Below are 57,166 nucleotides of genomic sequence, written 5' to 3'. Positions count from 1 at the left end.
CACGTCGACGGTCCAGCCGTAGCGCGCGCCGATCAGCTTGAGCAGGTCGACGCTGGCCCCGACCACATGGCCGCCGCGCTGGCCGTTGATGCGCTCGGCGAACACGAACGGCGGCATTTCCGCCTGGTCGGCGCAGACTTGCACCGTACCGGCCCAGGCAGAGCCTGTAGCAAGGCACAGCAGTAGCAAGCATGCGTATAAACGATTCATAACATAGGGGCCGACCGCAACAATCCGAGACCCATTCTAGCAAATGCCGTCTGGACCGCCGCAATAAGTGTTGCGCCGATGAAAACTTTTTTTACGCCCGGCGAAGGTGGCGACGGCTGGCGGAAATCTGCGCGCTAGCCGGCCGTCTCGTCCCATACCGCGGCCGCCGCGCGCTCGATCACCGGACGCCAGTCCGGCGCCACCGGCAGCAGGAACACTTCGGCCAGCGCCTGCTCGATCTGGTCGGCGTTCAGGAAACGGCGCTCGCCGCCGCCATCCGCGCGGCGTATCGTCAGCCGGTTGCGCAGCAACGCATGGCGCGCCTCGGGCGTGCTGCGCGCCACGATCAGGTCGTGGCGGAAATGCGATTGCGGATAGGTCGACGAATAATAGTTCGCCATCACATAGTCGCCGTCGCGGCACGGCGCCGGCGAGACCAGGTAGACCGGCATCCAGTCGTCGCCCAACAGCGCTTCCAGCAGATGCTCGTTGCCCTGCGGCGTGATGCGGAAACGCTCGTGCGGTGTGGACTGCGGCGTCGCCAGGTCGAAGCGGATCGGCGCCGTCAGCACGCAGCTGCCGAAGCCGACGTCGCACAGCCAGGGCTGGCCGTCCACCGTCACCCGCAACACCATGTGGGTGCGCGGCCGCTGCCGCGCCTCGGGGCCGGCCATCCATTGCACCTGGGCGATCAACGGCTCGACCTGGAAGCCCAGCGCGCACAACACGCGCTGGAACAGGCTGTTCTGCTCGAAGCAGTAGCCGCCGCGCCCGGCCTGCAGCAGCTTGGCGTCCACCGCCTCCGGCGCCAGCAGCACCGGCCGGTCCAGCAGCACGTCGATGGCCTCGAAAGGAATGACGGCCGGGTGCAGCTGCTGCAGGGCGCGCAGCGTGTCCAGCGTGGGGGCGCGCGGCCCGGTGTAGCCGATGCGCGCGCAATATGCGTCCAGTAATTCCATGGTCCCGCCTGTTTGAAATGTTAGCGAAAGAACCACCATCATAGCAGTCCTGTTGCGTTTCACAATTTCCACAGATCCGCATGGGTCTATATCAAATGCAAGTCGAACCGGAGTAGTATCGACACGACAGTACACACTCGACCAGGAGGCGTAAATGTTTTCCAATTTGAAGGTTGGCACGCGTTTGGGATTGGCATTTTTTCTGCTTACTTTGCTGTCGGTGGCGCTGGGCTGGATCGCCATCCATGAAACCTCCGCCATGAACGAGCAGTGGAAGACCATCAAGGAGGATGCGCTGGCCAAGCGCAGCGCGATCAACCGCGGCTCCAACGCCCTGGGCGCCGGCATCCATCATTTCAAGAACTACATCCTGCGCGGCGGCGACTACGACAAGAAGTTCGAAGCCGACATGGTCGATGTCGACCACACCATGGACGACTACAAGGCCACCGGTTTCGTGACGCCCGACGAAGACAAGCTGCTGAGCCAATTGCGCGACGGCGCCACCGCCTACCGCAAGGACATGGCGGTGCTGGTCTCCATGCGCGCCAAGACCGACAATCCGAACGAGCTCGACAAGGCAGTGGCCGGCGCCGACAAGCCGATCAGCGCCGCCCTCGCCAGCCTGCGCGAGAAGACCGAGGCCACCCTCAAGCACTCCGACCAGGTCATGAGCGAGGTCAGCGCCGCCGCCCAGACCAAGGTGATCCAGACGCTGGCGCTGATCGTGGTGCTGACGATCGCCGCCGGGATCTACATCACGCTCAGCATCACCCGCCCGATCAGCCAGGCGGTGACGGCCGCCGAGACGCTGGCGCGCGGCGACCTGAACCTGGACATCCAGGTCAAGTCGAACGACGAGACCGGCCAGCTGCTGGCGGCGATGAAGCACATGATCGTCAAGTTGCGCGAGATGATAGAAAGCCAGCGCGGCATGGTGGAGGCGGCCAATCGCGGCAATTTCTCCATGCGCATCGGCGCCACGGATCTGCAGGGCTTCCAGAAGGACATGGCCGACGGCCTGAACGCGCTGATGCAAACCACCGGCGCCAGCATCGACGACGTGGTGCGGGTGATGGGCGCGCTGTCGGCCGGCGACCTGTCGAAGAGCATCGAGAAACCGTATGAGGGCGCGTTCGGCGAGCTGAAGGATTACGCCAACCAGATGATCGCCAAGCTCAAGCAGGTGATCGAAGGCCAGCGCCGCGTGGTCGAGGCGGCCAACCACGGCAATTTCAACGACCGCATCGACCTGGGCGGATTGCAAGGCTTCCAGAAAGAGATGGGCGAAGGCTTGAACAACCTGGTCATCACCACCGGCGCCAGCATCGACGACGTGGTGCGGGTGATGGGCGCCATGTCCGAGGGCGACCTCAGCGTCCACATCGACAAGCATTACGAAGGTTCCTTCGGCCAGCTCAAGGAATTCTGCAACAACACCGTCTACAAACTAGGCCAGGTGGTCACCGAGGTCAACGGCAGCGCCGAGGCCCTGGCCAGCGCCTCCGAGCAAATCAGCGCGACCGCGCAGACGCTGTCGCAGGCGGCCAGCGAGCAAGCCGCCGGCGCCGAGGAAACCAGCGCCTCGATCGAGGAGATGACGGCGTCGATCTCGGCCAACACCGAGAACGCCCGCATCACCGACGGCATGGCCAGCCAGGCCGCCAAGGAAGCGGTCGAAGGCGGCGACGCGGTGCGCTCGACCGTGGCGGCGATGCAGCAGATCGCCAAGAAGATCCAGATCATCGACGACATCGCCTACCAGACCAATCTGCTGGCGCTGAACGCGGCCATCGAGGCGGCGCGCGCCGGCGACCACGGCAAGGGTTTCGCGGTGGTCGCCGCCGAGGTGCGCAAGCTGGCCGAACGCAGCCAGCTGGCCGCGCAGGAGATCGAACAGGTCGCCACCAGCAGCGTCGACCTGGCCGAGAAGGCCGGCCGCCTGCTCGACCAGATGGTGCCGAACATCCGCAAGACGTCGGACCTGGTGCAGGAAATCACCGCCGCGTCGGAGGAGCAATCGGCCGGCGTGGGCCAGATCAACAGCGCGGTGGGCCAGCTGAGCCAGACCACACAGCAGAACGCCTCGAGCTCGGAACAACTGGCGGCCACGGCCGAGGAAATGAGCGGCCAGGCCGAGCAGCTGCAAACGTCGATGTCCTTCTTCAGGCTCGAAGGCGGCGGCCGCGCCAGCGCGCCCGCCAAGGGCCGCCGGCCGCCGGCGCCGGTGCGCGGCGGCCAACGGCAGGGTCCGACGCAGAACCTGCACGCCATGTCCAGCAGCGTCCAGGACGTCGACGAGAGCAAGTTCGCCAAGTTCTAGATTCCTACCGCCTATCGATTGAATCGCCCGGGATTTTGGCATACCATTTGGCTCTCTTAGCCCAACCAAATGGATGACACTATGACGGCTACAGACGACCTGAATATGTCAAGCCAGAGAAAGGGCGCATCCCCAACCAAGAAGCACGCACTTTGGAATACGATAGCCAGCCCTGGCAAAACCTCGCTTGGCCAGCTGAGAGCACTCGTTACGCGGGTCCGCGACGCCTCGGAAATCCAGCTATTCGACGCCGTGGAAGCCGGTGTTCCAACCGAGGTCGTAAAACTGATTGCCAAGGCAACCGGTGAACCTGCCTCGGTCATTATGGAGCTCGCTGGCGTATCCCAAACAACGTTTGTGCGCAATGAGGCCGCCAACAAGCCGCTGCCGGACGTGGCCGGCCATCGCATCATGGCCTACCTGCGCCTGCTCGCCACCTTGCGCAAAATGCTGGACGAGAGCGGCGACCCCGAACAAGTGAAAAACTTCAACCTCGAAGCCTGGTTTGCGCATTGGGTACATCAGAAACTTCCTGAGCTGAAAGGCAATACGCCAGCCGACATGCTGCGCAATCCTGAAGGCCAACGCGCAGTAGAACAGGTGCTCGAACGTATGCGGGGGGGGGGGACTGGCCGCATGACGGTCAGTTTATGGCGCATCGCCTCAGACACCACCTCTTGGGCAGCACTGCTGGTCGTGCCATCGGTGATCATTAACGAAGAGGACAACGTCCTGATCAATCCAGCGCATCCGGATGCGGCGCGAATAACAGTCCAGCGGATTCGGCAATTTGTCTACGATCCCCGCGTTTAGCGTCCGCTACACGCCAACCAGGTTCGCCAGCAGCCACCCCGGCAAGCCCAGATACAGCGCCGCGCGGCCGGCCCGCTCCAGCCAGCGGCGGACTTCGACCGCCCGCCCCGGATGCAGCAAGGCCGCCAGCAGCGTGCCGGCTTCGATCGCCGCGCGCAGCAAAGCCGCGCTCAGCACCACGCCGATGGACCAGGCCGCCCACCACAGGGCAAACGCCAGCAGGTAAGCCTTCAGGCCGAACGTGTAGTACTCGCCGAAGGCGCTGCCGTAGGCGATGTGCTGGTGCAGGTGGAAGGCCGGGATGGCCAGCGCCAGCGGCAGCAAACCGAACTTGGCCAATGGACGGTCGAGCTTGCGGTGGCGCAGCGCCAGGCGGGCGCGCGCATACACGCCCATCGTCGCGCCCGGCTGCTCGAAGCCCTGGGGGCCGCCGGCGCCGGCCAGCGCGGCGGCAAAGGCCAGCGGGTTGGCCAGCGCCAGCCCGTAGCGCCAATGCTGGCCCGACGCCAGGCGCAGCGCCAGGCCGGCGGCCGGCACCGGCAAGCGCCACAAGCGGACCGCGGCAATCTCGCCGAGCGCCAGTTCGATGCGCTGGGCGCCGCGCGTCAACACCAGCACGCCGTCGCCGATCGACGCCTGCGCGGCAAACGCCAGCAGCACGCACCACGAGGCGGCTTCCGGGGCAAGGAACAGTCCGGTGAACAGGCGGATTTGCGCCAGCGTGTTGGTCCTCAATGCTTCGTTGAGCAGCAAGGCCACGCAGATGCCGAGCAGGCCGGCGCGCGCCATGATGCGCAACAGCGCCGCGGCAAGGCGGGCCGCCGGCGGCAACACCGCCACCCGCACCGGAAACGTCAGCTGCGCCGGCGCTACGCCGTCCGCCGCCGGCGCGCGCCAGGAAGGGATGGCCGCCCTGGCCGCCAACAACAGCAGCAAGGCGCAGGCGGCGCGCCCCACCCAGTCGCCCCAGCGGACCATCAAGGTAGGCGCCGGCTTGCGCACCACCAGGTCCGCGACCACCAGCGCCGGCTCGCCCATGCGCGTGCCCGCCAGCAGCGCGCCGCTGGTGTCGAACGCCGCGCTGTAGCCGTTGGTGGTGACGCGGAATTGCGGCAGCCGCGTTTCGATGCTGCGGAACGCGGCCACGGTCTGGTGCAGGCGCGCGCCTTCGGGAGCGTCGCTGAACCAGGAATCGTTGGACATGGTCAGGATGGCCTGCGCGCCCAGCCTGGCGCCGGCGATCGCCAGCCCGGCGTCGACATCGTCGAGGCAGATCAGCGGCAGCACCGGGATCTCGCGGCCGTCGGCCAGGCGCAGCGGGAACACCCGCGCGCCATTGCCCGCCTTCCAGTTGCCGGTCCACGGCAGCAGGCTGCGCAGGCGCGGCCCGTCCAGCCAGGCCGGCACGTATTCGGTGAACGGGAACAGATGCGTCTTGCGATAGAACCCCGTCAGTCCGCCTGGCTGCACGAAGGCGGCCGCGTTGTATTCGCCGTCGCCGTCGCTGTCGTAGGTGCCGAACACGAAGGGTACGCCGGCGGCATGGACGGTGGCGAGTATCTCGCGGTCGAAGCCGGCGCCGGCTGCGCTCTTGGGATGGCCGAAGGTGGTGGGATAGGCGGTCTCCGACCACAGCACCGCGTCCGCATGGCGCCGCACCACGGCGTCATAGCTCATGGCGAAGTGGGCATCGAGCACGTCGCGCACCACCGCGCCCGCGCCCTTTTGCCGGCGCAGGCCTTCGTAGTCGACGATGTTCGATTGGACCAGGCCCATGCGCAATGGCTTGCCGGCGGCGCTGCTGTTGTCCGGCAGCGCCGCCAGTCCGTAGCCCGCCAGCAGCAGCGGTCCCAGCGCGGCCAGCGCCAGCGGCTGCAGGCAGGCGCGCCAGCCACCACGAGCGGTTGAGCGATCGCGCGCCAGCGCCGCCGCCACGCCCTCGTTGGCCAGCAACAGCAGCACGGTCAGGCCGGCGGCGCCGCCCACGGCGGCGCCCTGGCGCATCAGCGCCGACGGATACAGGCCGTGGCCGAGCGTGTCGCCGAGCAGCTTGGGCAGCAGCCATTCGGCCGCCACCCAGGCGGCGGCCGCAGCCAGCGCGCGCAGCAGCGGACCATGGCCGCGTCCGCTCACGTGGCGCACCAGCGCGAACACCAGAAACTGCGGCTGGAACAAGGGCGCGGCCAGCAACAACACGGCCAGGCCGGTGCCGGCGCCGACGTGCGTGTAGCGTCCGAGCGCGATGCCGAACCAGGGGAAGACGGCCGCCGTGAAAGCCAGCGACATCAGGTAGGCCGAGCCCAGCGTCGCGGCCAGCGAGCGGCTGGCGTTGAGCGTGGCCAGCCACGGGACCAGCATCACGAAGCCCAGCAACCAGCCGAGCCCGCCGCGCGCATACAGGGCCGACAGGACGGCGCTCGCCAAAATGCCGGCCGCCACGCGCGCCGGGTAAGAGTTCAGGAATTGTCGCATGCGGATCAGCGGCCGGGAGCGGCCGGTTCAATGGGAGGTGGAATGACGATGCGCCGGATCGGCAGTCCGGGCGGCGCCAGCTCCGGCGGCACGATCCGGTTCTTGGGCATGGGGATCGGATTGCGGGCGGCGTCGTACAGCTGGAAATCCGGCGCGAACATCAGGATCGCTTCGATGCGCTGGCCGTCGTCGGTTGCCTGGTGGTGGCGGACGTAGCCTTCCGGCAGCACGAAGTCCTCGGGCACCGCCAGGCCGACCATGGGCGGCCGGGTGCCCGGCGGCGAAAACGCGCCGAGGCCGGAGTAGATGCCGCGCTCATGCAGGCGTTCGATCACTTCGGGCATGGTCGGCTTCTCGCCGCGCGACACATAGCTTTTGAGGTCGCGCGTCGAGTCGGCGTCGCCCTCCGGCGCGCGCCGCTGTTCCGGCGCCGCAGGCTGCGGCGCGACAGGCGACGATGCCGGCGGCGGCCCGGAGGCCGCCGCCGCGCTGGCCGCAGGCGGCTGCGCCGGCGCCCCGGCGGCGACGCCGGGGTCAGGCGTCGTCACCAGGTAAATCAACACGCCGAAGCCGATCACGGCCAGCACCAGCGCGACCGCCAGCAAGCCGGTGCGCGGACGCCAGGCGCCGTGCATCAGGGCGTGGCGACGTTGTAGGTCGACACCGCCCAGCCCATCCGCTCGTGGCCGTACTGATTCCAGATCGGGTTTTTGCCGCCGGCGATGGAACTGTAGCGCGGTGCGCCCGAACCACTGCTGCCGCCAAACAGGCCGGCCGTGACGGTGCTGCCGTTGTAGGTCGGGTGGGTGTCGTCCGACTGGATGTAGTCGTAGCTGCTGCTGGCCGATGTGAAGTGCGTGTTGGCGTCGCGCAGTGTCGAGCGCAAGGTGGTGGTGATCCGGGTCAGATAGCTGGCCTGGCTCTCGCCGGCGACGTAGCGCAGCGCGTCGGCGTCGATCTGACCGTCGCCGTTGCTGTCATAGTCGGCGCCCATGTACTGAGCGAAGTTGTCGGCGCAGGCGAAGCCCTTCTGGCGCGCCAGGTCGCACATCGCGAAGTTGATGCGCACCAGCGAAGGCAGGAACTTGTCCTGCATGTTGACGGTCTTGCCGGTCGATGCGTCCTTGCAGGAGCTCTGGACGTTGTCGGCGGCGTAGCCCGGGTAATGCAGGTTGGACACCAGCTTGAGCTTGACGCCGGAATAGGCGTTGGCGTTGATGTAGTCCATCGCCGCGCCGACATACTGCTTGCAGCTGCTTTCCGCCGCGGTCAGCACGCTGTCGTCGCAGGTGCCGGTCTGGCTCTTGAAGGCGGTGCGGGCTTGCAGGCCGTCGTTGCCGCACATCTCGAAGGCCACCACGCGGGTGTTACTGGCTTGCATATACGAACGCTCGGCCACGATCTTGTTGTTGTACACGTCCGAGGCCACCGCGCCGGACTTGGTGCGGCGCACGCTCTCGATGTCGGCGTTCCACTGCGCGGACAGGTATTCCGCGTCCACCGTCGGCGCCGAGTACTTGGCGGCGCTGGTGACGGAACCGTTGTAGCCGGCAAAGATCGAATCGCCGTAGGCCACCACGCGGTAGACGGTGGAGGTGCCGGGACGGTCGATGGTCCAGGATACGTTTTGGTTCAGGGTGCTGGCCGCCGCGTGGTGTCCAACGGCGAGCAAGACAAGTGAGGACAACAGCGTAGGCAACGACTTCTTGTGAAAGCGGGTGTACGACATGGGGTGTCTCCGATCAGAGGCTCTGCAAGATGGCTCATTGTGTGATGGTTCTCGCACTACGACGTACAGCAGCCTCGGCTCGCGCGAGCCATCATATCGCGGCGGTCAGGCTGCCATCGTTCAGATCAACTACGTATTAGCAAACAGTTCATGTTACCTCGACGGCAGCGGCGCGGTTCCACTCCCCGGCCGCTGTCTCGAAGGAACACGAAAATGTCTCGACAGGACCGGTTGCCTGTCGCGCGGAGATCACATGCACGCAAACCAAGCCACAAGCACGCGACGACAGGATGTGTGCATGCAATAATTATACTTTTGCATAATTACCAATTCGTGACAATGCGGATAAATATGCGCAATAAATTGCGCGGTCCTAGCGGCGCAGCTTGAATACGCTGACGGCGCCGGCCAGCTCGGCGGCCTGCTGCTGCATCGATTGCGCCGCCGCCGTGGCCTGCTCGACCAGCGCCGCATTCTGCTGCGTCACCTGGTCCATCTGGACGATGGCGTTGTTGACATGCTCGATGCCGGAGGTTTGCTCTTCGCTGGCGTCGGCGATCTCGCCCATGATGGCGCTGACGCGATTGACGCTGGCCACGATCTCGTCCATCGTCGTGCCGGCCTGCTCGACCAGCCGCGCCCCCTGTTCCACGCTTTGCACGGAGACGCCGATCAGTTCCTTGATTTCCTTGGCGGCGGAGGCCGAACGCTGGGCCAGGTTGCGCACTTCGGACGCCACCACGGCGAAGCCGCGTCCCTGCTCGCCGGCCCGCGCCGCTTCGACCGCCGCGTTCAGCGCCAGGATATTGGTCTGGAAAGCGATGCCGTCGATGACGCCGATGATGTCGACAATGCGGCGCGACGACTGGTTGATCTCGCCCATGGTCGTCACCACCTCGGCCACCACCGTGCCGCCCTTGACCGCGACGGCGGCGGTCGCCGCCACCAGGCCGCTGGCCTGGCGCGCGCTGCCGGCGTTCTGCTTGACCGTGCCGGTCAGCTGGTCCATGGCGCTTGCGGTCTGGCCCAGCGAAGTGGCTTGCTGTTCGGTGCGGTTGGACAGGTCGAGGTTGCCGTCGGCGATTTCGCTCGACGCGGTCGAAATGGTCTCGGCGCCGCTGCGGATCTGCGCCACGATGCCGGCCAGGCTTTGCTGCATCGACTTCATGGCCGACAGCAGGCTGTCGCGATCGCCGCCGCTCGTTTGTATCTCTTCGGTGAAATCGCCGGCTGCGATGCGGCGCGCGATGTCGGCCGCATAATCCGGTTCGCCGCCCAGCTGGCGCATCACATTGGCCGACAGCAGGTAGGTAACCACGCCGGCCGCCACCAGGGTGGCCAGCGCCAGGCCCAGGCTGACCCACATGGTGCGCTGGGTGGAGGCGATCACGCTCGCTTCGGCCAGCTTGACGTCGTCCTTCTTGGCCTTGAGGAAGTCCAGCAGATGGCCGCGCATGACGCGCCAGACCGGCGTTTCGTCCTTGTTCAGCACCACGATCGCGGCGGGCTGATCGTCCTTGGCCAGCGCCATGATCTTCGTTTGCAGCCCGGCCTGTTTTTCGCGCAATTGCGCCATCTCCGCGAACATCTTGCCGGCCTCGCTTTGCGGGGGGACCAGGCCTTGCGCCACCTGCAGGTATTCAGCGAAGGACTTGCTGGCATCGTCGATATTCTTGTGCCCGGCCTTGTTGCTGGGATCGAGCACCACGTTGCGCAGCGCTTGTCCCATTTGCAGGCCTTGCGCGTACAGGTTGGTGGTGGTCTGCAACAAGGCTTGGTCCACTTCCAGGAATTGCTGGAACTGGTTACGGGCGCTTTGCATGCCCATCAGCGCCACCCCCAGCGCGACAAGGAAAGCACAACATACTACAGCCATGCACAGCACCATCTTGTCGCGTAACTTCATCGGTGTTCTCCCCTGGTTGAATGTTTTAAATCTATGCAACTGTATGGAACTGGAAATGTCTTGCGTAGAGGAACTTGGACAGGCTAAGCTTATCCCCACAAAAACACAAGGAGACCGGCCGTGACGGATGTGCTACGCACTATCGGCAGGCTGTTGCAAGCCCCCGAGCATCATCTCGGTGAGGCCCAGCATGCACAGGCGCGTACCGCGCGCCGCAGCTTCATGGGCAAGGCCCTGGCCATGGGCGCCGGCGTCGCTGCGGGCGGCGTTGCCGCCGCACAGAGCGCGGCCGGCGACGACGCCATCCTGACCTTGCCGGCGCACAGCAAGACGCTGGGCCAGCCGGTCGCCGCCCTGCCCTATGGCCAGCCGTCCAAGTGGGAAGGCAATGTGCTGCGCCGCGAAAGCCCGGGCCTGACCCGCGTGCGCCAGGCGTCCGTCAGCTTCACGCCGCTGCAAGGACTGTTCGGCATCATCACGCCCAGCGGCTTGCACTTTGAACGTCACCACCAGGGCTGGCACGACGTCGACCCCGGCCAGCACCGTTTGATGATCAACGGCCTGGTGCGCGAGCCGCGCGTGTTCACCATGGACGACCTGATGCGCCTGCCGTCCGTGTCGCGCATCCACTTCATCGAATGCGGCGCCAATACCGGCGCCGAGTGGGGCAACGTCGCGCTGCCGACGGTGCAATATACGCACGGCATGCTGGCCTGCTCGGAGTACACGGGGGTGTTGCTGTCGACCCTGCTCGACCTGTGCGGCATCGACCGCAAGCGCGCCCGCTTTGTGCTGGCCGAAGGCGCCGACGGTTCCAGCATGACGCGCACCATCGCCATCGAACGGGCGCTGGACGATGTCATCGTGGCCTGGGGCCAGAACGGCGAAATGCTGCGGCCGGAGAACGGCTACCCGCTGCGCCTGGTGGTGCCGGGCGTGCAGGGCGTCAGCTGGGTCAAGTATCTGCGCCGCATCGAAGTGGGCGACCAGCCGTGGGACACCAAGGACGAAACCATCCACTACGTCGACCTGATGCCGGAGGGGCAGCATCGCCAGTACACCTCGATCCAGGAATGCAAGAGCGTGATCACCACGCCGTCCGGCGGCCAGACCTTGCTCGATCGCGGCTACTACAACATCAGCGGCCTGGCCTGGTCGGGGCGCGGGCGCATCAAGCGCGTCGATGTCAGCACGGACGGCGGCCGCAACTGGCGCACCGCCCGCATCGAAGGACCGGTGCAGAACAAGGCGCTGACGCGCTTTAATATCGACTGGGTGTGGGATGGCGGCAACGCCGTGCTGCAAAGTCGCGCCATCGACGACAGCGGTTATGTGCAGCCCAAGATCAACCAGCTGCGCGCCGTGCGCGGCACGCGCTCCATTTATCACAACAACGCCATCCAGTCCTGGCAGGTGTCGCCGAACGGCGAAGTCTCCAACGTGCAGGTGAGCTGATGAAAAAATCGATACTCGCCGCCGCACTGTTGAGCACTTGTCTGCTGGGCGCCAGCATCCTGACGCAGGCCGCCGATGCGCCGTGGCAGGCCATTGGCCGTGCCGCCACGCCGGCTGAAATCAAGGCCTGGGATATCGACGTGCGCGCCGACTTCCAGGGCCTGCCGAAAGGCCGCGGTTCCGTCGCCCAGGGCGAGCAGATCTGGGAAAACCGCTGCGCCGGCTGCCACGGCAGCTTTGGCGAATCGAACGAGGTGTTCACGCCCATCGTCGGCGGCACCACCGATGCCGATATCAAGAGCGGCCATGTGGCGGCGCTGTCCAACGGCAGCGTGCCGCAACGCACGACGCTGATGAAGGTGGCCCACCTGTCCACGCTGTGGGACTACATCAACCGCGCCATGCCGTGGGATGCGCCCAAGTCGCTGAGCGCGGATGAGGTGTATGCCGTCACCGCGCACATCCTGAACCTGGGCGGCATCGTGCCGTCCGATTTCGTGCTGAGCAACGACAACATCGCCGATGTGCAGCAGCGCCTGCCCAACCGCAATGGCCTGGTGCGTCAGCCCGGCCTGTGGGACATCAAGGGCAAACCCGATGTGCTCAATACCGCCTGCATGACGAATTGCCCGACCGAGGCCAAGCAGACGTCCAGCCTGCCCGACTTCGCCCGCAACGCGCATGGCAATCTGGCCGAGCAAAACCGTCCGCTGGGCGGCGTGCGCGGCACCGACACCACGCGGCCCGCGCGCGCCGTGCTGGCGCCGGTCGCCGCCGTGGTCGCCGCCGCCGTTGCGCCGACCGCGACCCCAGCCAAGGCCGCCGCCGGCGCGGACGTGCAACAACTGCTGAACAAGAACGGCTGCCTCGCCTGTCACGGCGTGACCAACAAAATTATCGGTCCCGCCTTGCGCGACGTGGCCGCCAAGTACCAGGGCCGCGCCGACCGCGCCGCCTATTTGCAGGCCAAGATACGCAGCGGCGGCGCCGGCGCCTGGAGCGCCATGCCCATGCCGCCGCAAAGCCAGTTAAAAGAAGCCGACATGCAAGCCATCGTTCAATGGCTGGCCAACGGCGCGCAATGAGCGGGCCAATCCGCAACCACCAGGAGACTGCATGAACCCGACCCGTCGTACCGTATTGAAAGCCAGCTCGGCCCTTGGCCTGCTGGTGGCCTGTGGCCTGGTGACCAGCCAGCAAGCGCTGGCCGCCGGCGGCCGCGAAGGCTTCAGCGCCAAGTCCCTGGCCGATGCGCTGGCCGCCGTCGGCGGCACGCCGGCCGACAGCAAGGACATCGTCATCACCTCGCCCGACATCGCTGAAAACGGCGCCGTGGTGCCAGTGAGCGTGGCGTCCAATATTCCCGGCACCAGCGAAATCTACTTCTTCGTCGAAAAGAACCCGAACCCGCTGGCCGCCAAGTTCCTCATCCCGGACGGCACCACCGCCGCCGTGCAGAGCCGCCTGAAACTGGGCCAGAGCACCAATGTGGTGGCGGTGGTGAAGACCGCCGACGGCAAGCTGTACTCGGCGAGCAAGGAAACCAAGGTCACGCTGGGCGGCTGCGGCGGCTAATCAGAATCAGAACAGGAGCAGACATGGCAGATCCAATGAAAATCCGTGCCAACGCCGCCAACGGCGTCACGGAAGTGAAAGTACTGATGGCCCACCCGATGGAAACCGGCGTGCGCAAGGACGCGGCCGGCGTCGTGGTGCCCGCGCACTACATCACCGACGTCACCGTCAAGCACGGCGAGCGCGTGGTGCTGCAATGCATGTGGGGCCAGTCGGTCTCGCAAAACCCTTACCTCGCCTTCAAGTTCAAGGGCGGCGCCAAGGGCGATACGGTCAGCGTCAGCTGGCAGGACAATCTGGGCGAAAGCCGCACCGATCAAGTCACCGTAGCCTGAGGACATCACCATGTCACTATCCCGTGTCACCTGGGCCAGCCTGTTGGGGCTGGTCGTTGCAGGCAGCGCCGTGGCGCAAAGCGCCAGCGATGAAATCGCCAAATACCGCGCCATGCTGGCCGACGGCAATCCCGCCGAGTTGGTGGAAGGCCAGGGCGAAGTACTGTGGACCACCAAGCGCGGCCCCAAGCAGGCCACACTGGAAGCCTGCGATCTGGGCAAAGGACCGGGCGTCATTGCCGGCGCCTATGCCGAGCTGCCGCGCTACTTCAAGGACACGGGCAAGGTGATGGACGCCGAAGCGCGGCTGGTGCATTGCATGGTGACGTTGCAGGGCATCGACCGTGCCGACATCGTGCGCAAGCCGTTTTCCGAGCAGGGCGAGCGCGCCACCGACATGGAAGCGCTGGCGGCCTACGTATCGGCCGCCTCGCGCGACATGAAGATCAATCTGCCGCAGCAGCACGCCGAGGAAAAAGCCGCGTATGCGCGCGGCAAGCAGGCGTTCTTCTACCGCGCCGGCCCGCATGATTTTTCCTGCGCCTCCTGCCACGGCAAGAACGACCAGCGCATCCGCCTGCAAGACCTGCCGAACCTGCAGCAGGCGGCGGCCGCGCGCGGCGCCTTCGCCAGCTGGCCGGCTTACCGCGTCAGCCAGGGCGCGGTGCGCACCATGCAGTGGCGCATGGCCGACTGCTTCCGCCAGCAGCGCTTCCCGCAACTGGAATACAACTCCCAGGCAGCCATCGACCTGATCACCTACCTCGGCGTCAACGCCAAGGGCGGCACGATGGCGGCGCCGGGCTTGAAACGCTGATACGGAGTGTCCATGCAAAGCAAATTCATCACCGCCGCCCTGTTGGGCGTGCTGGCCTCCAGCACCGCACTGGCCGCCGGGCCTGCGGCCAAGGATGCCGCCGACCTGGCCGCTTTCAAGGCTTCGTTCCGCGACAAGAATGAAGCCACCGTCGACCGCCTGGAACAGACCGAGGCGCAGCGCCTGTGCTCGCAGGATGCGCAGCGTCCGCTGAAGCCCGCACAGCGCAAGCAGATCGAGCAGCAGGCCACGGCCACCGTACGCTATCCGGCCGACGGCAACTATCTGGGCGACTGGAAGGAAGGCGAAAAGGTCGCGCAAAACGGCCGCGGCCTGCAATCGTCCGATCCGAAAGGAACGGCGGCCGGCGGCAATTGCTATGCCTGCCATAAGCTGGACCAGAAGGAAATCGCCTTCGGCAATATCGGCCCCAGCTTGCAGCAGTATGGCAAGCTGCGCGGCGGCCCGACGCCGGAGATGCTGAAGTACACCTGGGCCAAGATCTACAACTCGCATGCCTTCCAGGCGTGTTCGGTGATGCCGCGCTTCGGCGCCGCCGGCATCCTGACGGAAAAGCAGATGCAGGACGTGATGGCGCTGCTGCTGGCACCTGAATCGCCGGTCAACCAGTAAGCCATCCGAACCTTAGCCGGGCTACCCCATGCAACGACGCGAATTCATGCAAATGCTGGCCATCGCCAGCGCCGGCGGCCTGGCATTGGCCGGCAAGGATGCGCTGGCCGCCGCGCCAGGCGCCGCCGAGCAGCTGTATGCGGTGCCGAAGTTCGGCAACGTCAGCCTGCTGCACATCACCGATTGCCACGCCCAGCTGCGGCCGCTGTATTTCCGCGAACCCAGCGTCAACCTCGGCATCGGCGAGGCGGCCGGCAAGGCGCCGCACCTGGTGGGCGACGCCTTGCTCAAGCAGTTCAAGATCGCGCCGAAGACGGCGCGCGCGCACGCCTTCACCTACCTCGATTTTGCCGCCGCCGCCAAGGTGTACGGCAAGGTCGGCGGCTTCGCCCATTTGTCCACGCTGGTCCAGCAGCTGCGCGCCGGCCGGCCGCACGCCGTGCTATGCGACGGCGGCGACACCTGGCAAGGCTCGGCCACGGCGCTGTGGACCAACGGCCAGGACATGGTCGATGCCGCCAAGCTGCTTGGTGTGGAGATCATGGCGCCGCACTGGGAGTTCACGCTGGGCGCGCAACGCGTACAGGAAATCGTGCAGAAGGATTTCCAGGGCAAGGTGGATTTCGTCGCGCAGAACGTGGTGACGGCCGATTTCGGCGATGCCGTGTTCGCCCCCTACAGCTGGCGCGAAATGAACGGCGTGCCGGTGGCCGTGATCGGCCAGGCTTTCCCGTACACGCCGATCGCCAACCCCCGCTACCTGGTGCCGGACTGGAGCTTCGGTATCCAGGAAGAGCGCTTGCAGGCGCTGGTCAAGGAAGTGCGCGCCAAGGGCGCCAAGGTGGTGGTGCTGCTGTCGCACAACGGCATGGACGTGGACCTGAAGCTGGCCAGCCGCGTGACCGGCATCGACGCCATCCTCGGCGGCCACACCCACGATGGCGTGCCGACGCCGGTGGTGGTGTCCAACCAGGGCGGGCAGACGCTGGTGACCAATGCCGGCTCGAACGGCAAGTTCCTCGGCGTGCTGGATTTCGACGTGCGCGACGGCCGCATCCAGGGCTACCAGTACCGCCTGCTGCCGGTGTTCTCCAACCTGCTGCCGGCCGACCGCGCCATGCTGGCGCATATCGACGCGGTGCGCGCGCCGTTCCGCGCCAGGCTGGATGAAACGCTGGCCGTCACCGAAGGCTTGCTGTACCGGCGCGGCAATTTCAACGGCAGCTGGGACCAGTTGATCGTCGACGGCCTGCTGGCGGTCAAGGGCGCCGACCTGGCGTTCTCGCCCGGCTTCCGCTGGGGCACGTCGCTGCTGCCGGGCGCCCCCATCACGCGCGGCGACCTGATGGACCAGCTGGCGATTACCTATCCGGCCACCACGCTGACCGAGATGACGGGCGCCACCATCAAGACCATCATGGAAGACGTGTGCGACAACCTGTTCCATCCGGATCCCTACTACCAGCAGGGCGGCGACATGGTGCGCGTGGGCGGCATGAGCTACACCTGCACGCCGGCCGCGGCCACGGGCCGGCGCATCAGCGACATGCGGCTGAACGGCAAGCTGCTCGATGCGGACAAGACCTACAAGGTGGCCGGCTGGGCGCCGGTGGCCGAGGGCGCCAGCGGCGCGCCGATCTGGGATGTGATGGAAACCTATCTGCGCGCCCACCCGGTGGTGCGCGCGCGCCGTCCCGACCAGCCGACGCTGGTGGGCACGGCCGGCAATCCCGGCATGACTGCCTGAGCCGCCCGAGCCACCATGCCTGACGCCCTGCCCTTGCCTTTGTTGCCGCCGCTGCGCGATCTGCGGGCGGAACTGGCCGCGCTGGCGGCGCCACGGGCGGTGCTGGTGCTGCTGGTGTCGCGCCGTGACTGTCCGTATTGCCTGGAAGTGCGACGCAACTACCTGGCGCCGCTGCTGCGTGAAGGCGATCCGCGCCTGGTGCTGCGCGAACTGGAAAGCGATACGGTGGACCAGTTGATCGACGCGGGCGGACAGCTGCTGCCCATCGCTGAAGTGCTGCGCCAGCTGCACGTGAATTTCTTTCCCACGGTATTATTTCTCGGCAGCGGAAGCCGCACGCTGGCCCCGGCCTTGCCCGGCCTGGACCAGGCCGGCTTTTACGGCGCCTATCTGGAAGACCGCCTGCAACAGGCGCAAGCCGCCGCCCTCGCCTCGCCCAAGGAAACCATATGAACCTCGTCCGCCGACTGCTGTTGCTGGCCGCGTTGCTGCCGGCGCTGTCGGCCCAGGCACAGGCACAGGCCGTTCAGGACATCGTCCTCAAGCCGATCCAGGTCAGCCCCCATGTCTACTACTTCCAGGGAGAAGCCGGCATGGCCAGCCAGGCCAACCAGGGCTTCATGTCGAATGCCGGCTTTGTTGTCACACCGGCCGGCGTGGTGGTGTACGACGCGCTGGCCACGCCGGCGCTGGGCGCCGCCATGCTGCGCGCGATCCGCCTGGTGACGTCGGCGCCGCTGAAGATGGTGATCGTCGGGCATTACCACGCCGACCATTTCTACGGCCTGCAAGCCCTGCGCCAGCCCGGCGTGGTGATCGCCGCCCATCGCAACGGCCGCGACTACCTTCGCTCGGACCTGGCGCGCGAACGGCTGGCGCAGCGTCGTGCAGAACTGGCGCCGTGGGTGGATGGACGCACGGAACTGGTGTCGGCCGACCGCTGGCTGGACTTTGCCGACGGCCAGCCGTGGCGCTTCGAACTGGGTGGCCTGCACTTCCGCGTGATCGACAGCAGCGGCGCCCACTCGCCGGAAGACTTGCTGATGCTGGTGGAAGAAGACCACGTGCTGTTCGCGGGCGACCTGTTCTTCAGCGGCCGCCTGCCATATGTGGGCGACGCGGACAGCAAGCGCTGGCTGCAGGCGCTGGACCGCATGCTCGACGCGCAGCCGGCCGTGGTGATCCCCGGCCACGGCGCGGCCTCGCGCGCGCCGCGCCAGGACATGCTGCTGACCCAGCGCTATCTGCGCTACCTGCGCGAACAGATGGGCAATGCCGTGCAGGAGCTGCTATCCTTTGATGAGGCCTATGCGCGCACCGACTGGTCCGCGTTCAAGGACTATCCTGCCTTCAGCCAGGCCAACCGGCTCAACGCCTATGGCACGTATCTGCTGATGGAAAAAGAAACTCTGCAAACTGGCAAGGACTCCAAATGAAACTGTTCCGTATTTTGATGCTGCCCCTGCTGCTGCTGTGCGCCCAGGCGTCGCAGGCCGAGGCGCCGCGCGTGGAAAAAGTGGTGTATCACTTCAGCGAGAGCGGCAATGCCATGGGCGGCTTGCGCAATATCCGCAACCACCTGGACGCCAGTCCCAATGCGCAGATTGTCGTCGTGGCGCTGGGCGGGGGCATCGATTTCCTGCTCGACGGTGAGAAGGACAAGAACGGCAATCCGTATGAAGTGGTGGTGCAGGAGTTGGCGGCCCGCCATGTGCAATTCCGAATCTGCAACAACACGCTGAAAGCGCGCAACATCAGCAAGGACAAGGTGCTGCCGGAAGCGACCATCGTCCCATCCGGCGTGGCGGAAATCAGCCGTTTGCAAGCACTGGAAGGCTACGCCTACATCAAACCGTAGGAAAATCCCGGCATCATCGATTTCTTTGATGCCTCATTGCGTCCCCCGCCCCCGCTCCCCGCTCCCGCCCCCATATTTGGCGCCGCTCCTCGCGCCACTCCGCACCGAAGCGAACCGCCACCACTAATACCAGTTAAATCGGACGATTAAATTGGTATTGGTTCAGCTCGAGAATTCGATGCCAAATTATAATGTTTCTTTATAAACAATTAATATTCAACTTTTCATATAAACCGCCGAAAATTGGCCCAATTTCATAGTGAAAATCCAGTTATAACAAGCAATCTCGGGAGACAAAAAACCACTGAATCAGGCCAGGATTGTATTTATTGCATTGCATAACTGGTACGTAAAGTTATCTTTTTATAAAAAACCACTTGACGACCAATCTCGCACATTGCATCCTAAATTTAGGCCATACGCACTCATTTGGTGCGATACAGGGCTAAAACAAAACATAAAACGTGGCGGTAAACCATACCGACCAAGGAGACAGGGATGCTTGCGGAACCAAAGAATATGCTGTTGGGGCAGGAGAGCGCGTCGCCGTTGCGGCCGTCTTTGGAAGCCCTGCTGCCTGCGGCATCGTTTGAGCCGTTTGCCACGCGAAAACTGCACAGGGCAACGCTGCTTTGGTCGAATCAAGCCAGCCCGGTTTCGTTTGACCCGGACGATTTCAGCTACTGCCTGCCATTGCCGGAAGAGCCGGACGACGCCTACGACGCGACGGCGCCCGCCCAAATTTTCCTGGCCGAGCGGTATGGCGGCAACGGCATCAGCAGCAACGGCGGCGGCGTGCGCTGCGGCTTGCGCGGGCAAATTCAAGTCAAGGGAATCGGACGCAATCCGCTGGCCGGTACCGATGCCGATTACTGGCACAGCCACGGTGCGGCATCGCTGGAGGAAGGCATACGCGAGGCGGTGTGGGGCGAGGTTTGCCATATTGCGCTGCCATTCGGCGGCGTACGCACGCTGGGCTTGATCGCGACGGGAACCAGCGCCCCGTATGCGGCGCCGAACGGGCCGCGCCAGGCGCGTCGCTGCCTGATCTTGCGTGAAGCCGCGTTGCGGCCGGCGCACTACATGCGGGCCATCTTCCAAAAAACCGCCGCCGGCCAGCCATTTGACGGCATGGCCGACGCGCGCCGCGCGGCGCTGGCAATCGAGATGATCGGCGCGGGTCTTGAAAGCGCCTACGGCGGCAGCTTGCGCAGCGCGGACGACTTGAACCGCTATTTGTGCGCGATGACCTCGCGTTTCGCGCGGCAGCTTGCCTGCGCCTACGCCAAGCGGATATTCCACGGCGGATTGTCCGGCTCAAACATTTGCGTCGACGGCCGCTGGATCGACTACGGCACCCCGACCACGGTCTCGGATTACGGCCGGGTGATTGTGGCGAAGAACATGCCCGACTTGTGGCGTCAGCACACCGCCCTGTATGACACGCTGGAAAACTTCCACTGCTATCTGCTGAAATACCTGCCCGCCCAGCTAACGACGGGCATCCTGGCAGCGACAGCCTGGGTCGCCCATTTCCATGCCGAACTGACGGCCCGTTTCCCCATCGAGTTTGGCAAACTCGCCGGCATTCCTGAAGCCGATCTGGAAGCGATCGATGCTGCGGTGGTGCAGCGTTTCTTTGCCATTTGCCAGCGCACCATCGCCAGCGGCAACCGCGAGCCGTTCAAACTATCGCCGACCCATGTCTCCGCAATGCCGGCCAAGATGGGCGATTTCCATCTGAATACGCTGTTGCAGACCGCCGCGCGCGCCGACACGGCAAGCGCCATGGACGAGCTATTGCAGCCCGGTCTGCCGGCCGACGACCTGCGCGCTGAGCTGGTGAGCAGCTACATGGCGCTGCGCGCGGCCTGGCTGCAACAACAGGGCGCAGGAGCCGACGCCGCAGCATATTTGAAACTCAACGCCTGGCGCTGCAACGTCCCGTTTGACGACTTGTATCGCCCGGTGTTTGATCAAAGCATCGCGCGATTGATTGCCGAAGACGGCGAGATCGCCCCCTTTGTCGAGCGCTACGTGCGCAAGGCACAGTGCATCATCGCCGAACCCACGGCGGGCGCATTCCGGATCGACGCGCTGCTGCCGGCGCAAAGCGGGAAGGTGTGGGTCCGGCTCGAGGGCGCCGACGCTTTGCTGCGGCAATTGCATGCGCAGATACCTGGAGCTGCGCTATGAACACCATGAGCTACCTGCAAGTGTACGACAGCGGCAGCGACGAGTTCCTCCGGCAATACGAGATCCTGGGCCGGGTGACGAGTTTGATGAGCAAGAGCGCCAGCCATGCGCAGCTGCCCCTGTCGTATCTGGCCAGGGTCTGGCTGCCAGCCATCCGGCACAACAATGTGAAGTGCTATTTCAACGATGACGGTGAAATAGTCGCGATGCTGGCCTGGGCCTTCCTGAGCGAAGCGACCATCCAGCGCCTGTGCGACAGCGGACGCATGGATCTGCACCTGAGCGAATGGAACGAAGGGGACCAACTGTGGATCGTCGATTTCCTGGCCCCGCACGGCAACCTGCGCTACGTGCTGAGGAATATGCGCGACCAGCTTTTCCCCGGCCAGAAGCGGATTTCGTATTGCCGATACAAGCGCGATCATATTTTGCTGAAGAGCGTAACCAGGTCCGACCAGAGCGCCTTCTTCCGCTCAGCGCTGCCTGAAGTCGCCCAACCGGATAGGTAGGTGGCCGAACCTATTTTTAAATTGGCCGATTTTTAAAAGGTGATGCAATGAAAGTCATACGTTTAGATCGCAATGCAAGCATGTTTGACGTGGCCCTGGTCGACGCCCAGGTGTCCGGCGGCATCGCGGCAACGGCTTCGCTGGAGGCAGCGTTCAATTGCTTCGGCAGTGTCGGCTCTATGGGCACGCTGGGTTCGGCCTGCGGCACGGCGGGAACCTTCGGCAGCGCAGGCAGCTTCGGCTGCGGTTCCATCTAATCCAATTCATCGACAATTCAGGAGACATCAAATGAAAGTTATTCGTATCGACAGCGACGCAAGCAAATTCGACGTGGCCTTGTTCGGCACCAGCCAACCCGTGGCCGGCGTCGCCTCCGCAGCACTGGAAGCGGCTTTCAATTGCATCGGCACGGCCGGCACTTTCGGCTCCGCTGGCTCTGCTTGCGGAACTTTTGGTACGGCTGGTTCGATCGGTTCCTTTGGCTGCTCAAGCATCTAAAGAAGGCGCATGTCGGCTGTAGCAAACAGAGCGCCATGATGCAGTGATTGGCGCACAGAAGATGTCAACAGGATGCTTCCTGTTGGTGTCTTCCGGCGAGGAATGGGGACGATGGAAAAACTCTGTGAACTGACTGATGTCAGCATGTTCTACGGCCAGACCCTGGCGCTCAACCGCGTTGGCATCCATGTCAGGCGCGGCGAAATAGTCGGCTTGCTGGGCGCGAACGGCGCCGGCAAGACGACGCTGATGGAATTGCTGGAAGGCTTGCTGCTGCCGTCGAGCGGCAGCGTGGCGGTGCTGGGCAAGCCTCCCGCCCAACTGACGCCGCAGGAGCGCGGCGACATCGGCCTGATGTTCCAGCGCTATGCGTTGCCGGGCTATAGCCAGGTGGCGGAATTCGTCGATTTGTATGCCTCGCTCTACCCGCACGAGAACGGCGCGGACTTGATCGCGCGCCTGGGCCTGGGACAGTTTCTGAAAAAGCGCATCGGCAGCCTGTCCGCCGGCCAGCAGCAGCGCCTGGCTTTCTTTTGCGCGGTCTATGGCCGGCAAGGTCTGCTGATACTGGACGAACCGACCTCGGCGCTCGATGTGCGCTCGCGGCGCGCGATGCGGGAATTGCTGGTGGAACGCTGCCGGACGCATCGGCTCGGCGTGCTGCTCTCCACGCACGAGCTCGAAGATGCGGCCGCGCTGTGCGATCGGATCTACATCCTGGACCACGGCGAAATCAAGCTGGACGCGACCTCGGAACAACTGCGCCAAATGAACCGCGGCAGCTTGCGCTTCGAGTTCAGCGCGCCGGAATCCGTGACCAAGACATTGCAGGCCGCGCTGAACGGCGGCGCCAGCGTGCCGCTGAGCCTGGCGCAGGGGCGCTGGAAAGTCGAGTGCGACCACGACGCGGCGGCGCAGTTCCTGGACCATTTGCTGCGCGCTGAAACGGAGCACGGCTTTGTATCAGGCGTGCAGGTGTCGAGCGGAAAACTGGAAGACATTTACCTGGATACGATTTCTCATGAACACTAGTTCGATCACAGCAGCCGCCACCCCGGCGTCCGGCGCCACCGGGCGCCGCGTATTCGGGGTGTTCGCGCGGATCGCATTCGCCTCCTATTTTCGCAATTGGGTGTCGGTGCTGATGGCCAGCGGGGTGCCGCTGATCTTTTTCGTCATCTACCTGATTCCGATTTCGATGAGCGGCGGCGCCGAGCCGTCGATGGTGGTGCTGACGGCACCCGGCCTGCCGGCAGCCGAACTGGCCCGCTTGCAAAAACTGAAGATCCCCGGACTGGAGTTGAAAGCCGCCACCGGCACGTCCAGCCCGGACGAGCTATTGGCCAGCCAGCAGGCGCGCATGGTGCTGGCGGGCGGCACCGCCGGCCACGGCCTGGTGTTGCACATCGCGCCGGGCGACCACGTCGTGGCGCTGCTGCTGGCGCGCGCCCTCCGCGCGTCGTCCACGGCGGAGGACGGCGCCGGCGATATTTCCATCCTGACCAGCAGCCTTGGCGATGCCGAGACCCAGCTCGGGGTGGCCAAGGTCAGCGCCGGCATCCTGGTGATGGCCTTGCTGAACCTGGGGCTGTTCTCGGCTGGCGTCAAATTGCTGCAGGACCGGTCGAGCGGAGCGTTGCGCCTCTACCGCAATTTCCCGGTTCCGTTCTATGTCTACATCGGCGCGGAGCTGGCGACCCGGCTGCTGTTCGTGGTGTTGCAGACGGCCTTCATGCTGGGGCTGGCGTTCGCCTTTTATCACTTTCAAATGGGATTCCAACAGACCCTGCTCACGCTGCTGGTGGCGACGCTGTGCGGCATTCCCTTGATCTTGCTGGGCTATGCGCTGGGCGCCGTGCTGCCTAACCTGTCCAAGGGGGTGCATGCGTTCACCATCACCAATCTGGTCACCTGTTTTCTCGGCGACCTTTTCATGCCGGCGTCCTCGGTCGACTTCTTGCGTCCCATCGTCTTTTTCATGCCGACCACGCATGTGAGCAACCTGTTACGCATCGTCATGGCCGATGCCCATGCCACCTTCGCCGTGTGGCAATCGATTGTCTTTTTGGCCGTTTTTTCGGTACTGGCCCTGTGGTTCACTGTCAAAAATTTCAAATATACAGCGGGGGAATGAATATATGTTGGGACTAGACGTTGCGGATACTGAGCACACTTCGGACGTGCGATTGCTGGTGGATTTTGGCGCCCGTCCAGGGTTAGCGCTGCCTTTCGCCCGCGCCTTGCTGGACTTCCTGGAGCGCCAGCCCGGCGGCGCCAGCTTGCACTGCTATGCCTTGAGCACCTTATCCAATCGCAGCACGCTCGATAGCGTGCTGCGCCTGCCGCAGCGCGACGCCGACGCCTTTCGCCGCGCCGCCTATGTTTGGGCGGAACGCCAGCTCGACCATTTCGAGCAGAGCCTGTTGTGGGATCAGGCCGGCCTGGTCTTCGACGGCGGCGCGCGGCTGTTCGTCGGCTTCCCGTATGTGACATGCACGCAGGTCACATGGGCGGACTGGCTCGCCAACCTGCGCCCCAGCAGCGTCCTCAGTCCCGGGCTGCTGTGCCGCCTGACCGCCCTGGCGGCGCAATGGTTGCGGGTGGATCGCAAACGCCTGAAAGACAGCCTGCCGTTGATCCTGGCGGAAGTGCTGCAGCCATTGTGGCGGGATGACGGTCCGCCCGATCCCGCGCAATTGATGCTGCATTGCACAGACCCGGAAACGCGCCACGCCTTGCTGAGCCTGTGCGCCAGCCTGCAGCGCGAGGCCAACGAGCAGCGCCTGGTCCTGGACGGACAGGGGAAAACCTGGGCCGGCACGCTGCGCCTCGAACTCGCCAAGGAGAATCAGAATATGCACGACATGTTGCTCGTCTGCCGGGAATTTTTGAGCCTGCTGGCATTCAGCCAGGTGGAAACCGATTATCTGCTGCTGTTAGCCAATTCCCTGCCGCGCGAACGCGTACTCGACGAGGTCAGCGCATGAGCCCGATGACACTGTGCGGCACGCACATGAGCTTGTTGAAGAAGGTGGAGATGCTGCCACCCGGTAGCTTTATCGACAGCGCCTATCACATCTATTCCTGCGTCAGCGGCAGCACGGTCGCCTTGCATGATGGCGCCTCGTCGCCGTTCCTGAACCCGCTGTGGGGCGTTCCCATGTCGGGCGCGGGCACCGATATCGATGCCGAACTGGCACAGCTGAAGGCCGTCTGCGAAACCCTGGAACGCTATGCGTCCTGCGTGTTGCGGGAAGGCGAATACCGGATCGCCAGCGCCGAGGAATTGGGGGAGGATGCGTTCGACTGGCGCAGCCTGCCGCTGCTGTCCGAGGCCGAACTGGCCTTGCCGCAGCAGATCTACACCAATTTCGACCCCACGGCGCCGATCCGCTGGATCGCGGCCTGGAATCTGTGCACCGGCCGCGAGCAGGCCGTGCCGCTGGCCCTGACCCATCTGCAACCGCGCGGCTGGACCGCCGAGCGCTTCACGTACACCATTTCGACCGGGCTGGCCGCGCATACGGACTGGCGGCGCTGCATCATCTCCGCCATTTGCGAAGTGATCGAACGCGACGCGATCGCGCTGAACTGGCTGTTACGCCATCCTTTGCGGCGGATCCGGTTTACGGAGGAAGAGATCGCAAGCTTCGCGCCGGCCGTGCAACCGCTGCTGCGACAGGAGGAATTCGCCTTCTACGATGCGCGCAGCGATTTCGGCCTGCCTATCGTCTATCTGCACAGACGGCGTCCGAACCATCCGTATGCCGCCAATCTGGTCACATGCGCCGCCAACTTCGACTATCACGCCGCCGTAGCGAATGCGCTGCGCGAGATGGTGTCCATGAGCGCCGGCCTGGATACCGGCCGCATCAAGCCGCGCGAGACTGCGGCAGAGTGCGCCAGCATCGAAGAGGGCGCGGTCTTCATGGCGCTGCCCGAACGCGCCGCCGCGTTCGATTTTCTCGGCGCCTCCGGTGCGACGGTCGGCTTGAGCGAACTGCTGGCAAGCCAGCCGGACGCCGGCAACGACGCCGAACGTTTGCAATGGCTGCTGACGCAGGCCAGGGCAAACGGGCACGACATTCTCATCAGCGAATTGACGCCGGACGATCTGCACGATGCGGGCGTACGGGTGTTTCGCGCGCTGATCCCCGGCCTGATGCCGATGACGACCGATATGCGCTGCCGCTTCCTGGCGTCCCATCGCTTGCGGCAGATGCACCAGCACTGGCGGATCGAGGCGCCGCTGGACGAGGCCATTACTCCCTTTCCGCAATCTTTTGCTTGAGAATATGAACAATATCCAACTCGTTTCTACCGGACAGTTCGGACTGTCCCTCGCGGCATTGCTTCAGCCTTGGGCGGAGCGCGCGGACGCCGGCGCCGGTCTGCATGTGTATTGCGCCTCGGCGCTCAATCTGCAAAGTTTCCAGGAGTATGGGCGCCAGTTGGCCGGCGACCAGCGCTTGCTGGGGGTGTTTCTGTTTGAGCGCTTTTTGTTCATCACCCCTGTGCTCAGCAATGGCGACGGTCCCTGCGCGGCCTGCTACGTCGCCCGCCTTTTGAGCCATCCTCCCCAGCCGTTGAACGATTTCGTGGTGCGGGCGGCAGTGCGGATCTGCGACGAGAACCTCAAGTTCGCCTACCACAACTGGAACCGCAGCACGCTGCAACTGGCGGCCGAACTGGTGCAACAGCAAATCGCCGCGGGCCGGGCAAACCAGGCGCTGGCGCTCGATATCGGCGGCCTGAATATCCTGGCCGACCGCGTGCTGCCATTGCATGCCTGCGCTTGCCGTCAGGCCGGCATTCCGGCGGCGCGCATCGGCGCCCGGCGCTTTGTGGCCTTCGTACCCGAACTGCAGGCCTGCCTGGCCGGCGCCACCACGAAACAAGGAGCGGCAGCATGAAATTGACCGGTGATGTGGAGATCGACAGCGTCCTGCCTGAACGGCCCAGCCTGCTGGAAGAAGTGATGCTGGTGCCGTGCGGCGTGGAGCGGGTGATTCTGCTGGGCGGCCTGAACGCGCCGATGTTGCCGACCTTCGATCGGGGCCTGGACATCGTCCGGTTTTTGCAGCAATTGAATGGCAGCCAGACCATGTCCGAGCTCTTGTTGCAGTCGGGCGAAGAAACCGAGGCCACGCGCGACTTGCTGATACAGCTGGCGCGCCATGGCCTGCTGGAGGAAGGCGGCGCAGCGCCGCAGCCGGAGGATGAAGACCGCTTCGCCGTGTCGCTGGCGCCGCTGATGGATCAAACCAGGGTGTTCCGCTCGCGCGCCGCCGTCGCCGACGCGGCCCGCCTCGAGTTTTCCCTGCTGGGCAGCAACGCCGCATTGCTGGAGCGGTTTGCCGCGCGTGCGCGCCAGGCGGGGTTGCGGCCGCAACTGGGCAGCGACCAGCCCGATCCCGCTCAGCTGGTCATCTGCCTGCAAGACCAGGACCAGCTCTGTCCGCGCACCGCAGCCTTGATGGCGGCGGGACATTCCATCCTGCTGGTCTCGTTCCGCCAGAGCGCGCTCCACATCGGTCCGATGATCCTGGGACAGGGCAGCGCGAATGCGTATTGCTATCTGGACGCGACCCGTGGCTTGGCGTTCGGCGTGAATGACGGCGCCGAGAACCTGCAGTTCGCCGTTCTGGTGCATACACTGACGCTGGTGCTCAGCCGCTGCGCCGCGCTGCGCCTGGTCAACGTCAGCAAAGCCTGGGACTGGCATGGCGGCGAGCCGCGGGTGAGCGAGCGCCCGATCGTGCGGCGCTTTCACCTGGACGGCCGGCCGCTGGCGCAGCACGCTGCCCTGTCCAGCGACGGCTGGGCGCGCCTGGAGCGCCTGGCCGGCATCGCGACGCCGCCCAAGCGGTTTATCGGCAGCAAGATGCACGAGGTGCACTACGATCCACGCCACATCGCGGCCGCAGAAGAAATTCCGCGCCCGGCCCATTTCGACAGCGATCTCGTCTTGCCGGTGACAGCGCAGCGCCTGTTGAACGTGGCGCAACAACTGGCGCGGCGCGTATTCGGCTATGCGCTTTCGGGGCCGGCATTGAAGCGCACCACGCCCACCGGGGGCAATCTCGGTTCGCCGGAGGGCATCGCGGTGTTGCGCTGCCCCACCCTCGGGCTGGAAATCCTGTATCGCTATGTGCCCGTGGTGGACCAGTTCGAAGTGGTCTTTACCCGTCCGCTGCCACTCGGCGACACGCAGGCCGAGCCACGGGTGTGGCTGGCCTGCCTGATGAACCTGGGCAAAGCGCAAAGCAAGTACAGCACGTTCGGCTTGAATCTGGTCCACCTCGACGCCGGCGTTGCGCGCGCGTTCTGCGAGGCTACCGCCACCGCGCTGGGTATCGACCTGCGCTTCGAAGATCCGGGCCATCGACTGCCCAGTGTGATTGCGGCCTTGGCCGACCGCGCCCATCGCTACGGGGCCGGCTGGTGCGCGGAGCTGAGCGCGCCGGGATGGCTGAGTGCACTGGCCAGGCCCAAGGCGGCGCTGAAGCTCGATCAGCGCCTTGCCGCCAGCCACGCGCTGCGCGACTACGACGGCCTGGGCATTTCCGTCGCACGGATCGAGCGCCTGCTGCGCGGCGCCGAGCTGTCCATGCTGACGCCGATAGAGCACAAGCTGGCCGAACAGCTGGTCGTGCTGCTGCTGGTGCGCGAGGGCCAGGGACAGGGCAGCTACAGCTTCAATCTGAAGACCGGCCTGGCCCGCCTCGACGCGGCGCAACCGGGCCAGCTCCTGCCGCATCAGCTGGACGATCTCACGGTGCAGAAAAACCTCAACGCGGCGCCGGCCGCGATCTTCATGCTGGCGCCGTTGCACGACCTGGTCGGTGAATTCGGTCCGAGCGGACACGACATGGCCTTGGCTTGCGTGGGCCGCTGGGTGGGACATTTCTGGCTCGGCCTGAAGGCGGTCCGGCACGGCGGCTGCCCGGCCGGCATCATGGTCGAGAGCGATCTGCTGCGTGCCTTGCCGCGCGAGTACGCCCAGCTCTCCGGCCTGTTCTCCTTTTCGTTTGGCAAAGTGCCGGCGCGATGAACGGCGAATTGATCGTCTGGCCGCGCCAGCGCCGTGGCGCGGGGCAGCTGCTGGCCTTGTGGCTGTTGTATGGCGTCAATGGCGGTTTGCTGTTCGCCGCAGCGCGCGTATGCTCGGCACCGGGCTGGTCGGGCGGCAGCGCCGCGGCGTGCAGCGTGGGCTGGCTGTTGTTGAGCATGAGCGCGATGGTCGCGGGACACGAGGGAGCACATTGGCTGGCGGGCAGGATCTGTTCTTTGCACAGCGCGCATCTGCAATTTTGGCAAGGCGGCTGGCCCCGGCCGCGCTATGTCGTCGCACCGCAAGCGGGCTTGCAGTGCGACGGCACGCGCCGCGCGGTGTATCTGGCGGGCCCCTGGTGTGACCAGCTGTTTTGTCTGGCGCAGTTGCTGCTGTTGATGGCGGCGGCGCCGGTGTCCGTCATCTTGTGGCCTGCGGCGTTCTTCGCCTGTTTCAGCAGTTTCTTCAACTTGCTGGCCTTGGATGATAGCGACCTCGGCCAGGCGCTGCCGGCCTGCGGCGGCCATGCCTCCGTGCTGCGGTATTGGAATTACTCCCTGCTGCCCGGCGCGCTGGCCCTGGTGGCGGCGATGCTGGTGGCGGCCTACCGCTTTCTGATGTGGGTACAGAGTTGAAGCCGCCGATCCACGCCCAGGCCGCGCCGGGCGCCGATGCCCGCCCCGACAGCGACAGCGCCAGAAAGAAATTGCAGGCCATGATCGCCAGGGTCGAGGAACACGCGACGGTGCCGCCGGAGGCGCGTCCGGCTAGCGCGGCCCGCGCGTCTTCCCTGCCATGGCGCGCCGCGCTGGTGCTGGTGCTAGTGCTGTCATGCCTGGCCTTTGCCGCCTGGTATTCCCGGCCACGGGCCACAGGGGCGGCGCCGGTGCAAGCCGCGCGGCCCAGCCAGGCGGTGGCGGCCAGCGGCGCACCCGAACCGGCCGGCGAAATGCATATCAGCGGGCATTTCATTGCACGCCGCTTGTCGCGTCTGACGAGCAACGTGGTGGCGCGGGTCGCGCGGATTGCGGTGCATGAAGGACAGCACGTTCGGGCGGGCGAGCAATTACTGCTGCTGGACGTGGCGGGCGGCGACGCCGAACGGGCGGCGGCGCAAGCCAAGCTGGATGGACAGGTTTTGCAGATCAACACGGAGAGACTCGCCATGCAACAGGCCTCCAGCGAATTCAGGCAGCAGGAAGACCTGCGCCAGCAAGGTTTCGTCTCCACGCAAAGCCTGGCGCGGACACGGCTGGCGATGGAGCAGGCGAAGTTGCGTCTGGAAATCGCCCAGGCACAACAACGGGAACTGCACAACTATCTGCTCGGCATCGATCAACGCCAGCGGCAGCTGAGTTTGCGCGCACCGTTCGCCGGCAAGGTGATCGCCATCGCCGCCACCGAAGGCGAGGTCGTCTCGCCGGGGAATTACGACGAGCGCTTTGTACAGTCCGGTCTGCTGACACTGGTGGACCCGCATTCGCTGCGGGTCGAACTGGCGGTGCAGGAGAGCCTGTACGCCAAGGTGCAGCAGGCCGGTTGCGCCCTGGTCAGCGCCGTTGCCCAGCCGGACAAAATCAAACTGCGCCCCTTTGTGATCGACGAGGTCGCGCAAACGGCCGACCGCCAGCGCGGCACGCTCACCGTTTATCTGGCCAGCAAGCGTGAAACCAGCGAATGGCCGATCTTGAACGGCGAGGCCAGCGTGCTGTTTGTGGGCCCGAACGATGCGCGTTGCGAGCCGGACGCCAAGCAACACTGAACAGAACAGGAAGAATCCATGGACGAAGAATTTGTGGTCAGCGCGCGGGGCCTGCATTATGGCTACGTCTCGCCGGCCGGACGGCAACAGGTGTTGCAAGGCAGCGACTGCGCTGTGCGCCGGCACGAACTGCTGGCTATCAGCGGACCTTCCGGCAGCGGAAAGTCGACGCTGTTGCGGCTGCTGTCCGGCATCCAGGCGCCGGACAAGGGCGAGATACGCTTGCTGGGCCAGGATCTGGCGGGGCTCGACGAACATGCCCGCGCCGGCCTGCGGGCGCAGCATTTGGGTTTCATCTTTCAGCGTTTCAATTTGCTGCCTTTCCTGACCGCGCAGGAAAACGTCGAACTGGGCCTGAAGCTGAAGCCCTTGAGCCGGCAACTGCGCCGCGAGCAAGCCTGTGCCGCCTTGGACTACGTGGGGCTGGGGCACAAGCTCACATCGCTGCCCAGCCAATTATCCGGCGGCGAGCAACAGCGGGTGGCGGTGGCCAGGGCGGTGGCGGCCGCCCCGGCATTGCTGCTGTGCGACGAGCCGACCGGCAGCCTGAACGAAGAGGCGGCCAACGATATCTTTGAACTGTTGCAGCAACTGGCGCATGATCATGGCCGCGCGGTGGTGCTCATCACACACAACGACAAGCTGGCGGCACAGGCCGATCGCAGATTGTTTTTGCAAGGAGGGAAATTGCTGTCGGCAACGCCTCCGTCCGCCGTGCGCGGGGTGTGCCATGTCTGACGCGCAACGAGGCTGGCGATGCTGGGATTGATGCGGCAACATCTGCGCCAGTTGATGGCCTGCTGGTTGTTGGTGCTGGCGGCCTCGTTGTTGGCCGTGATGTTAATGGCCAACAGCTACTGGACGGGCCTCAACACGCCCCAGCCCGACCTGCTCATCGTGAGCAATGCCCTGTCGCCACAGCAGTTTCTGCCGTTCTCCTACCTGGAGCGGGTGGACAAGCTCGCCGGCGTGGAGGCCAGTTCCGAACTCAGCTCGGCGCTCGCCTGGCTGCCCGTTCTCAGCCACACCAGCGCGATTTTGCTGGTCGACAAGGACGGCTTTCCGGGCGTCGTGCCGCAGCTCGGGGTCGAACCGAACGTCCTGGCCGCCTGGCGGAAACGGCGCGACGGCGTCTTGGTGAGCGCCGCCCTGTGGCGCCGCCTGTCCATGGATGCGGACAGCAATCTGCAGGTGCTGGTACTGAACGGCGGACAAAAACAGGCATTGAGCCTGAGCTTGCAGGGCAGCTTTCAACGCACGCCGGCGCTCGATTGCGAATACTGTATTTTGGTGGGGCGCGAGCTGATCGAACAGGCGTTGCCGGCGTATCGCGGCATTGTCAGCGCGATTCTGGTGCGCAGCGCCGGCGGCGCGACGGCCAGCGCCGAGCTGGCCAAGCGCATCGACGCCAGTTTTGCGCATGACACCTACGCGACCCGCAGCGGCCCGTTTTCGGCGGCGCAGGGTGCGCATCTGCATTCCGTGATGAATTTGCGCACGCTGGCGATCGCGGTGGTGGCCTGCGTCCTGCTGACGGTGTTGGCGATCCCGGCCTTGATTTTCTACCTGAACGGCGTGGTGCACCGGCCTGGCTTTGCGCTGCTGCTGTGTCTGGGCTTTACCCGGGCGCATCTGTATCGCCGCATCCTGCTCAGCGTGTCGCTGATGGTGGGTTCCGCCTGCGCGAGCGCGTTTGCGTTGGCCTACCTGCTCGATGGCAGCACCCTGACGACGGACGTGACGTGGCTGCGCTTCGAGTCGCCCGCGCTCGGCCTGGCCGGCGCGGTGGGCGTGGCGCTACTCACGGCCGCCTGCAGCTATTGCGCTATCTATATGGCTTTGCACAACACGGCCCCGGCGGCGTTGAACGAGGAGACGATGTGATCGGCGCGACCCTGCATCTGCTGGCGATCTTCCTGCGGGCCCATCGGCAGAAGCCTTTGCGGTTCTTTATTTTCCTGTTTGCCTTGGCGGCGCCGACCATCTTGTTGTCGGGCGGCTTGGCATTCTTCAGCGCGTTCCAGCAACGCATCGAGCAAATCCCGGCCGATCGTTATCTGGTGATGGAGAGCGCCGCGGCGGTGGAAACGCATAGTTTTTTCCCGGCGCAAATCGGCTCCATGGCGGCCGCATTGATGAGCAGCGAAGCAGGACTGGACGACAGCGGCATCAGCGCCGCCATCGCGCTCGACGTCAACGTGGAGAACCCGGCCCGCAGCGCCTTGACCGCCGCCACGCTGCGCGGCATCAGCCTGACCGGAAATCGCGAATATATCTTGCGCCAGGGTCGTTGGCCGCGCGAGGGAAGCCGCGAGGTATTGCTGACTCAGCCTCTGTTCGACTGGCTGGCCGAGCATGGCGGCACAACCGGCGGCGTCGTGCTGGCCGGACGGCGCTGGGATGTGGTGGGCGTCACCACGTCGCCATTTGGCGGTGGCGACTGGGATATCGTCACCTCCTTGCAGACGGCGCAAACCGACTTCGATATGGCTGGCGTCATCAGTTCGCTGAGCTTGCGCCTGCCCAACGGCGGCGAGGCGCGGACGCTGACGGCGTTGCGCACCGCGCTGGGCCGCGTGCACGAGAAGTCGCTCGAACTGGTGCAATACCGGCGCCAGGTCGAGCAAGTCACGGCCAACGTCAAGCAAGGCGTGCTGTGGTTATGGCGGTGCGTGCTTTGCCTGGTGGTGTTTTGCGCCGGCCTGGCGCAAGCGATGCTGGCCGGAGTGATCGCGTTCGAACGCGGCTCGGCCTACGCAACGCTGCACGCCATCGGTTTCAGCCATCGCCAGATAGAGGCTGCGGCCGTCCTGGAGGGCGCGCTGCTGGGCGCTGCGGGGGCGGCGCTGGCGATGTTCGCAAGCGGCCTGGCGATGCGCCAGCAAAGCTTGAAGATCGCGCTGCCAGGCGCCGATCTCGACATGTCCATGCAAAGCGATTGGCAGAGCTGTGCGCTGGTGCTGATGCTTGCAGCCGCCTTGGGTGGCGCGGCTTTTTACTTTAGACGGCGCATGGCCGGCGCCGGCATGACAAGCTTGAATTGAGGGAGGGACGACATGCAAAGCAGCAAAAAGATCGCATTTTTCTGCGCCTGTGCGGGCGCGCTGATGGGCATATCCGGCGTGGGCGCCGGCTTGTATTTCGGCGTGATCCGTCCGATGCTGCTGCATGGGCGCGCCGTGCCCCCGGCAACGCTGTTGCTGGTGGCAGGGGTGCTGCTGCTGGGCGTGATAGGCGCAGTATGGACGCTATCCAAACTGCATGCCGCGCTCCTCGGCCCGGCCGCCGCTTCGGCACAAACAGGCGAGGCGGACTGGTCCTGACAGGCCGTGCCTGCTGTTTTCTCTTCCCTTCGATCGTGGCGGCGGTACCGAAATTTATACTCAGCTCAAGGTCCGGGTATGACAATTCATACTCGGGCATTGGCGCCCGGCCCCACCCATCTCAAAAAAAATTCATGTAATCAATGGCTTGGTTCAATAGTCCGGCTTGCCATTCCCATGGCACGGATAGTGCTATCTCTGTTGTGAAAAGTATATTCGCTGACGGCCATCCGCTTCGAGTCGCTTTTTACTATAAATAAAACGGAGACAAAAAATGAACAAAGTAATTCCCCCCCGAACGCGCAAGCCAGCTTCTTGACGTAAGCGCCGGCGCCGCCCGTCTGGCGGCGCCGCTTGCGCGTCACTCCATCGCTAATTCACGGCTGACCGAGCCCGGACCTTGCTCCCGCAGGTCCGGCGGGTATCGCTGCACCCTCGATTTTCCGGGTGCGGCATTCCAGCGTGCCCGGTCGCGTGGTCGTACCTATCGCACAACCTTATTGGATCGTTTATGAAAGCATTATTAGTAGCTGGTCTCTTGCTCGCCGCCGGCGCCGCCTCGGCGCAATCCGGCATCACCGTCTACGGCATACTGGACGCGGGCATCGCCCGCGAAACAGGGGGCGCCGATGGCTCGGTCACCAAGCTGGCCACTGGCGTGCAGTCCGGCAGCCGGCTGGGCTTCAAGGGGCAGGAGGACCTGGGCAATGGCATGAACGCCCACTTCGTGCTGGAGAACGGGCTCGATCTCGACACCGGCAAGGCACGCCAGAACGGCGCCTTGTTCGGCCGCCATGCCTATGTCGGCCTGACTACCAGCGCCGGTACCGTCAACCTGGGCCGTCAATGCAACCCGATCTTCATCGCGCTGGACGGCATCGACCCGTTTGAAACCGGCTTTACCGGTTCCGCCACCAACCTGATGAGCATCGGCACGGCACGTACCAACAACACCATCAGCTATGCAACGCCCAAGCTGAATGGACTGTCGGCCACCGTGATGTATGGTTTTGGCGAACAGGCCGGCGATAGCAGCTTGGGCCGCACCATCGCTTTTTCCGTCGACTACGCGGCTGGCCCGTTGGTGGGAACCTTCGCATATGACAGCCTGAAGGTCACTTCGTTCAATACGATGAAAGAGGTCCTGCTGGGCGCCAGCTACAACTTCGGCCCCGCGACCATGCATGCCGCGTTTGAAACCGAAAAGAACGACGTCGGCGGCGATTTCCGCGACTTCCTGCTGGGTGCCTCCGTGCCGCTCGGACAGGGCAAGCTGCTGGCCTCGTATGTGAAAAAGCAGGACCGTTCCGCGACCCAGCGGGGCGGAAGACAGTTTGCGGTGGGCTATACCTACACGCTGTCCAAACGCACCAACCTCTACAGTTCATTCGGCACCATCCACAACGAACTGGCCGCCACCAATGTGGTGGGCGATGCCTCCAGCGGCGGCAGCACGCCGGCTGCCGGAGATGGATCGCGAGCACTGGCGGTCGGCATCCGACATAAGTTCTGACATCCCGGCGAATAAAACCCACAAAGCACCACCGGGGTTTGGTCCCTTTCGGGACCAGACCCTATTCCATCCCCCTTATCTTCTTGGAGACTCTATGTTCGTTCCTATTTCCTCCCGTGTGTTGTCCGCGCTGTGCGCCCTGGCGCTGTTGGCCGGGGCCGTTCCAGCGGTGCGCGCCGCTGACGCCGCACCATCGGCCCATGTGACCATCCTGGCCACCGGCGGCACCATCGCCGGCAGCGGGGCCACCAGCACCACCACGGTCGGCTACACCGCCGCTACAGTCGGGGTCGACCGCCTGATCCAGGCCGTGCCGGAATTGGCCAAGGTGGCGCAAGTCAAGGGTGAGCAAGTGTTCCAGATCGCCAGCGAAAACATGAGCAACGAGCATTGGCTGACCCTGGCCAAGCGCGTCAACGTGCTGCTGGCCCAGCCGGATGTGGACGGCATCGTCATCACCCACGGCACCGACACGCTGGAAGAGACCGCCTATTTCCTGGACCTGGTCGTCAAGAGCAAGAAGCCGGTAGTGCTGGTGGGCGCCATGCGTCCGGGCACCGCGCTGTCGGCGGACGGCCCGATCAACCTGTACAACGCCGTGCTGCTGGCGGCCAGCAAGGAAGCCATCGGCAAGGGCGTGCTGGTGGCGTTGAACGACCAGATCCAGGGCGCGCGTGACGTCACCAAGACCAACACCTCGACCCTGGACAGCTTCAAGACGCCGGAGTTGGGCATGCTGGGCTACATCCAGGGCAACAAGCCCTACTTCTACCACACCAGCACCCGCAAGCACACGGCCGACACCGAGTTTGACATCAGCAAGCTGGACGCGCTGCCGCAGGTCGACATCGTCTACGGCTACGCCAACGTCAGCCCGGTGGCGCTGAACGCGCTGGTGGGCGCAGGCGCCAAGGGCATCATCCACGCCGGTGTCGGCGATGGCAGCCTGGCTTCCAAGGTCCTGCCTTCGCTGACCGCAGCCCGCAAGCAAGGCGTGCTGATCGTGCGCTCAGCCCGCGTCGGCCAAGGCATCGTGGCCCGCAACGGCGAAGCCAACGACGATGAGCTGGACTTCGTGGTCTCCGATACGCTGAACGCGCAAAAAGCGCGCATCCTGCTGATGCTGGCACTGACCAAGACCAGCGACAGCAAGGAAATCCAGCGCATGTTCTACACCTACTAAAACTGGGGAAACTCCGGGGGCAAGTCTGCGATATCGCGACGCGCCCTTGATGCGACTTGGAAGACATATCTTTGGCAAACGGCGAAGTTATGCTTTCAGTAGCACAAGCTATTGATTTATATGGGAATTTTGGTGCGGCTGGCGGGGATCGAACCCACGACCCTTGGCTTCGGAGGCCAATACTCTATCCACTGAGCTACAGCCGCGCTGGGGGAATTTCTGAAGTGTGCCGTAGGATACCGTTTTTATCGAGGCCCGTCCATGGAAAGTGTCGTTTTGAGCATCTTAGCGTTTCCAAGCAGGCATTTTTAAGTCTATAATCGCCCGTTTGGTGAAGGTTTTGCAAGGCAGCTGGTTGATACTTTTCTTCTCACGCCACCCGGCTTCGAAATTAGTCTGTTAAGGAAATCATGAGCGACGCACATAACGAACACGAATCCGCCATCAGAACGCCTACGCAGCTCGTTGCTGCTGTTATCGGCTTCTTTGGAGTCACAGTAATTGGCATCATCCTGCTGGTGCAGTACGTGACCGCAGACAAATTGACCGGCGCCGGCTCCAATAGCCAATCCGCTGAAGAAATCGCCACCCGCATCGCCCCCGTCGCCGACACCGGCTTTACGCTGAAAGATTCCAGCGCGCCGAAAGTGCTGCAGACCGGCGAAGCCATCTACACCTCGACCTGCGCAGCCTGCCATGGCGCCGGCGTCGCTGGTGCACCGAAGTTCGGCGACGCCGGCGCCTGGAGCGCTCGTATCGCCCAAGGTTACGATACCGTGGTCAAGCACGCCATCGAAGGCCTGCGCGCCATGCCAGCCAAAGGCGGCAACCCGGATCTGGACGATGTGGAAGTGGCGCGCGCCGTGGTCTACATGGCCAACAAAGGCGGCGCCAAGTTCAAGGAGCCTGAAGTCCCAGCTCCAGCAGCGGCCGCAGCAGCAGCGTCCACGCCAGCCAAGTAAGCTCTCGCTACTCCAGATGAACCGGCCCCAAGCGGCCGGTTTTTTTACGCCCGGATTATTTGCGGCCGGTGACGATCTGGTATTTCTTCAGCTTGTCGTACAAGGTTTTGCGCGGCACCATCAGGTTGTCCGCCGCCAGCCCGACGTTGCCGTCGACCGCCGACAACGCCTGTACGATCAGCTCGCGTTCGTGATGATCGACCTGCTGCGGCAGCGACAAGGTCACACCATCGGCCGCCGGTGCCGGTGCGGATGCAGGCACAGGCGCCGCCGCAGCGGCGATGCCCAGCACCAGCCGCTCGGCGAAATTGCGCAGCTCGCGCACATTGCCCGGCCAATCCGCCGCCTGCCATTGCGCCATCTGCTGCGCGCTCCAGTCCGGCAGCGGACGATGGTAGCGGGCGGCCGCTTCGGCGACGAAGTGGGCCAGCAGCAGCGGGATATCGTCGCGCCGGTCGCGCAAGCGCGGCAGGTCGATGCTGACCACGCCGATGCGGTAGTACAAATCCTCGCGGAACAGGCCCTGCGCGCTCAACTGTAATAGATCAAGTTTGGTGGCGGCGACGATGGTGCAATCCAGCGCCACCGTCTCGTTGGCGCCCAGCCGTTCCAGCCGCCGCTCCTGTAACACGCGCAGCAGCTTGACCTGCAAGGCCATCGGCATGCTTTCGATCTCGTCGAGGAAGACGGTGCCGCCCTGCGCGTACTCCAGCTTGCCGATGCGGCGCTTTTGCGCGCCGGTGAAGGCGCCCGCCTCGTGGCCGAAGATCTCGCTTTCAAACACCGATTCCGGCAACGCGCCGCAGTTGATGGCGACGAAGTTGCCCTTGCGTCCGCTGGCGGCATGCAGCAGGCGCGCCGCCACTTCCTTGCCGGTGCCGGTCTGGCCGTTGATCAGCACGTCCACGCCGGCCGGGGCGATGTTGCGTATCAGGACTTTCAACTGCTCGATGGCGGCCGAGCGGCCGACCAGGTCGGGCACGTCCGGATGCTGGGCGCGGGCGCTGCGCAGCTGGCGGTTTTCCAGCACCAGCCGGCGGCGTTCCTGGGCGCGGCGCACCGCTTCCAGCAGGCGCTCGGCCGCGAACGGTTTCTCGATGAAGTCGTAGGCGCCGCTGCGCATCGCGGCCACCGCCATCTCGACATCGCCATGGCCGGTGACGACGATGACCGGCAATTCCGCATCCAGCGCGGCAGCCTGCGCCAGCAACTCCAGGCCGGAGCGGCCCGGCAGGCGCACGTCGGTGACGATCACACCGGGATAGTCGGCGCGCAGCAGCGCCAGCGCTTCCTCGGCGCTGGCGCAGGCCTGCACGCTGAAGCCGCCCAGTTCCAGCGTCTGGCTGGTGGCCAGGCGCAGCGCGGCTTCGTCTTCGATCAAAATTGCCTGCACTTTATGCTCCCTCGGTTTGCAGCGGCAGGCGCAGCTCGAAGCGCGCGCCGCCGCCAGCTTGATTATGCGCCGTCAATTGGCCGTTCATGGCCTGCACGATGGACGACGAGATCGCCAGCCCCAAGCCCAATCCCTTGCCGGACGGCTTGGTGGTGAAGAACGGTTCGAACAAATGCGCCACCACCTGATCCGGTATGCCGGCGCCGCTGTCGCTGATGCTGACCAGCGCGCATGCACCGTCACGCTCCAGGCGGATCGCGACTTCGCGCCGCTCGGCCGTCTCCACCGCGTCGAGCGCGTTGCGCAGCAGGTTGATCAGCACTTGTTCGATGCGCACGCTGCTGCCGGTCACTTGCAGGCCGTCGGCGGCGGCGATGTCCAGCGTGACGGCGTGGCGACGGAACTCGCTTTCCAGCAAAAACGCCGAGGCCCGCACGGAGGCGGCCAGATCGACCAAGGCCACCGTTTCATCCTTGCGCGCGAAGCCCTTCAGCTGGCCAATGATGGCGCCCATGCGCGCGCTGGCCTCGCTGATGTGGCCGAGGTTGCCCTCCACCTGCTCGCCCTGCCCGCGCGCCAGGAACACGCGGGCGTTGTCGGCAAACGCGCGGATCGCGGCCAGCGGCTGGTTCAGTTCATGGGTGATGCCGGCCGCCATCTGGCCCAGCATCGCCAGCTTGCCCGCCTGGACCAGTTCGTTCTGCGTGGAGCGCAGCAGGTGTTCGGTCTCCTGCAACTTGGCGTACTTGTTCTCCAGATGCTGATTGGTGGTGCGCAGTTGCTGCGTGCGTTCGACGATTTTATCGTCCAGTTCATCGGCGGCCTTTTGCAGCGCGGCGGCCGAGGCCCTACGTTCTTCCAGCCGGCGGCGGCGCTGATGCAGCGCCCAGCTCGACACCGCCGCGCAAGCCAGCAGCAACGCCGCAGCAGCGGCCCACTGCACGCCGGTGCGCACCACGCGCGACTGGCCGGGGAATAGCATCAGCTGCCAGCCCAGCTGCCCAACCGATTGCGTGACGAACAGATCGGAATGCCCGCTCAGCGACGTGATCCTCTGGCCGGTGTATTGCTGGGTGTGCGCGAGTTGGCGCTCGGTGGCCGCGTCCAGCGGGTGCAGGCTGCGGTAGATCCAGTCCGGGCGGTTGCTCAGGAAGATGACGCCGGTGCTGTCGGCCAGCACGATGGCGTCGTCGCTGCTGCGCCAGGTGCGTTCGAAATCGGCCAGGCTGATCTTCACCGCCACCACGCCGGTGACCGGGCCGCCGGCCGTGCCGTTGCGGTACACAGGCTGCGCGATGAAATAGCCGGCCTCGCTGGTGCTGGTGCCGATGCCGTAAAAGCGCCCCGCCCTGCCATGCAGCGCGGCGTCGAAGTAAGGGCGATAGGAAAAGTTCTTGCCGACGAAGCCCAGCGGCTGGTCCCAGTTGCTGGCGCCGATGGTCAGGCCGTCGCGGTCCATCACGTAGATCGCGCCCACCTTGGCTTGTTGCTGGATGGTTTGCAGGGTGCTGTTGAGGCGGGTGATCGCTGGCGCATCGGACGGATGCGCCAGCGCTTCGATCAGGTCGGGCTGGAAGCCCAGTACAAAGGGCAGCGTTTCATATTTTTGCAGCAGCGATTGCAGGTCCGGCGCCATCAGTTGCAACTGGCGCTGGCCCTGCTGTCGCAGTTCTTCGCGCGCGCGCCAGGTGCCGGCCAGGTAGGACCCGGCAATCATGCCCAGCGCGCACACGAGTGCGAACAGCAGTAGCAGGTTTTTTTGGGCGCGCATACGCTGATTCTACTGCACCTGCTCAGTCCACCGCCGCCATGCGCATCTCGTCGTTGTGATGGCGCTGCTGCTCTTCCATCACCAGCTGGCCCAGCTCGCGCTTGAGCGCGTTGAACTCGGCGGCGGACGGGTCGCGCAGGCGCGGCAAGTCCACCATCAGGTCGCGCTTGACGGTGCCGGGACGATAGGTCATCACGACGATGCGGTCGGCAAGGTAGATCGCCTCCTCGATGCTGTGGGTGACGAAGATGATGGTCTTCTTCAGCTCGGCCCAGATGCGCAGCAGTTCGTCCTGCAGGTTGCGGCGCGTCAGCGCGTCCAGTGCGCCGAACGGTTCGTCCATCAGCATGATCGGCGAGTCCAGCGCAAGCACGCGGGCGATGGCGACACGCTGGCGCATGCCGCCGGACAGGTCCTTCGGGAAGCGGTGCTTGAAGTCGCTCAGCGACAGCATGCCCAGCAGCTGATCGACCTTGGCCGTGATCTCCGCCTGCGGCATGCCCTTGATCTCCAGGCCGAAGGCGATGTTCTTTTCCACCGTCATCCAGGGGAACAGCGCGTACTCCTGGAACACCATGCCGCGTTCCGGACCGGGGCCGGTGACCAGCTTGCTGTCGGCAGTGATGGTGCCGGACGACGGCAGCGAGAAACCGGCGATCGCGTTCAGCAGCGTGGACTTGCCGCAGCCCGAAGGCCCCAGCAGGCAGACGAACTGGCCTTGCGGGATCTCGAGGTTGATATCCTTGAGGGCGATCACTTCGCGGCTGTCGGTCTTGAAGACCTTGTTGACGGCTTTGACTTCGATATGGGTCATCTTAATTCTCCAGGCCGCGGTGCCAGCGCAGCAAATGATTGTTCAGTTTGTTCATACCGACGTCGATGATCAGGCCCAGCAGGCCGATGCTGATCATGCCGGCGATGATTTTGTCGGACCAGAAGTATTCGCGCGCTTCGAGGATGCGGAAGCCGAGGCCGTTGTTCACGGCGATCATCTCCGACACGATCACCACGATGAAGGCGGTACCGATGCCGATCCGCACGCCGGACAGGATGTAGGGCACGGCGGCCGGCAGCATCACGCGGACAAACATGGTGCGCTGGCTGACGCCGAGGTTGCGGGCGGCGCGGATGTAGATGCCGTCCACTTGGCGCACGCCGGCGATGGTGTTGACCAGCACCGGGAAGAACGCGCCCAGCGCGATCAGGAATACGGCCGGTGCATTACCCAGGCCGAACCACAAAATCGCCAACGGAATGTAGGCGATCGGCGGAATCGGCCGCAGCACCTGCATCAGCGGATTGAACCACGCATACATGCGCTGGCTCGATCCCATCAACAAGCCCAGCGGCAGCGCCAGGCCGGCGCCGATGGCGAAGCCGACGATCACGCGGTACATGCTGCTGAAGGTGTCGCCCAGCAGCTCGCCGGACAGCGCCCAGCCCAGCCACGATTGCGCGGACGGATCATAGGCCGTCAGCGGCAGCAGGTACTCGATCCACTTGTGCACCACCGCGAATGGCGACGGCAGTACCTGAGGGTTGACCCAGCCCAGCATGGCGCTGGCTTGCCACAGGGCGACGATTACGATGGGCACGACCGCGCCCGAGGCGGATTGCCGCCAGTCTTGCTTGCTCATGATGTGTCTCCGGTTTATTGGACGCAGTTATTGGATGTTGAGGCTTTTCTTGGCCGCTTCCAGCAGGTCGGTCTTGACCCAGTCCTTGGCCACCGGCGCGTTGCGCATCTTGCCGGTGCCGTGCTTGGCCATCACGTCGGTGGTGATCTGGATGTGCTCGGCGGTGATGTCGTAGGTGTACGGCGAATTGCTGATGGCGTCGTCGAAATCGTCCTTGCTGATCTGATTCTTGAAGATCACTTCGCGCACGTATTTCTCGGCGACCGGCTTGTTGTCGAGGAACAGCTTGGTGGCCTGGACGAAGCAGGTCATGAACTTGGCGGCCGTGGCGCGGTGTTCCTTGTAGAACTTCTCGCTCATCACCATGGTGCGCACCGGCGCGCCGATCGGCGTGTCGTAGGGCTTCATCACTTCCACGCCGTAGCCTTTGTTGATGGCCTGCGAGGATTGCGGTTCGCTTTGCATGATGGCGTCGAGGTTCTTGCCCATCAGTGCCTGGTTCAGGTCGGCGAAGGCCAGGAACACCAGCTGCACATCCTTGCCCGGCGAGTCGGAGGCGGTCAGGCCGGCCTGGGCCAGTTCGGCGATCAGCAGCACTTCGTGGATGCCGCCGCGCGTGACGCCGACTCGCTTGCCCTTCAAATCCTTGATCGCTTTGATGTTGCTGTCGGGACGGGCGACCAGGCGCGCGCCGCCCTTGGCGAAGCCGGCCACCACGTAGATCGGTGCGCCGTTGGCGCGGCCGGAGATGGCGGCCTCGGAGGCGGTGGCGCCGACGTCGAGCTCACCGGCCAGGATGGCTTGCATCACGTCCGGGCCCTTGGCGAAGACGTGCTCTTCCACCTTGATGCCGCACTTGGGCGCGATTTCCTTGATGTACGAGACGGCGCCGTAGTGGGCGAACTTGAGGTTGCCGAGGCGGACCACTTCCTGGGCTTGCGCGCTGGACGCAGCGGCGGCAGCAGCGGCGATGGCGAGCGTCAGGGATAACAGACGGAACTTGGACATGCTTGTCTCCTTTGTGGTTGTAGTTACCGGGAGACATTGCAGCTTCCGTGCCAAGCACGAGCTGCGGTTCAAGTCATTGATTTATAAGGGATGGCGAAACAGGCGCGACGCGGTTCAGGCGGAAAACCGCATGAACCGGGCGGTGCTTATGCGGAAATCCGCCAAGCTTAGCTGCACATCAGCTGCACAGGCCGAAGGCCTTGCGGTCGGCGAAGTAGCGGTAGGTGAAGGTGCGCATCGGATATTTGGTCAGCGCGATTTCGAAGGCGGGCGGCACCACGTCGAAGCGTTCCGGCAGCTTGTCCTTCACGCGCAGGCGCACGCGCCAGATCGTATCGTCGCTGGTGGCGCCGGCGACCAGCATGTCCGGCACCTTGGGGATCACATCGACGATTTCCGGCCGCGAGTTGGTGGCGCGCTGGTAGAAGCTGACCAGTTCCGCCTTGGCCAGCACCGGGCCCTTGGGTGCGGTGACGTGATATTCGCGGCTCAGGAACATGGCCCGCTCGCCGCGCGGCACCAGGTAGACGAAGGTGAACTCGGCGCCGCCGTCCGGCAGCGTGACCGGCGGCGTGGTCGACACGCTGATCCCGCGCGGCAGCTCGTAGCGCGAGCCTTCCTGCCAGGTGGAGCACTCCGGCGTCTTGGCCATGTAGACATCGACAGGCTTGAACGAATCGCCGCAAGCGGCCAGCAGCAGGGGCAAAACGAGGAGTGCGGAGTAACGCAAGCGCATGGGGTACCGGTTTCTTGTAATTCGAAGCCCGTAGTTTACTCTGAAATGAAAAAGGGCCGCATTGCTGCGGCCCTTGCTTGCTTCTATGCGGTTGTTACCACATGATTACGCGGTCTTTTGGTTCCAGGTACATCTTGTCGCCTGGCTTCACGTTGAAGGCGTCGTAGAAGCCTGGCTGGTTGCGCATCGGGCCGTTGGCGCGGAATTGGCCTGGCGAGTGCGGATCAGTCTTGATCTGAACGATCTGCTGCGCTTCGCGCATCTTCAAACGCCATACCTGAGCAAAGCCCATGTAGAAGCGCTGGTCGCCGGTCAGGCCGTCGATCACTGGTGCTTCCTTGCCGCCCAGCGACAGCTTGTAGGCCTTGTACGCAATCGCCACGCCGCTGTTGTCGGCAATGTTCTCACCCAGGGTCAGTTCGCCGTTGACGTGGTAGCCAGGCAGCGGGCTGAACTGGTTGTACTGCTCCACCAGCATCTTGGTCTTGGCCGCGAAGTTCTTGTGGTCCGCAGCGGTCCACCAGTCACGCAGGTTGCCGTCGCCGTCGTACTGCGCGCCCTGGTCGTCGAAACCGTGGCTGATTTCGTGGCCGATCACGCCGCCGATGGCGCCGTAGTTGACCGCGTCGTCCGCGTCAGCATTGAAGAACGGTGCTTGCAGGATCGAGGCCGGGAACACGATTTCGTTCATTTCCGGGTTGTAGTAGGCGTTGACGGTTTGCGGCGTCATGCCCCACTCCGCGCGGTCGATCGGCTTGCCCAGCTTGGCCAGTTCCTTGTTGTACTCGAACTCGCGCGAGCGGATCACGTTACCCACCAGATCGTCCTTGGAGACGGTCAGCTTCGAGTAATCGCGCCAGGTGTCCGGGTACGCGATCTTGGTGGTGAACTTGGCCAGCTTTTCCTGCGCCTGTTTCTTGGTGACCGGGCTCATCCAGTCCAGCTGGTCGATGCTGACCTTGTAGGCGGCCAGCAGGTTGTTGACCAGCGCCTGCATGCGCGCCTTGCGCTCGGCCGGGAAGTTCTGCTCGACGTAGATCTTGCCGACGGCTTCGCCCAGCGCGCCTTCGGTCACGGATACGCCGCGCTTCCAGCGTGGGCGCTGTTCGGTCACGCCGCTCAGCACGGTGCCGTAGAAGGCAAAGTTTTCATCGACGTAGGCTTTGCTCAGGTAAGGCGCGCCCGAACGCAGCAGCTGCCAGCGGAAGTAGGACTTCAGCGTATCCAGCGGGGTCTTGGCCAGCAGCGCGGTCATGCCCTTCAGGTAGCTAGGCTGGCCGACGATCACGTACTTGACCTTGCCGGTCACGCCGGCGTCGGTCAGGTAGGCGTTCCAGTCGAAGCCTGGCGCGACCTTGCCCAGCTTGGCGATGTCGACCTTGTTGTAGGCCTTGACCGGGTCGCGCAGTTCGACCTTGGTCCACTGGATCTTGGCCAGTTCTTTTTCAAATTCCACGATGGCGTGCGCGGTGACGGCGCCGTGCTCGTCGCCGGCCATGGTCAGCATTTTGCCGACGTGCAGTTCATACTTGGCCAGCGCATCGGCCATCTTCTTGTCGTCCGCTTTCAGGTAGTAATCGCGGTCCGGCAGGCCCAAGCCGTCCTGGCCGATGTCGACCACATACTTGGTCGAATCCTTGTTGTCCTGGTGGATGCCGTAGCCGTACGGCGCGGTCACGCCGATTTTGTTCAGGTGCGAGATCAGCGCCGGCAGCTGCTTCTTGTTGTTCACGGCGGCGATCTTCGCCAGTTCCGCGTTCAACGGGGTCAGGCCCAGCTGTTCCAGCTTGGCCTCGTCCATGAAGCTGCTGTAGAAGTCGCCGATGCGCTGGGCTTCTGGGCCGCCGGCCTTGTTGGCGGCGGCGCCTTCGATGATGGCGCGCAGTTGCGGCTGGATATCGTCGCGCAGCTTGGCGAAGCTGCCCCAGCTGGCTTTGTCCGCCGGGATTTCAGTCGTGGCCAGCCATTTGCCGTTCATATGGGTGAACAGGTCGTCCTGCGCGCGTACCGCTGGATCGATGTATTCCACCGCAATGCCGGAAGCCAGCTTGGCGTTTGCTACTTGGGCGCTGGCCGGAGCTACACTTGTGGTGTTGTCGGCGGCGCCCGCCAGGCCTGCGATCAGGCTCAGGGTCAATGCACTTACGAGATGACGTTTCACGAAAATATCCTCTTGATTGAATAAAGGCCAATCCACGGTGTTTGGCCCTGTTGCGCTTTATATCACAGGGCCGCCACCGCATAAAGTGTTACCACATGATGACGCGGTCTTTTGGCGCCAGATACATTTTATCGCCCGGTTTTACGCCAAAAGCGTTGTAAAAACCCGGCTGGTTGCGCACCGTGCCGTTGGCGCGGAACTGGTCCGGCGAGTGCGGATCGGATTTAAGGTAAACGATTTGCTGGGCGTCGCGGATCTTGCTGCGCCACACCTGGCCAAAGCCCATGTAGAAGCGCTGCTCGCCGGTCAGGCCGTCGATCACCGGCGACGGCTGGCCGTTCAGCGAGATCTGGTAAGCCTTGAGGGCGATCGCCGCGCCGGAGTTGTCGGCGATGTTCTCGCCCAGCGTCAGCTCGCCGTTGACGTGGTAGCCCTTGACCGGGCTGAAGGCGCTGTACTGCTTGACCAGCATCTTGCTCTTGGCGGCGAAGTTCTTGTGGTCGGCCTTGGTCCACCAGTCGCGCAGGTTGCCGTCGCCGTCGTACTGGGCGCCCTGGTCGTCGAAACCGTGGCTGATCTCATGGCCGATCACCGCGCCGATGGCGCCGTAGTTGACGGCGTCGTCCGCGTCGGCGTTGAAGAACGGCGGTTGCAGGATGGCGGCCGGGAACACGATCTCGTTCAGCTCCGGGTTGTAGTAGGCGTTGATGGTCTGCGGCGTCATGCCCCATTCGTCGCGGTCGACCGGCTTGCCGAGCTTGTTCACTTCCTTGTTGTAGTCGAACTCGCGCGAGCGGCGGACATTGCCCACCAGGTCATCCTTGACCACCACCAGCGACGAGTAGTCGCGCCACTTGTTCGGATAGCCAATCTTGACCATGAACTTGGCCAGCTTGGCCTGTGCCTGTTCCTTGGTGGCCGGGCCCATCCAGTCCAGCGTGTTGATGCTTTGCTTGAAGGCCGCCAGCAGGTTCTGCACCAGCGCCTCCATGCGCGCCTTGCGCTCGGCCGGGAAGTGCTGCTCCACGTACAGCTTGCCCAGGCTCTCGCCCAGCGCGCCGTCGGTGGCGTTGACCGCGCGCTTCCAGCGCGGCTCCTGTTCCTTGGTGTCGCTCAGCACGGTGCCGTAGAAGGCGAAGTTCTCCAGCGCGAAATCCTTCGCCAGGTAAGGCGCGCTGGCGTGGATCACCTGCCAGCGGAACCAGGCCTGCCAGGTCGACAGCGGGGTCTTGTTCAGCACCTTGTTGAAGCCGGTGATGAAGCTGGGCTGGCTGACGATGACGTAGTCGACCTTGCCGGCGATGCCGGTGTCGTTGAGCCAGGTGGTCCAGTCGTAGCCCGGCGCCAGCTTGGACAGGTCGGCCAGCGGCACCTTGTTGTAGGCCTTGACCGGGTCGCGCAGCTCGACCTTGGTCCACTGGATCTTCGCCAGCTCGGTCTCCAGCGCGACGATGGCCTTGGCGTCGGCCGCCGGGCTGGCGTTGCCGGCCAGGGTCAGCATCTTGGTCACGTGCTGCTGGTACTTGGCCAGCGTGTCGGCCATCTTCTTGTCTGATTTTTTCAGGTAGTAGTCGCGGTCCGGCAGGCTCAGGCCGTCCTGGACGAGGTCGGCCACGTACTTGGTCGAATCCTTGTTGTCCTGGTGGATGGCGAAGCCGTAGGGCGCGGTCACGCCGTAGCGGTTGAAATGGGCGATCAGGGCCGGGATTTCCTTCTTGTCCTTGAGCGCGGCCACGCGGTCGAGCTCAGCTTGCAGCGGGCTCAGGCCCAGTTGCTCCAGCTTGGCTTCGTCCATATAGCTGGCGAAGAAATCGCCGATGCGCTGGGCGTCGGAACCGGGCGTCTTGTTCGGATCGGCGGCGGCGGCCTCGATGATGGCGCGCAGCTGCGGCTTGGTGTCATCGTCCAGTTTTTCAAACGAACCCCAGCTCGATTTGTCGGCCGGGATGGCGGTCTTGGCCAGCCACTTGCCGTTCAGGTTGAGGAAGAAATCGTCCTGCGGGCGTACCGCGGCGTTGATCTCGCCCAGGTCCACACCCGAGATTTTTTGTTGTGCCTGGACGCCGGCCGAAACCAGCAGCGCCAACATCAGCGCGCTTAACAAATGTGCTTTCAAGTCTATCTCCAAAGATGGGGGGTCAGATCTGACATTCGGACACGGCCTCTGGTGTATCGGGTGCTTACGGCCGAGCTTGTGTCCGAATGTCAGATCTGACCCCGGTGTTTTTCAAACAATAGCAAAAAGGCCACACTGGGTGGCCTTTTTGTGCGTTTTCCAGGCGGTTAAGCGCTTACCAGATGATCACGCGCTGTTCCGGCGCAACATACATCTTGTCGCCCGGCTTCACGCCGAAGGCTTCGTAGAAGCCGGGCTGGTTGACCATCGTGCCATTGGCGCGGAACTGGCCCGGCGAATGCGGGTCGGTCTTGATCTGCACGATCTGCTGGGCGTCGCGCGTCTTGCTGCGCCATACCTGGGCAAAGCCCATGTAGAAGCGCTGGTCGCCGGTCAGGCCGTCGATCACCGGCGCTTCCTTGCCGCCCAGCGACAGCTTGTAGGCCTTGTAGGCGATCGAGACGCCGCTGTTGTCAGCAATGTTCTCGCCCAAGGTCAGCGAACCGTTGACGTTGTAGCCCTTGATCGGGCTGTAGCCGTCGTACTGCCTGGTCAGCGCGTCGGCCTTGGCCTTGAAGTTGGCGCGGTCTTCCTTGGTCCACCAGTCGCGCAGGTTGCCGTCGCCGTCGGACTGGCTGCCCTTGTCGTCGAAGCCGTGGCTGATTTCGTGGCCGATCACCGCGCCGATGGCGCCGTAGTTGACGGCGTCGTCGGCCTTGGCGTCAAAGAACGGCGGTTGCAAAATCGCGGCCGGGAACACGATCTCGTTCATCGTCGAATTGTAATAGGCGTTGATGGTCTGCGGCGTCATGCCCCACTCTTCGCGGTCGATCGGCTTGCCCAGCTTGTTGACCATGCGCTGGTGACCGAACACCGAGGCGCGCATGGCGTTGCCCACCAGGTCGCTCTTGACGATGGCCAGCGACGAGTAGTCGCGCCACTTGTTCGGGTAGCCGATCTTGGGCGTGAACTTGGCCAGCTTGGCTTGCGCTTCCTTCTTGGTTTCCGGACTCATCCAGTCCAGCGTGTCGATGCTGGCCTTGTACGAAGCCAGCAGGTTCTTCACCAGCTCTTCCATGCGCGCCTTGCGCTCCGGCGGGAAATGCTGGCCGACGTACAGCTTGCCCAGCACTTCGCCCAGGCTGTTTTCCACCAGGCTCACCGCCGATTTCCAGCGCGGCGGCTTGACGGCCACGCCGGTCAGCACGGTGCTGTAGAAATCGAAGTTGGCGTCGGCGAAGTCCTTCGACAGATAAGGCGACGCGCGACGCAGCAGCTGCCATTCGAAGTAGGATTTCCAGGTCGCCAGGTCGGTCTTTTCCAGCGCGGCGTTAAAGCCTTCCAGGTAGCTCGGCTGGTTGACGATCACATAGTCGATCTTGTTGGCCACGCCGGCCGCCGCCAGCGCGTGCTGCCAGTCGTAGCCCGGCGCCAGCTCGGACAGCTTGGCGATCGACATCTTGTTGTAGCGCTTGACCGGGTCGCGGTTCTGGACCTTGGTCCACTGCACCTCGGCCAGCGCGGTTTCCAGCGCGACCACCGCCTTGGCGCTGGCGGCGGCGTGCTTGTCGCCGCCCAGCGTCAGGATCTTGGCCACGTGCGCTTCATACTTGGCCAGCGTGTCCACCATCTTGGCGTCGTCTTTTTTCAAGTAGTAGTCGCGGTCCGGCAGGCCCAGGCCGCTTTGCGAGATGCTGACCGCGTACTTGGTCGATTCGCGCGCATCCTGGCTGACGTAGATGCCGTACGGCGCGCCGACGCCGATCTCGTCCAGGTGGGCGATCAGCATCGGGAAGGCTTTCTTGTCCTTGATGGCGCGGATGCGGTTCAGTTCACCGGCCAGCGGCTTGACGCCCAGCGCCTCCAGTTTTTTCTCGTCCATGAAGCTGGCGTACAGATCGCCGATTTTCTGGGCGTCGCTGCCGGCCTTGCGGCCCTTGTCGGCGTCGGCCGCTTCGATGATGGCGCGCAGCTGCGGCAGCACATCGTCGCGCAGCTTGGCGAAGGTGCCCCAGCTGGATTTATCCTCGGGGATTTGCGTGCTCTTCAGCCACTCGCCGTTCAGGTAGTGATAGAAGTCGTCTTGCGGACGCACGCTGGCGTCGATGTATTGGGTGGCGATGCCGGACACCGGGGCGGCATCGGCGGCTACGGCGGCGCCGGCAAAGGCGGTCATCAGGCTCAGGGTAAGCGTGCTCAGCAAGTATCGTTTCACTGCATTTCCTTCTTGGTCAGAATTTCATCTCGTATTTGACGCTCCAGACGACGTACGTCTGGTTGGTCGTGTTGGCCAGTTGTGCCAGGCCATTGGTGGTCACGATATTACTACCGAGCGCGTCTTCCGCCATTAAATTATTTGCAGAAATACGGACTTGATTGCGCGGGTTGAACTTCCACAGGCCGTAGGCGTCGAACGAGCGCTTGCGGCTGGTGGTCACCACCTGCTCGGCGCTGCTCTGGATGACGGTTTCCGGCGTCCAGTTCAGGCTGGCGCCCAGGGTCAGCGGCACCGGTTTCAGGCGGTAGTCCAGGCCGACGTTGGCGGTCTGCTTCGGCTGCGCGTCGAGGCGGTTGTCGGGGCCGGGGATGCCGTCCACACTGGACCAGAAGCGGCTGTAGTTGGAGCGGAAGTCGATCGCCGGACCGTCGGCGATCAGCTCCTGCAGTTGCAGCTTGGCCTCCAGCTCGATGCCCTTGGTGCGTGCGTGGCCGATGTTGGCTGGGGTCGACACCCAGCGCGGGCCGGTCGGCGTGTTCTGCAAGGTCAGCTCGCGACGGATCAGGTCCTTGATGTCGCGCACGAAGCCGCCGGCCGTGATGATGCCGCTGCGGCCCAGGTAGTGCTCGTAGGCGAAGTCCAGGCCGGTCGCCAGTTCGGGCTTCAGGTCCGGGTTGCCGGTGCGGTCGGGACGGGTGGCGCTGTTCAGCCGTGACAGCGACGGCAAGGCGATCAGGTCCTGGATATTGGCGGCCTTGTAGCTCTTGGTCAGGCTGGCGCGAATCTGGTCCTTGTCGTGCCCGGGTATGCGGTAGACGCCGTGCAGCAACGGGCTCAGCACGCTGCTGCTGTTGCTGATGTCCTGGCCGGCGCGCGTGCTGGTGGTGCGTATGCCTTCCCAGCGCAGGCCGGCGTAACCCGACCATTGCTTGTTGATGTCCCACTCGTCCTGCGCGAACACGGCCAGGCGGCGGGTGTCGGCGGTCAGGTTGTCGCCGGAATCGCCGAACTGCGAGACGCCGTTCTTGTCCAACGAAGTCTTGGTCTCGACGCGATGGCCCAGCTCGACATCCCAACCGGCCGCCAGCGCGTGCTCCTTGCCGAGCGGCGTGGTGTACTTGCCGCCGCTGCTGGCGCTGCGGTCGCGCACGGTGGCGTCGTCGGTGTAGCGCTGCAGCAGGTTGCCGGCGTTGTCGTATTGATAGCGCAGCGAGTCGCTGTCGATGTGGCCGGCGCCGAAGCCGAACTTGACGTCCAGCTTGGACGCGCCCTGCAGCTTGTGCACCCAGTTGCCGAAGCCGCGCAAAAACGTCGATTCCGAGTGGGTGCCGGTCAGCGCCAGGTTGTATTCGGGCGGCTGCTGCAAGGCCGGCGGCACCATGCCGAAGTTCTGCGTCAGGTCGCTGCGCGAGTTGCCGTCGCTGCGGTTGACCATCAGGAAGGGCTGGAAGTTCAGCGTATCGCCGCTGTCGAATTTATAAGACAGACGCGGCGTCAGGTGGATGCCGCGCGAAGTGCGTTTGGTTTCGTCGAGGACGTTCTGGTCCTTGAGCACCACGCCGTCTGCGCGGGTGTCGCGGTTGACGGTTTCGGTCTGGTCGTGCTGGCGGTTCTCGAAGACCGAGCCGGTCAGCAGCCAGGTCAGGCTGCCCACCTTGCCCGGCACCGTCAGCGAGACGTTCGGCGCGTGGCGGCCCTGCTCGATGCTGTCGGTGAACTTGAGCTGGTTGTCCTTTTGCTGGTAGCCGTCGCGCAGGATGATGTTGATGGTGCCGGCGATGGCGCGCGTGCTGTGCTCGGCGATCGGGCCGCGCATGATTTCCACCCGCTCGACCTGGTCGGGCGACAGCGATTCCATCGAGAAGCCGGCCGGTGGCCGTTCGCCGTTCAGCAGCACCTGCGTGTAGCCGTTGCCCATGCCGCGCATGCGCACGTCGCCGCCGCGGCCGGGACGGCCGCCGATGGTCACGCCCGGCAAGCGCTTGAGGATGTCGCCGAGGTTGCTGTCGCCGTTGCGGTCCAGCTCTTCGCGGCCGTAGATCTGCTTGCCGGCCACCGAGTTGCGGCGTTGGTCCATGTCGCTGGCGCGGCCGCCGCTGATGGTGACCTGGGGCACAGGCTTGCCGTCCGGCCCCAGCGCCGGCTTGGCGGGTGCGGTGGTTGGCGCCGCTTCGGCTTGCGCATAAACATCGGAAACGCCCAACAAGGCCAGGCAGGCGAAGGAGATCAGTTTGCTCATAGGCTGCACATTCTACCGGCAGCCCTGCTGGCAAAAGGGCCCGCAGGCCGATTTTTACTTTACGATACACACCCGCGCCACCGGGCTAGGGGCATCCCTTACCCCCCGCCGCCCGGCAGGCTGATGCTGGCGCCGCCGGGTCCGCCGATGCTGCCGCCCATGCCGCCCTTGCGGCCGCCGCGATGCTGCTCGCCGCCCTCTTCCTTGCGCGGCGCCCCGCCGCTGCGCACGCCGTTGTCCGGCACCCGCATCAGCTGTTCGCCGACCAGCTGCACCACCGCCTGGCGCTGGGTTTCATTCAAGGCATCGTTGACGGTCAGCCACCATTCGCGCATCAGCTTTTCCTCCAGCGCGCTGGCGGTGGTTTCCTCGTCCACCGCCTTGGCCAGGTCGCGCAGCTCGACATTGGCGTTCTTGGTGCCTTCCAGCGTGGCCGCCTGCAGGCGTTCGCGGCGCGACTGGCGCTCGCGCAGCAGGTTGCGGGTCTTGCTTTCGGTCTGCTGCCACAGCACTTGCTGGTTGGCGTTCAGGTTCAGCGATTTTTTCAACTCGGCCGCCATCGGCAGGAAGTCCTCGGCGCGCATCTCCATGACAGGCAGCGCGAAGGCCGGCAGCAGGGCCGCGCTCAGGGCCAGCGCGACAGCCGCGCGCTGCAACGTGGAACAGAAATTAGTACGCATGTGGGCTCCGTTGATAAAAAAAAGCCTGCGCTTGGGGCGCAGGCCAAAACCACTTCAGGGTAGAGAGAAATACGAGTTCAGTTTAGGTCGCGCCCCCCGCCGTTACAGGACTTCTTACAATTGCTTACGGTCGTGAACGTGAAGGATACACTGCGTACAAAACAGCAAACTTGATGCAACGCCAAGCGGGCGCTGGCGTGCTTCAAATGTCAACGGCAAGCGTTGTAAATTCTCGTAAAGGTATAAATGATTTCGCGACGGCTACTACGTTTGCCGGGAATCAGGTTTATACTCAACTCAAGCGCGTTGCGGCGGGGTGGCCCACCGGCGACGGCTGTCGGCAACAGCTTCGATAGGTGAAACATGGGCAAGAAACTAAAGAATTCCGGACTGGTCGGCCTGGGCGTCATCGCCGGCATCGCTGTGTCCCTGCAATTTTCCGCCATGGCGCAAAAGCCGGTGGACCCGCCGCTGCCGCTGGAGGAACTGCGCCAGCTGGCCGACGTGTTCGGCCTGATCAAGTCCGACTATGTTGAAAAGGTCGAGGACAAGAAGCTGCTGACCGAAGCGATCTCCGGCATGGTGGCCTCGCTGGATCCCCATTCCGCCTACCTGGACAAGAAAGCCTACGCCGAGCTGCGCGAAGGTTCGCAGGGCAAGTTCGTCGGCCTCGGCATCGAGATCGGCCAGAGCGAGGACGGTTACATCAAGATCGTCGCGCCGATCGAGGATTCGCCGGCCTGGCGCGCCGGCATCAAGGCGGGCGACCTGATCTCCCGCCTGGACAGCACGCCGGTCAAGGGCCTGAGCCTGGACGAGTCGGTCAAGAAGATGCGCGGCGAGCCGCACACCAAGGTCAGCATGACGATCCTGCGCAAGGGCGAGGCCGAGCCGCTGGTGTTCAACATCACGCGCGAAGAGATCCACCAGAAGAGCGTCAAGGGCAAGATCGTCGAGCCGGGCTATGCATGGCTGCGCATTTCGCAGTTCCAGGAGCCGACCGTCGATGACCTGGCCGCCAAGATTATCGAATTGTACAAACAGGACCCGAACATCAAGGGCCTGGTGCTGGACCTGCGCAACGACCCGGGCGGCGTGCTGCAAGGCGCGATCGGCGTGGCGGCGGCCTTCCTGCCGAAGGATGCGGCCATCGTCTCGACCAACGGCCAGTTGCCGGACTCCAAGCAGATCTTCTACGGCCGTCCCGAATACTATGCGCTGCGCAACGACAGCGACGCGCTGGCCAAGCTGCCGGCCGCCATCAAGCAGGTGCCGATGGCGGTGCTGGTCAACACCGGATCGGCCTCGGCCTCGGAAATCGTCGCCGGCGCGCTGCAGGACTACAAGCGGGCCGACATCATCGGCACCCAGACCTTCGGCAAGGGCTCGGTGCAGACCATCCGCCAGCTGACAGCCGACACCGCCGTCAAGCTGACCACGGCGCGCTACTACACGCCGAACGGCCGCTCGATCCAGGCCAAGGGCATCGTGCCGGACCTGGCGGTGGATGAAAACGCCGACGGCGACGGCCTGAACGCGCTGCGCACCCGCGAAGCCGACCTCGACAAGCACCTGACGAACGACCGCGACCAGGAAATCGCCAAGAGCAAGCGCGACGAGCTGGAAGAGCAGCTGCGCATCGTGGCGCTGGAGAAGAAACGCAAGCCGCTGGAATATGGCAGCGCCGACGATTTCCAGCTGGCGCAGGCGCTGAACCACCTGAAAGGCTTGCCGGTGCAGATGGCCAAGCCGGAGACGACGGTGGTGCGGGCCGAAGTGGGCGTGAAGAAGGATCTGGCCAAGAAATAATCCCCCGTTTGTTGTAGCGAACTCAGCGGCGCCTCAGGGGCGCCGCTTTTATTTTCGCCTAACATGTAGTCATTGTGTAGAATTTGCCTCATTATTGGCATGCGCCATTGCTTAATTTGAAAGTTTAAACATGAAACAAGCGGTTATCAGCGGTACCGGTCTCTTTACGCCAGCCCAGTCGATCTCCAACGAAGAGCTGGTGGAATGCTTCAACGCCTACGCCGAGCAGTTCAACGCCGACAACGCCGCCGCCATCGCGGACGGCTCCGTCACGGCGCTGGAACTGTCCAGCGTGGCCTTCATCGAGAAGGCGTCGGGCATCAAATCGCGCTACGTGATGGAAAAGACCGGCATCCTGGACCCGCAGCGCATGGTGTCGCGCATCCCCGAGCGCGCCGACGAGGAACTGTCGCTGCAGGCGGAAATCTGCGTCGCGGCCGCGCGCCAGGCGCTGGACCGCGCCGGCCGCGTGCCGGCCGACATCGACATGGTGCTGGTGGCCTGCTCCAATATGCAGCGCGGCTATCCGGCCATGGCGGTGGAAGTGCAAGGCGCGCTGGGCATCGAAGGCTACGGCTTCGACATGAACGTGGCCTGCTCGTCGGCCACCTTCGGCATCCAGCAGGCGGTGGCGGCGGTGCAGAGCGGCCAGGCGCGCGCAGTGCTGGTGCTCAATCCTGAAATCACCAGCGGCCACCTGAACTGGCGCGACCGCGACAGCCACTTCATCTTCGGCGACGCCTGCACGGCGATGGTGATCGAGGCGGCCGACACGGCCAAGGGTTCGCACCGCTGGGAAATCGTCGAGACCAAGCTCAAGACCAGCTTCTCCAACAACATCCGCAACAACTTCGGCTTCCTGAACCGCTTCGACGAAGCCGGCATCGGCCAGCCGGACAAGCTGTTCCGCCAGCAGGGCCGCAAGGTGTTCAAGGACGTGTGCCCGATGGCCGCCGAGATGATCAAGACCACCATCGCCGGCGCCGGCCTGGAAGTGCCGCAGGTGAGCCGCTACTGGCTGCACCAGGCCAACCTGAACATGAACCTGCTGATCAGCCGCATGGTGCTGGGCCGCGACGCCGAACCGGGCGAAGCGCCGGTGATCCTGGACACCTACGCCAACACCTCGTCGGCCGGTTCGGTGATCGCCTTCCACAAGCACTCGGACGACATGGCGCCCGGCCAGCTGGGCGTGATCTGCTCCTTCGGCGCCGGCTACTCGATCGGCTGCGTGGTGGTGCGCCGGATCTAAGCGACTAGGCGACGCAGTCGTCCAGTTCCCGCTCGACGGCCGCGAATGCGGCCGTTGTCGCTTCCGGGCCGGCGACGGTGGACTCGACGGAAAAGAAGCTCAGGTTCTTCAGGCCTATCGTCGGCAGGATCGCGCGCAGATAGGGTTCCAGGAAGTCGGGCTGGCGGGCGCGTTCGCCGGTGCGGTAGCCGCCGGAGCTGACGGCAATGTACACCGGACGATCCGCCAGCGTGCCGATCTTGCCTTCCGGCGTGGCGTTGAAGGTGACGCCGATGCGCACCACATGGTCCAGCCACGCCTTCAGCGCCGACGGC

The 57,166-nt window shown here is 64.4% G+C and carries 51 protein-coding genes and 1 tRNA gene (2 of these 52 only partly in view); 33 read left to right on the top strand and 19 right to left on the bottom strand.

Features of this window, described 5'->3' with window-relative positions; all coding sequences use genetic code 11:
- On the bottom strand, positions 1-144 hold the 5' portion of the coding sequence (locus RUGAMON1_RS28520; protein ID WP_445233680.1) for a substrate-binding periplasmic protein. The gene continues 573 nt to the left of window position 1, outside the view; only the first 144 of its 717 coding nucleotides appear in the window; its start codon is at positions 142-144; its stop codon lies beyond the left edge, outside the window.
- A gap of 200 nt (positions 145-344) precedes the next feature.
- Positions 345-1,169, bottom strand: a complete 825-nt coding sequence (locus tag RUGAMON1_RS28515; RefSeq protein WP_445233679.1) for an arylamine N-acetyltransferase family protein — start codon at positions 1,167-1,169, stop codon at positions 345-347.
- A gap of 154 nt (positions 1,170-1,323) precedes the next feature.
- On the opposite strand from RUGAMON1_RS28515, the gene RUGAMON1_RS28510 reads away from it, so the two are divergent.
- Both RUGAMON1_RS28510 and RUGAMON1_RS28505 read left to right on the top strand, forming a co-directional pair.
- A complete protein-coding gene (locus RUGAMON1_RS28510; protein ID WP_445233678.1) occupies positions 1,324-3,492 on the top strand; it encodes a HAMP domain-containing methyl-accepting chemotaxis protein in 2,169 nt (722 codons plus the stop codon).
- A gap of 81 nt (positions 3,493-3,573) precedes the next feature.
- Entirely contained in the window at positions 3,574-4,305 is a 732-nt protein-coding gene (locus RUGAMON1_RS28505; protein WP_445233677.1) for an antitoxin Xre/MbcA/ParS toxin-binding domain-containing protein, read from the top strand.
- 6 nt (positions 4,306-4,311) lie between these two features.
- On the opposite strand, the gene lnt is transcribed toward RUGAMON1_RS28505, so the two are convergent.
- The 4 genes from lnt to RUGAMON1_RS28485 all read right to left on the bottom strand — a co-directional run bounded on the left by lnt (position 4,312) and on the right by RUGAMON1_RS28485 (position 10,412).
- Positions 4,312-6,777, bottom strand: a complete 2,466-nt coding sequence (gene lnt / locus RUGAMON1_RS28500; protein WP_445233676.1) for an apolipoprotein N-acyltransferase — start codon at positions 6,775-6,777, stop codon at positions 4,312-4,314.
- A gap of 5 nt (positions 6,778-6,782) precedes the next feature.
- Entirely contained in the window at positions 6,783-7,412 is a 630-nt protein-coding gene (locus RUGAMON1_RS28495) for a hypothetical protein (RefSeq protein WP_445233675.1), read from the bottom strand.
- A complete protein-coding gene (locus RUGAMON1_RS28490) occupies positions 7,412-8,506 on the bottom strand; it encodes an SGNH/GDSL hydrolase family protein (protein WP_445233674.1) in 1,095 nt (364 codons plus the stop codon). Before RUGAMON1_RS28490 ends, RUGAMON1_RS28495 begins: the two co-directional genes overlap by 1 nt.
- Positions 8,507-8,879: 373 nt before the next feature.
- Positions 8,880-10,412 (bottom strand): methyl-accepting chemotaxis protein, encoded by a 1,533-nt coding sequence (locus RUGAMON1_RS28485; protein ID WP_445233673.1) that lies wholly within the window; start codon positions 10,410-10,412, stop codon positions 8,880-8,882.
- 120 nt (positions 10,413-10,532) lie between these two features.
- On the opposite strand from RUGAMON1_RS28485, the gene soxC reads away from it, so the two are divergent.
- The 28 genes from soxC (at position 10,533) to RUGAMON1_RS28345 (ending at position 36,870) form a co-directional block, all read left to right on the top strand.
- Complete coding sequence (gene soxC / locus RUGAMON1_RS28480) at positions 10,533-11,867, top strand: sulfite dehydrogenase (protein ID WP_445233672.1); 1,335 nt, start codon at positions 10,533-10,535, stop codon at positions 11,865-11,867.
- Entirely contained in the window at positions 11,867-12,952 is a 1,086-nt protein-coding gene (locus RUGAMON1_RS28475) for a c-type cytochrome (protein ID WP_445233671.1), read from the top strand. Before soxC ends, RUGAMON1_RS28475 begins: the two co-directional genes overlap by 1 nt.
- Before the next feature lie 31 nt (positions 12,953-12,983).
- Positions 12,984-13,442, top strand: a complete 459-nt coding sequence (soxY, locus tag RUGAMON1_RS28470) for a thiosulfate oxidation carrier protein SoxY (protein ID WP_445233670.1) — start codon at positions 12,984-12,986, stop codon at positions 13,440-13,442.
- Between the two features lie 23 nt (positions 13,443-13,465).
- Positions 13,466-13,777, top strand: coding sequence for a thiosulfate oxidation carrier complex protein SoxZ (gene soxZ, locus RUGAMON1_RS28465; RefSeq protein ID WP_445233669.1), 312 nt, complete (start codon positions 13,466-13,468; stop codon positions 13,775-13,777).
- 10 nt (positions 13,778-13,787) lie between these two features.
- A complete protein-coding gene (soxA, locus tag RUGAMON1_RS28460) occupies positions 13,788-14,594 on the top strand; it encodes a sulfur oxidation c-type cytochrome SoxA (protein WP_445233668.1) in 807 nt (268 codons plus the stop codon).
- A 12-nt stretch (positions 14,595-14,606) separates the two neighbouring features.
- Positions 14,607-15,227 carry a sulfur oxidation c-type cytochrome SoxX gene (soxX, locus tag RUGAMON1_RS28455; protein WP_445233667.1) on the top strand — a complete coding sequence of 207 codons (621 nt, stop codon included), beginning with the start codon at positions 14,607-14,609 and terminating at the stop codon, positions 15,225-15,227.
- A gap of 28 nt (positions 15,228-15,255) precedes the next feature.
- Positions 15,256-16,974 carry a thiosulfohydrolase SoxB gene (gene soxB, locus RUGAMON1_RS28450; protein WP_445233666.1) on the top strand — a complete coding sequence of 573 codons (1,719 nt, stop codon included), beginning with the start codon at positions 15,256-15,258 and terminating at the stop codon, positions 16,972-16,974.
- 15 nt (positions 16,975-16,989) lie between these two features.
- Positions 16,990-17,427, top strand: coding sequence for a thioredoxin domain-containing protein (locus RUGAMON1_RS28445; RefSeq protein ID WP_445233665.1), 438 nt, complete (start codon positions 16,990-16,992; stop codon positions 17,425-17,427).
- A complete protein-coding gene (locus RUGAMON1_RS28440; RefSeq protein WP_445233664.1) occupies positions 17,424-18,410 on the top strand; it encodes an MBL fold metallo-hydrolase in 987 nt (328 codons plus the stop codon). Before RUGAMON1_RS28445 ends, RUGAMON1_RS28440 begins: the two co-directional genes overlap by 4 nt.
- Entirely contained in the window at positions 18,407-18,832 is a 426-nt protein-coding gene (locus tag RUGAMON1_RS28435; RefSeq protein ID WP_445233663.1) for a DsrE family protein, read from the top strand. The genes RUGAMON1_RS28440 and RUGAMON1_RS28435 overlap by 4 nt, the downstream gene beginning before the upstream one ends.
- A gap of 498 nt (positions 18,833-19,330) precedes the next feature.
- Positions 19,331-21,028, top strand: coding sequence for a hypothetical protein (locus RUGAMON1_RS28430; protein ID WP_445233662.1), 1,698 nt, complete (start codon positions 19,331-19,333; stop codon positions 21,026-21,028).
- The gene (locus tag RUGAMON1_RS28425) at positions 21,025-21,537 is read left to right on the top strand and encodes a toxin-activating lysine-acyltransferase (RefSeq protein ID WP_445233661.1); all 513 of its coding nucleotides are present in this window, start codon (positions 21,025-21,027) and stop codon (positions 21,535-21,537) included. The genes RUGAMON1_RS28430 and RUGAMON1_RS28425 overlap by 4 nt, the downstream gene beginning before the upstream one ends.
- 80 nt (positions 21,538-21,617) lie before the next feature.
- Positions 21,618-21,794 (top strand): hypothetical protein, encoded by a 177-nt coding sequence (locus RUGAMON1_RS28420; protein ID WP_445233660.1) that lies wholly within the window; start codon positions 21,618-21,620, stop codon positions 21,792-21,794.
- Between the two features lie 31 nt (positions 21,795-21,825).
- Positions 21,826-22,035 (top strand): hypothetical protein, encoded by a 210-nt coding sequence (locus RUGAMON1_RS28415; protein WP_445233659.1) that lies wholly within the window; start codon positions 21,826-21,828, stop codon positions 22,033-22,035.
- Positions 22,036-22,146: 111 nt separating this feature from the next.
- Positions 22,147-23,067, top strand: a complete 921-nt coding sequence (locus RUGAMON1_RS28410; protein WP_445233658.1) for an ABC transporter ATP-binding protein — start codon at positions 22,147-22,149, stop codon at positions 23,065-23,067.
- The gene (locus RUGAMON1_RS28405) at positions 23,057-24,169 is read left to right on the top strand and encodes an ABC transporter permease (protein ID WP_445233657.1); all 1,113 of its coding nucleotides are present in this window, start codon (positions 23,057-23,059) and stop codon (positions 24,167-24,169) included. The genes RUGAMON1_RS28410 and RUGAMON1_RS28405 overlap by 11 nt, the downstream gene beginning before the upstream one ends.
- A 4-nt stretch (positions 24,170-24,173) precedes the next feature.
- On the top strand, positions 24,174-25,022 hold the full coding sequence (locus RUGAMON1_RS28400) for a hypothetical protein (RefSeq protein WP_445233656.1): 849 nt from the start codon (positions 24,174-24,176) through the stop codon (positions 25,020-25,022).
- Positions 25,019-26,326: a SagD/YcaO family ATP-dependent cyclodehydratase gene (locus tag RUGAMON1_RS28395; RefSeq protein ID WP_445233655.1), complete on the top strand. Its 1,308-nt coding sequence runs from the start codon at positions 25,019-25,021 to the stop codon at positions 26,324-26,326. Before RUGAMON1_RS28400 ends, RUGAMON1_RS28395 begins: the two co-directional genes overlap by 4 nt.
- Positions 26,327-26,330: 4 nt before the next feature.
- The gene (locus RUGAMON1_RS28390) at positions 26,331-26,948 is read left to right on the top strand and encodes a hypothetical protein (protein WP_445233654.1); all 618 of its coding nucleotides are present in this window, start codon (positions 26,331-26,333) and stop codon (positions 26,946-26,948) included.
- Positions 26,945-29,089, top strand: coding sequence for a hypothetical protein (locus RUGAMON1_RS28385; protein ID WP_445233653.1), 2,145 nt, complete (start codon positions 26,945-26,947; stop codon positions 29,087-29,089). Before RUGAMON1_RS28390 ends, RUGAMON1_RS28385 begins: the two co-directional genes overlap by 4 nt.
- Positions 29,086-29,724, top strand: a complete 639-nt coding sequence (locus RUGAMON1_RS28380) for a hypothetical protein (RefSeq protein WP_445233652.1) — start codon at positions 29,086-29,088, stop codon at positions 29,722-29,724. The genes RUGAMON1_RS28385 and RUGAMON1_RS28380 overlap by 4 nt, the downstream gene beginning before the upstream one ends.
- A complete protein-coding gene (locus RUGAMON1_RS28375) occupies positions 29,721-30,851 on the top strand; it encodes an efflux RND transporter periplasmic adaptor subunit (RefSeq protein WP_445233651.1) in 1,131 nt (376 codons plus the stop codon). Before RUGAMON1_RS28380 ends, RUGAMON1_RS28375 begins: the two co-directional genes overlap by 4 nt.
- A gap of 18 nt (positions 30,852-30,869) precedes the next feature.
- Positions 30,870-31,589, top strand: coding sequence for an ABC transporter ATP-binding protein (locus RUGAMON1_RS28370; protein WP_445233650.1), 720 nt, complete (start codon positions 30,870-30,872; stop codon positions 31,587-31,589).
- Between the two features lie 18 nt (positions 31,590-31,607).
- A complete protein-coding gene (locus RUGAMON1_RS28365) occupies positions 31,608-32,735 on the top strand; it encodes an ABC transporter permease family protein (RefSeq protein ID WP_445233649.1) in 1,128 nt (375 codons plus the stop codon).
- Positions 32,732-33,895, top strand: a complete 1,164-nt coding sequence (locus RUGAMON1_RS28360; RefSeq protein WP_445233648.1) for an FtsX-like permease family protein — start codon at positions 32,732-32,734, stop codon at positions 33,893-33,895. The genes RUGAMON1_RS28365 and RUGAMON1_RS28360 overlap by 4 nt, the downstream gene beginning before the upstream one ends.
- Positions 33,896-33,907: 12 nt before the next feature.
- The gene (locus RUGAMON1_RS28355) at positions 33,908-34,174 is read left to right on the top strand and encodes a hypothetical protein (protein WP_445233647.1); all 267 of its coding nucleotides are present in this window, start codon (positions 33,908-33,910) and stop codon (positions 34,172-34,174) included.
- 511 nt (positions 34,175-34,685) lie between these two features.
- A complete protein-coding gene (locus RUGAMON1_RS28350) occupies positions 34,686-35,687 on the top strand; it encodes a porin (protein ID WP_445233646.1) in 1,002 nt (333 codons plus the stop codon).
- Positions 35,688-35,781: 94 nt separating this feature from the next.
- A complete protein-coding gene (locus tag RUGAMON1_RS28345) occupies positions 35,782-36,870 on the top strand; it encodes a type II asparaginase (RefSeq protein ID WP_445233645.1) in 1,089 nt (362 codons plus the stop codon).
- Between the two features lie 130 nt (positions 36,871-37,000).
- Here the strand turns inward: RUGAMON1_RS28345 and RUGAMON1_RS28340 are convergent.
- A tRNA-Arg gene (locus RUGAMON1_RS28340) sits at positions 37,001-37,076 on the bottom strand.
- Positions 37,077-37,280: 204 nt separating this feature from the next.
- Between RUGAMON1_RS28340 and RUGAMON1_RS28335 the strand changes: the two genes are divergently transcribed.
- Entirely contained in the window at positions 37,281-37,832 is a 552-nt protein-coding gene (locus RUGAMON1_RS28335; protein WP_445233644.1) for a c-type cytochrome, read from the top strand.
- Positions 37,833-37,887: 55 nt separating this feature from the next.
- On the opposite strand, the gene RUGAMON1_RS28330 is transcribed toward RUGAMON1_RS28335, so the two are convergent.
- The 11 genes from RUGAMON1_RS28330 to RUGAMON1_RS28280 form a co-directional block, all read right to left on the bottom strand.
- On the bottom strand, positions 37,888-39,225 hold the full coding sequence (locus RUGAMON1_RS28330) for a sigma-54-dependent transcriptional regulator (protein WP_445233643.1): 1,338 nt from the start codon (positions 39,223-39,225) through the stop codon (positions 37,888-37,890).
- Position 39,226: 1 nt separating this feature from the next.
- Complete coding sequence (locus RUGAMON1_RS28325) at positions 39,227-40,996, bottom strand: sensor histidine kinase (protein WP_445233642.1); 1,770 nt, start codon at positions 40,994-40,996, stop codon at positions 39,227-39,229.
- A gap of 22 nt (positions 40,997-41,018) precedes the next feature.
- Entirely contained in the window at positions 41,019-41,810 is a 792-nt protein-coding gene (locus tag RUGAMON1_RS28320; RefSeq protein ID WP_332856030.1) for an ABC transporter ATP-binding protein, read from the bottom strand.
- 1 nt (position 41,811) lies between these two features.
- Positions 41,812-42,633: an ABC transporter permease gene (locus RUGAMON1_RS28315; protein WP_116991166.1), complete on the bottom strand. Its 822-nt coding sequence runs from the start codon at positions 42,631-42,633 to the stop codon at positions 41,812-41,814.
- A gap of 27 nt (positions 42,634-42,660) precedes the next feature.
- Complete coding sequence (locus RUGAMON1_RS28310; protein WP_445233641.1) at positions 42,661-43,641, bottom strand: ABC transporter substrate-binding protein; 981 nt, start codon at positions 43,639-43,641, stop codon at positions 42,661-42,663.
- A gap of 178 nt (positions 43,642-43,819) precedes the next feature.
- Positions 43,820-44,377, bottom strand: a complete 558-nt coding sequence (locus RUGAMON1_RS28305; protein ID WP_445233640.1) for a hypothetical protein — start codon at positions 44,375-44,377, stop codon at positions 43,820-43,822.
- 94 nt (positions 44,378-44,471) lie between these two features.
- Entirely contained in the window at positions 44,472-46,538 is a 2,067-nt protein-coding gene (locus RUGAMON1_RS28300; RefSeq protein WP_445233639.1) for a M13 family metallopeptidase, read from the bottom strand.
- An 88-nt stretch (positions 46,539-46,626) separates the two neighbouring features.
- Entirely contained in the window at positions 46,627-48,627 is a 2,001-nt protein-coding gene (locus RUGAMON1_RS28295; RefSeq protein ID WP_445233688.1) for a M13 family metallopeptidase, read from the bottom strand.
- 202 nt (positions 48,628-48,829) lie between these two features.
- A complete protein-coding gene (locus RUGAMON1_RS28290) occupies positions 48,830-50,869 on the bottom strand; it encodes a M13 family metallopeptidase (RefSeq protein ID WP_445233638.1) in 2,040 nt (679 codons plus the stop codon).
- A gap of 16 nt (positions 50,870-50,885) precedes the next feature.
- Positions 50,886-53,111: a TonB-dependent receptor plug domain-containing protein gene (locus tag RUGAMON1_RS28285; protein ID WP_445233637.1), complete on the bottom strand. Its 2,226-nt coding sequence runs from the start codon at positions 53,109-53,111 to the stop codon at positions 50,886-50,888.
- Between the two features lie 98 nt (positions 53,112-53,209).
- A complete protein-coding gene (locus RUGAMON1_RS28280; RefSeq protein ID WP_445233636.1) occupies positions 53,210-53,791 on the bottom strand; it encodes a hypothetical protein in 582 nt (193 codons plus the stop codon).
- Between the two features lie 363 nt (positions 53,792-54,154).
- Here RUGAMON1_RS28280 and RUGAMON1_RS28275 point away from each other — a divergent pair, with 363 nt between their 5' ends.
- Both RUGAMON1_RS28275 and RUGAMON1_RS28270 read left to right on the top strand, forming a co-directional pair.
- Complete coding sequence (locus RUGAMON1_RS28275; protein WP_445233635.1) at positions 54,155-55,600, top strand: S41 family peptidase; 1,446 nt, start codon at positions 54,155-54,157, stop codon at positions 55,598-55,600.
- A 130-nt stretch (positions 55,601-55,730) separates the two neighbouring features.
- Entirely contained in the window at positions 55,731-56,852 is a 1,122-nt protein-coding gene (locus RUGAMON1_RS28270) for a beta-ketoacyl-ACP synthase III (protein WP_332852818.1), read from the top strand.
- Positions 56,853-56,856: 4 nt separating this feature from the next.
- Here the strand turns inward: RUGAMON1_RS28270 and RUGAMON1_RS28265 are convergent, their stop codons facing one another.
- Positions 56,857-57,166, bottom strand: the 3' portion of a protein-coding gene (locus tag RUGAMON1_RS28265; RefSeq protein WP_445233634.1) for an FMN-dependent NADH-azoreductase. Its footprint extends 308 nt past the window's final position; the window shows 310 of its 618 coding nt (coding positions 309-618); its start codon lies off the right edge, out of view; the stop codon is at positions 56,857-56,859.

It is taken from the genome of Duganella rhizosphaerae (assembly GCF_040364205.1).
Taxonomy (GTDB): Bacteria; Pseudomonadota; Gammaproteobacteria; order Burkholderiales; family Burkholderiaceae_D; genus Rugamonas; species Rugamonas rhizosphaerae.
Note: the sequence above shows the minus strand (reverse complement) of the source record. Positions and strands in the feature narration are given on the sequence as shown.

Coding starts and splice junctions, on each gene's coding strand:
- RUGAMON1_RS28515 (WP_445233679.1), bottom strand. CDS start 1,169: ATGGAATTACTGGACGCATATTGCGCGCGCATCGGCTACACCGGGCCG.
- RUGAMON1_RS28510 (WP_445233678.1), top strand. CDS start 1,324: ATGTTTTCCAATTTGAAGGTTGGCACGCGTTTGGGATTGGCATTTTTT.
- RUGAMON1_RS28505 (WP_445233677.1), top strand. CDS start 3,574: ATGACGGCTACAGACGACCTGAATATGTCAAGCCAGAGAAAGGGCGCA.
- lnt (WP_445233676.1), bottom strand. CDS start 6,777: ATGCGACAATTCCTGAACTCTTACCCGGCGCGCGTGGCGGCCGGCATT.
- RUGAMON1_RS28495 (WP_445233675.1), bottom strand. CDS start 7,412: ATGCACGGCGCCTGGCGTCCGCGCACCGGCTTGCTGGCGGTCGCGCTG.
- RUGAMON1_RS28490 (WP_445233674.1), bottom strand. CDS start 8,506: ATGTCGTACACCCGCTTTCACAAGAAGTCGTTGCCTACGCTGTTGTCC.
- RUGAMON1_RS28485 (WP_445233673.1), bottom strand. CDS start 10,412: ATGAAGTTACGCGACAAGATGGTGCTGTGCATGGCTGTAGTATGTTGT.
- RUGAMON1_RS28475 (WP_445233671.1), top strand. CDS start 11,867: ATGAAAAAATCGATACTCGCCGCCGCACTGTTGAGCACTTGTCTGCTG.
- soxY (WP_445233670.1), top strand. CDS start 12,984: ATGAACCCGACCCGTCGTACCGTATTGAAAGCCAGCTCGGCCCTTGGC.
- soxZ (WP_445233669.1), top strand. CDS start 13,466: ATGGCAGATCCAATGAAAATCCGTGCCAACGCCGCCAACGGCGTCACG.
- soxA (WP_445233668.1), top strand. CDS start 13,788: ATGTCACTATCCCGTGTCACCTGGGCCAGCCTGTTGGGGCTGGTCGTT.
- soxX (WP_445233667.1), top strand. CDS start 14,607: ATGCAAAGCAAATTCATCACCGCCGCCCTGTTGGGCGTGCTGGCCTCC.
- soxB (WP_445233666.1), top strand. CDS start 15,256: ATGCAACGACGCGAATTCATGCAAATGCTGGCCATCGCCAGCGCCGGC.
- RUGAMON1_RS28445 (WP_445233665.1), top strand. CDS start 16,990: ATGCCTGACGCCCTGCCCTTGCCTTTGTTGCCGCCGCTGCGCGATCTG.
- RUGAMON1_RS28440 (WP_445233664.1), top strand. CDS start 17,424: ATGAACCTCGTCCGCCGACTGCTGTTGCTGGCCGCGTTGCTGCCGGCG.
- RUGAMON1_RS28435 (WP_445233663.1), top strand. CDS start 18,407: ATGAAACTGTTCCGTATTTTGATGCTGCCCCTGCTGCTGCTGTGCGCC.
- RUGAMON1_RS28430 (WP_445233662.1), top strand. CDS start 19,331: ATGCTTGCGGAACCAAAGAATATGCTGTTGGGGCAGGAGAGCGCGTCG.
- RUGAMON1_RS28425 (WP_445233661.1), top strand. CDS start 21,025: ATGAACACCATGAGCTACCTGCAAGTGTACGACAGCGGCAGCGACGAG.
- RUGAMON1_RS28420 (WP_445233660.1), top strand. CDS start 21,618: ATGTTTGACGTGGCCCTGGTCGACGCCCAGGTGTCCGGCGGCATCGCG.
- RUGAMON1_RS28415 (WP_445233659.1), top strand. CDS start 21,826: ATGAAAGTTATTCGTATCGACAGCGACGCAAGCAAATTCGACGTGGCC.
- RUGAMON1_RS28410 (WP_445233658.1), top strand. CDS start 22,147: ATGGAAAAACTCTGTGAACTGACTGATGTCAGCATGTTCTACGGCCAG.
- RUGAMON1_RS28405 (WP_445233657.1), top strand. CDS start 23,057: ATGAACACTAGTTCGATCACAGCAGCCGCCACCCCGGCGTCCGGCGCC.
- RUGAMON1_RS28400 (WP_445233656.1), top strand. CDS start 24,174: ATGTTGGGACTAGACGTTGCGGATACTGAGCACACTTCGGACGTGCGA.
- RUGAMON1_RS28395 (WP_445233655.1), top strand. CDS start 25,019: ATGAGCCCGATGACACTGTGCGGCACGCACATGAGCTTGTTGAAGAAG.
- RUGAMON1_RS28390 (WP_445233654.1), top strand. CDS start 26,331: ATGAACAATATCCAACTCGTTTCTACCGGACAGTTCGGACTGTCCCTC.
- RUGAMON1_RS28385 (WP_445233653.1), top strand. CDS start 26,945: ATGAAATTGACCGGTGATGTGGAGATCGACAGCGTCCTGCCTGAACGG.
- RUGAMON1_RS28380 (WP_445233652.1), top strand. CDS start 29,086: ATGAACGGCGAATTGATCGTCTGGCCGCGCCAGCGCCGTGGCGCGGGG.
- RUGAMON1_RS28370 (WP_445233650.1), top strand. CDS start 30,870: ATGGACGAAGAATTTGTGGTCAGCGCGCGGGGCCTGCATTATGGCTAC.
- RUGAMON1_RS28365 (WP_445233649.1), top strand. CDS start 31,608: ATGCTGGGATTGATGCGGCAACATCTGCGCCAGTTGATGGCCTGCTGG.
- RUGAMON1_RS28355 (WP_445233647.1), top strand. CDS start 33,908: ATGCAAAGCAGCAAAAAGATCGCATTTTTCTGCGCCTGTGCGGGCGCG.
- RUGAMON1_RS28350 (WP_445233646.1), top strand. CDS start 34,686: ATGAAAGCATTATTAGTAGCTGGTCTCTTGCTCGCCGCCGGCGCCGCC.
- RUGAMON1_RS28345 (WP_445233645.1), top strand. CDS start 35,782: ATGTTCGTTCCTATTTCCTCCCGTGTGTTGTCCGCGCTGTGCGCCCTG.
- RUGAMON1_RS28335 (WP_445233644.1), top strand. CDS start 37,281: ATGAGCGACGCACATAACGAACACGAATCCGCCATCAGAACGCCTACG.
- RUGAMON1_RS28325 (WP_445233642.1), bottom strand. CDS start 40,996: ATGCGCGCCCAAAAAAACCTGCTACTGCTGTTCGCACTCGTGTGCGCG.
- RUGAMON1_RS28320 (WP_332856030.1), bottom strand. CDS start 41,810: ATGACCCATATCGAAGTCAAAGCCGTCAACAAGGTCTTCAAGACCGAC.
- RUGAMON1_RS28315 (WP_116991166.1), bottom strand. CDS start 42,633: ATGAGCAAGCAAGACTGGCGGCAATCCGCCTCGGGCGCGGTCGTGCCC.
- RUGAMON1_RS28310 (WP_445233641.1), bottom strand. CDS start 43,641: ATGTCCAAGTTCCGTCTGTTATCCCTGACGCTCGCCATCGCCGCTGCT.
- RUGAMON1_RS28305 (WP_445233640.1), bottom strand. CDS start 44,377: ATGCGCTTGCGTTACTCCGCACTCCTCGTTTTGCCCCTGCTGCTGGCC.
- RUGAMON1_RS28295 (WP_445233688.1), bottom strand. CDS start 48,627: ATGTTGGCGCTGCTGGTTTCGGCCGGCGTCCAGGCACAACAAAAAATC.
- RUGAMON1_RS28285 (WP_445233637.1), bottom strand. CDS start 53,111: ATGAGCAAACTGATCTCCTTCGCCTGCCTGGCCTTGTTGGGCGTTTCC.
- RUGAMON1_RS28280 (WP_445233636.1), bottom strand. CDS start 53,791: ATGCGTACTAATTTCTGTTCCACGTTGCAGCGCGCGGCTGTCGCGCTG.
- RUGAMON1_RS28275 (WP_445233635.1), top strand. CDS start 54,155: ATGGGCAAGAAACTAAAGAATTCCGGACTGGTCGGCCTGGGCGTCATC.
- RUGAMON1_RS28270 (WP_332852818.1), top strand. CDS start 55,731: ATGAAACAAGCGGTTATCAGCGGTACCGGTCTCTTTACGCCAGCCCAG.